59 protein-coding genes (2 of these 59 cut by a window edge) are annotated in these 56,618 nt (G+C 67.5%); 32 read left to right on the plus strand and 27 right to left on the minus strand.

Translation table 11 applies throughout. The features are described from left to right. From J2X34_RS11615 to J2X34_RS11625, 3 genes are all read left to right on the plus strand, one after another. On the plus strand, window positions 1–1,090 hold the 3' portion of the coding sequence (locus J2X34_RS11615; RefSeq protein WP_429517323.1) for a fatty acid desaturase family protein. It extends 152 nt beyond the left edge of the window; the window shows 1,090 of its 1,242 coding nt (coding positions 153–1,242); its start codon lies off the left edge, out of view; it ends in the stop codon at window positions 1,088–1,090. 310 nt (window positions 1,091–1,400) lie between these two features. Next, a complete protein-coding gene (locus J2X34_RS11620; protein WP_174914110.1) occupies window positions 1,401–1,583 on the plus strand; it encodes a hypothetical protein in 183 nt (60 codons plus the stop codon). Window positions 1,584–1,832: 249 nt separating this feature from the next. After that, on the plus strand, window positions 1,833–2,036 hold the full coding sequence (locus J2X34_RS11625; RefSeq protein ID WP_114720079.1) for a cold-shock protein: 204 nt from the start codon (window positions 1,833–1,835) through the stop codon (window positions 2,034–2,036). Window positions 2,037–2,123: 87 nt separating this feature from the next. On the opposite strand, the gene J2X34_RS11630 is transcribed toward J2X34_RS11625, so the two are convergent. Beyond that, window positions 2,124–2,450, minus strand: coding sequence for a MerR family transcriptional regulator (locus J2X34_RS11630; RefSeq protein WP_429517580.1), 327 nt, complete (start codon window positions 2,448–2,450; stop codon window positions 2,124–2,126). Between the two features lie 146 nt (window positions 2,451–2,596). Further along, window positions 2,597–2,824 (minus strand): hypothetical protein, encoded by a 228-nt coding sequence (locus J2X34_RS11635; RefSeq protein ID WP_147283487.1) that lies wholly within the window; start codon window positions 2,822–2,824, stop codon window positions 2,597–2,599. Between the two features lie 620 nt (window positions 2,825–3,444). Here J2X34_RS11635 and J2X34_RS11640 point away from each other — a divergent pair. The 6 genes from J2X34_RS11640 (at window position 3,445) to J2X34_RS11665 (ending at window position 7,316) form a co-directional block, all read left to right on the plus strand. After that, the gene (locus J2X34_RS11640; RefSeq protein WP_114720085.1) at window positions 3,445–3,849 is read left to right on the plus strand and encodes a MerR family transcriptional regulator; all 405 of its coding nucleotides are present in this window, start codon (window positions 3,445–3,447) and stop codon (window positions 3,847–3,849) included. A gap of 142 nt (window positions 3,850–3,991) precedes the next feature. Then, window positions 3,992–4,162, plus strand: coding sequence for a hypothetical protein (locus J2X34_RS11645; protein ID WP_429517326.1), 171 nt, complete (start codon window positions 3,992–3,994; stop codon window positions 4,160–4,162). Between the two features lie 190 nt (window positions 4,163–4,352). Then, window positions 4,353–4,886, plus strand: coding sequence for a hypothetical protein (locus tag J2X34_RS11650; RefSeq protein ID WP_429517328.1), 534 nt, complete (start codon window positions 4,353–4,355; stop codon window positions 4,884–4,886). Window positions 4,887–4,933: 47 nt separating this feature from the next. Then, window positions 4,934–5,689 (plus strand): hypothetical protein, encoded by a 756-nt coding sequence (locus tag J2X34_RS11655; protein WP_429517330.1) that lies wholly within the window; start codon window positions 4,934–4,936, stop codon window positions 5,687–5,689. Beyond that, window positions 5,686–6,489 carry a hypothetical protein gene (locus tag J2X34_RS11660; RefSeq protein ID WP_429517332.1) on the plus strand — a complete coding sequence of 268 codons (804 nt, stop codon included), beginning with the start codon at window positions 5,686–5,688 and terminating at the stop codon, window positions 6,487–6,489. The genes J2X34_RS11655 and J2X34_RS11660 overlap by 4 nt, the downstream gene beginning before the upstream one ends. Window positions 6,490–6,629: 140 nt before the next feature. Beyond that, window positions 6,630–7,316 carry a hypothetical protein gene (locus J2X34_RS11665; RefSeq protein ID WP_429517334.1) on the plus strand — a complete coding sequence of 229 codons (687 nt, stop codon included), beginning with the start codon at window positions 6,630–6,632 and terminating at the stop codon, window positions 7,314–7,316. 7 nt (window positions 7,317–7,323) lie between these two features. On the opposite strand, the gene J2X34_RS11670 is transcribed toward J2X34_RS11665, so the two are convergent. Then, complete coding sequence (locus tag J2X34_RS11670; RefSeq protein ID WP_429517336.1) at window positions 7,324–8,061, minus strand: hypothetical protein; 738 nt, start codon at window positions 8,059–8,061, stop codon at window positions 7,324–7,326. 502 nt (window positions 8,062–8,563) lie between these two features. Between J2X34_RS11670 and J2X34_RS11675 the strand changes: the two genes are divergently transcribed. After that, on the plus strand, window positions 8,564–8,779 hold the full coding sequence (locus tag J2X34_RS11675; RefSeq protein ID WP_254622684.1) for a hypothetical protein: 216 nt from the start codon (window positions 8,564–8,566) through the stop codon (window positions 8,777–8,779). A gap of 488 nt (window positions 8,780–9,267) precedes the next feature. Next, window positions 9,268–9,828, plus strand: coding sequence for a hypothetical protein (locus tag J2X34_RS11680; protein WP_429517338.1), 561 nt, complete (start codon window positions 9,268–9,270; stop codon window positions 9,826–9,828). 307 nt (window positions 9,829–10,135) lie between these two features. Here the strand turns inward: J2X34_RS11680 and J2X34_RS11685 are convergent, their stop codons facing one another. Together J2X34_RS11685 and J2X34_RS11690 are read right to left on the minus strand one after the other, a co-directional pair. Beyond that, window positions 10,136–10,819, minus strand: a complete 684-nt coding sequence (locus tag J2X34_RS11685) for a YqeB family protein (RefSeq protein ID WP_114720101.1) — start codon at window positions 10,817–10,819, stop codon at window positions 10,136–10,138. Between the two features lie 13 nt (window positions 10,820–10,832). Beyond that, window positions 10,833–11,417, minus strand: a complete 585-nt coding sequence (locus J2X34_RS11690; RefSeq protein ID WP_174915029.1) for a TetR/AcrR family transcriptional regulator — start codon at window positions 11,415–11,417, stop codon at window positions 10,833–10,835. 243 nt (window positions 11,418–11,660) lie between these two features. Here J2X34_RS11690 and J2X34_RS11695 point away from each other — a divergent pair, with 243 nt between their 5' ends. The 3 genes from J2X34_RS11695 to J2X34_RS11705 are packed head-to-tail and all read left to right on the plus strand — an operon-like array spanning window position 11,661 to window position 12,701. Beyond that, window positions 11,661–11,987, plus strand: coding sequence for a PadR family transcriptional regulator (locus J2X34_RS11695; protein WP_429517341.1), 327 nt, complete (start codon window positions 11,661–11,663; stop codon window positions 11,985–11,987). A gap of 11 nt (window positions 11,988–11,998) precedes the next feature. After that, on the plus strand, window positions 11,999–12,337 hold the full coding sequence (locus J2X34_RS11700) for a hypothetical protein (protein ID WP_217487166.1): 339 nt from the start codon (window positions 11,999–12,001) through the stop codon (window positions 12,335–12,337). 4 nt (window positions 12,338–12,341) lie between these two features. After that, the gene (locus J2X34_RS11705) at window positions 12,342–12,701 is read left to right on the plus strand and encodes a hypothetical protein (RefSeq protein WP_429517343.1); all 360 of its coding nucleotides are present in this window, start codon (window positions 12,342–12,344) and stop codon (window positions 12,699–12,701) included. 412 nt (window positions 12,702–13,113) lie between these two features. Here the strand turns inward: J2X34_RS11705 and dnaB are convergent, their stop codons facing one another. The 5 genes from dnaB to rpsF all read right to left on the minus strand — a co-directional run bounded on the left by dnaB (window position 13,114) and on the right by rpsF (window position 17,623). Next, window positions 13,114–15,432 carry a replicative DNA helicase gene (gene dnaB / locus J2X34_RS11710; RefSeq protein WP_114720440.1) on the minus strand — a complete coding sequence of 773 codons (2,319 nt, stop codon included), beginning with the start codon at window positions 15,430–15,432 and terminating at the stop codon, window positions 13,114–13,116. Window positions 15,433–15,942: 510 nt separating this feature from the next. Continuing rightward, window positions 15,943–16,398: a 50S ribosomal protein L9 gene (gene rplI / locus J2X34_RS11715; RefSeq protein WP_114720109.1), complete on the minus strand. Its 456-nt coding sequence runs from the start codon at window positions 16,396–16,398 to the stop codon at window positions 15,943–15,945. A 17-nt stretch (window positions 16,399–16,415) separates the two neighbouring features. Beyond that, complete coding sequence (gene rpsR, locus J2X34_RS11720) at window positions 16,416–16,658, minus strand: 30S ribosomal protein S18 (protein WP_031936841.1); 243 nt, start codon at window positions 16,656–16,658, stop codon at window positions 16,416–16,418. 39 nt (window positions 16,659–16,697) lie between these two features. Beyond that, window positions 16,698–17,231, minus strand: a complete 534-nt coding sequence (locus tag J2X34_RS11725; RefSeq protein ID WP_114720113.1) for a single-stranded DNA-binding protein — start codon at window positions 17,229–17,231, stop codon at window positions 16,698–16,700. Between the two features lie 104 nt (window positions 17,232–17,335). Continuing rightward, a complete protein-coding gene (gene rpsF / locus J2X34_RS11730; RefSeq protein WP_114720115.1) occupies window positions 17,336–17,623 on the minus strand; it encodes a 30S ribosomal protein S6 in 288 nt (95 codons plus the stop codon). Window positions 17,624–17,808: 185 nt separating this feature from the next. Between rpsF and J2X34_RS11735 the strand changes: the two genes are divergently transcribed. Further along, a complete protein-coding gene (locus tag J2X34_RS11735) occupies window positions 17,809–19,146 on the plus strand; it encodes a glycosyltransferase family 87 protein (RefSeq protein WP_429517347.1) in 1,338 nt (445 codons plus the stop codon). A 56-nt stretch (window positions 19,147–19,202) separates the two neighbouring features. Next, window positions 19,203–19,628: a DUF2752 domain-containing protein gene (locus tag J2X34_RS11740; protein ID WP_429517349.1), complete on the plus strand. Its 426-nt coding sequence runs from the start codon at window positions 19,203–19,205 to the stop codon at window positions 19,626–19,628. 84 nt (window positions 19,629–19,712) lie between these two features. Here J2X34_RS11740 and J2X34_RS11745 read toward each other — a convergent pair whose 3' ends face one another. The 3 genes from J2X34_RS11745 to J2X34_RS11755 form a co-directional block, all read right to left on the minus strand. Next, window positions 19,713–21,299 carry a glycosyltransferase family 87 protein gene (locus J2X34_RS11745; protein ID WP_429517351.1) on the minus strand — a complete coding sequence of 529 codons (1,587 nt, stop codon included), beginning with the start codon at window positions 21,297–21,299 and terminating at the stop codon, window positions 19,713–19,715. Window positions 21,300–21,322: 23 nt separating this feature from the next. Next, window positions 21,323–23,485, minus strand: coding sequence for a transglycosylase domain-containing protein (locus tag J2X34_RS11750; RefSeq protein ID WP_429517582.1), 2,163 nt, complete (start codon window positions 23,483–23,485; stop codon window positions 21,323–21,325). 508 nt (window positions 23,486–23,993) lie between these two features. Then, window positions 23,994–24,413: a DUF5318 domain-containing protein gene (locus J2X34_RS11755; RefSeq protein WP_174914146.1), complete on the minus strand. Its 420-nt coding sequence runs from the start codon at window positions 24,411–24,413 to the stop codon at window positions 23,994–23,996. A gap of 148 nt (window positions 24,414–24,561) precedes the next feature. Between J2X34_RS11755 and J2X34_RS11760 the strand changes: the two genes are divergently transcribed. From J2X34_RS11760 to J2X34_RS11790, 7 genes are all read left to right on the plus strand, one after another. Next, window positions 24,562–25,428 carry a DUF1707 SHOCT-like domain-containing protein gene (locus tag J2X34_RS11760; RefSeq protein ID WP_429517353.1) on the plus strand — a complete coding sequence of 289 codons (867 nt, stop codon included), beginning with the start codon at window positions 24,562–24,564 and terminating at the stop codon, window positions 25,426–25,428. Window positions 25,429–25,430: 2 nt separating this feature from the next. After that, the gene (locus tag J2X34_RS11765; protein WP_429517356.1) at window positions 25,431–26,273 is read left to right on the plus strand and encodes a DUF1707 SHOCT-like domain-containing protein; all 843 of its coding nucleotides are present in this window, start codon (window positions 25,431–25,433) and stop codon (window positions 26,271–26,273) included. Window positions 26,274–26,363: 90 nt separating this feature from the next. After that, window positions 26,364–27,212 carry a DUF1707 SHOCT-like domain-containing protein gene (locus tag J2X34_RS11770; protein ID WP_114720129.1) on the plus strand — a complete coding sequence of 283 codons (849 nt, stop codon included), beginning with the start codon at window positions 26,364–26,366 and terminating at the stop codon, window positions 27,210–27,212. Continuing rightward, entirely contained in the window at window positions 27,209–27,874 is a 666-nt protein-coding gene (locus J2X34_RS11775; protein ID WP_254622688.1) for a DUF1707 domain-containing protein, read from the plus strand. The genes J2X34_RS11770 and J2X34_RS11775 overlap by 4 nt, the downstream gene beginning before the upstream one ends. Window positions 27,875–27,981: 107 nt before the next feature. Continuing rightward, window positions 27,982–28,548, plus strand: a complete 567-nt coding sequence (locus J2X34_RS11780; protein ID WP_022598568.1) for a PadR family transcriptional regulator — start codon at window positions 27,982–27,984, stop codon at window positions 28,546–28,548. After that, complete coding sequence (locus J2X34_RS11785; protein ID WP_114720131.1) at window positions 28,541–29,638, plus strand: inositol-3-phosphate synthase; 1,098 nt, start codon at window positions 28,541–28,543, stop codon at window positions 29,636–29,638. Before J2X34_RS11780 ends, J2X34_RS11785 begins: the two co-directional genes overlap by 8 nt. 298 nt (window positions 29,639–29,936) lie before the next feature. After that, a complete protein-coding gene (locus J2X34_RS11790) occupies window positions 29,937–30,224 on the plus strand; it encodes an AAA family ATPase (RefSeq protein ID WP_429517359.1) in 288 nt (95 codons plus the stop codon). A 25-nt stretch (window positions 30,225–30,249) separates the two neighbouring features. On the opposite strand, the gene J2X34_RS11795 is transcribed toward J2X34_RS11790, so the two are convergent. From J2X34_RS11795 to J2X34_RS11810, 4 genes are all read right to left on the minus strand, one after another. Then, entirely contained in the window at window positions 30,250–30,849 is a 600-nt protein-coding gene (locus J2X34_RS11795) for a M23 family metallopeptidase (protein WP_429517361.1), read from the minus strand. A gap of 185 nt (window positions 30,850–31,034) precedes the next feature. Next, window positions 31,035–31,796 carry an SDR family oxidoreductase gene (locus J2X34_RS11800; RefSeq protein ID WP_429517363.1) on the minus strand — a complete coding sequence of 254 codons (762 nt, stop codon included), beginning with the start codon at window positions 31,794–31,796 and terminating at the stop codon, window positions 31,035–31,037. 25 nt (window positions 31,797–31,821) lie between these two features. Continuing rightward, the gene (locus J2X34_RS11805; protein ID WP_429517365.1) at window positions 31,822–32,667 is read right to left on the minus strand and encodes a phosphotransferase family protein; all 846 of its coding nucleotides are present in this window, start codon (window positions 32,665–32,667) and stop codon (window positions 31,822–31,824) included. Continuing rightward, window positions 32,664–33,896, minus strand: coding sequence for an acyl-CoA dehydrogenase family protein (locus J2X34_RS11810; protein WP_429517367.1), 1,233 nt, complete (start codon window positions 33,894–33,896; stop codon window positions 32,664–32,666). The genes J2X34_RS11805 and J2X34_RS11810 overlap by 4 nt, the downstream gene beginning before the upstream one ends. Window positions 33,897–33,988: 92 nt before the next feature. Here J2X34_RS11810 and J2X34_RS11815 point away from each other — a divergent pair, with 92 nt between their 5' ends. Then, window positions 33,989–34,579 carry a TetR/AcrR family transcriptional regulator gene (locus tag J2X34_RS11815; protein ID WP_429517369.1) on the plus strand — a complete coding sequence of 197 codons (591 nt, stop codon included), beginning with the start codon at window positions 33,989–33,991 and terminating at the stop codon, window positions 34,577–34,579. A 108-nt stretch (window positions 34,580–34,687) separates the two neighbouring features. Here J2X34_RS11815 and J2X34_RS11820 read toward each other — a convergent pair whose 3' ends face one another. From J2X34_RS11820 to J2X34_RS11830, 3 genes are all read right to left on the minus strand, one after another. Further along, window positions 34,688–36,277, minus strand: a complete 1,590-nt coding sequence (locus tag J2X34_RS11820; protein ID WP_114720444.1) for a hypothetical protein — start codon at window positions 36,275–36,277, stop codon at window positions 34,688–34,690. A gap of 162 nt (window positions 36,278–36,439) precedes the next feature. Next, complete coding sequence (locus J2X34_RS11825; protein WP_429517371.1) at window positions 36,440–38,092, minus strand: hypothetical protein; 1,653 nt, start codon at window positions 38,090–38,092, stop codon at window positions 36,440–36,442. A 101-nt stretch (window positions 38,093–38,193) separates the two neighbouring features. Beyond that, a complete protein-coding gene (locus tag J2X34_RS11830; protein WP_114720145.1) occupies window positions 38,194–40,347 on the minus strand; it encodes a transglycosylase domain-containing protein in 2,154 nt (717 codons plus the stop codon). Between the two features lie 175 nt (window positions 40,348–40,522). On the opposite strand from J2X34_RS11830, the gene J2X34_RS11835 reads away from it, so the two are divergent. The 4 genes from J2X34_RS11835 (at window position 40,523) to J2X34_RS11850 (ending at window position 44,744) form a co-directional block, all read left to right on the plus strand. After that, window positions 40,523–40,924 carry a GntR family transcriptional regulator gene (locus J2X34_RS11835; protein WP_429517373.1) on the plus strand — a complete coding sequence of 134 codons (402 nt, stop codon included), beginning with the start codon at window positions 40,523–40,525 and terminating at the stop codon, window positions 40,922–40,924. After that, window positions 40,921–41,778 carry an ABC transporter ATP-binding protein gene (locus J2X34_RS11840; protein ID WP_429517375.1) on the plus strand — a complete coding sequence of 286 codons (858 nt, stop codon included), beginning with the start codon at window positions 40,921–40,923 and terminating at the stop codon, window positions 41,776–41,778. The genes J2X34_RS11835 and J2X34_RS11840 overlap by 4 nt, the downstream gene beginning before the upstream one ends. Beyond that, window positions 41,775–42,833 (plus strand): ABC transporter permease, encoded by a 1,059-nt coding sequence (locus tag J2X34_RS11845; protein ID WP_429517378.1) that lies wholly within the window; start codon window positions 41,775–41,777, stop codon window positions 42,831–42,833. Before J2X34_RS11840 ends, J2X34_RS11845 begins: the two co-directional genes overlap by 4 nt. 366 nt (window positions 42,834–43,199) lie before the next feature. Further along, complete coding sequence (locus J2X34_RS11850; RefSeq protein WP_114720151.1) at window positions 43,200–44,744, plus strand: MFS transporter; 1,545 nt, start codon at window positions 43,200–43,202, stop codon at window positions 44,742–44,744. 49 nt (window positions 44,745–44,793) lie between these two features. Here J2X34_RS11850 and J2X34_RS11855 read toward each other — a convergent pair whose 3' ends face one another. From J2X34_RS11855 to J2X34_RS11885, 7 genes are all read right to left on the minus strand, one after another. Beyond that, on the minus strand, window positions 44,794–47,124 hold the full coding sequence (locus tag J2X34_RS11855) for a transglycosylase domain-containing protein (protein ID WP_429517585.1): 2,331 nt from the start codon (window positions 47,122–47,124) through the stop codon (window positions 44,794–44,796). Window positions 47,125–47,341: 217 nt separating this feature from the next. Further along, the gene (locus J2X34_RS11860) at window positions 47,342–47,497 is read right to left on the minus strand and encodes a hypothetical protein (protein WP_174914171.1); all 156 of its coding nucleotides are present in this window, start codon (window positions 47,495–47,497) and stop codon (window positions 47,342–47,344) included. Between the two features lie 50 nt (window positions 47,498–47,547). Further along, window positions 47,548–48,363, minus strand: a complete 816-nt coding sequence (locus J2X34_RS11865; RefSeq protein WP_174915045.1) for a carbohydrate ABC transporter permease — start codon at window positions 48,361–48,363, stop codon at window positions 47,548–47,550. A gap of 155 nt (window positions 48,364–48,518) precedes the next feature. Continuing rightward, a complete protein-coding gene (locus J2X34_RS11870; protein WP_114720155.1) occupies window positions 48,519–49,610 on the minus strand; it encodes a carbohydrate ABC transporter permease in 1,092 nt (363 codons plus the stop codon). A gap of 35 nt (window positions 49,611–49,645) precedes the next feature. Next, window positions 49,646–50,932: an ABC transporter substrate-binding protein gene (locus tag J2X34_RS11875; RefSeq protein ID WP_174914175.1), complete on the minus strand. Its 1,287-nt coding sequence runs from the start codon at window positions 50,930–50,932 to the stop codon at window positions 49,646–49,648. A gap of 134 nt (window positions 50,933–51,066) precedes the next feature. Continuing rightward, window positions 51,067–52,161, minus strand: a complete 1,095-nt coding sequence (locus J2X34_RS11880; RefSeq protein WP_114720159.1) for an ABC transporter ATP-binding protein — start codon at window positions 52,159–52,161, stop codon at window positions 51,067–51,069. A gap of 100 nt (window positions 52,162–52,261) precedes the next feature. Further along, entirely contained in the window at window positions 52,262–52,756 is a 495-nt protein-coding gene (locus J2X34_RS11885) for a nitroreductase family deazaflavin-dependent oxidoreductase (RefSeq protein ID WP_429517384.1), read from the minus strand. Window positions 52,757–52,842: 86 nt separating this feature from the next. On the opposite strand from J2X34_RS11885, the gene J2X34_RS11890 reads away from it, so the two are divergent. From J2X34_RS11890 to J2X34_RS11905, 4 genes are all read left to right on the plus strand, one after another. Beyond that, window positions 52,843–53,637, plus strand: a complete 795-nt coding sequence (locus J2X34_RS11890) for an LLM class F420-dependent oxidoreductase (RefSeq protein WP_114720161.1) — start codon at window positions 52,843–52,845, stop codon at window positions 53,635–53,637. A gap of 27 nt (window positions 53,638–53,664) precedes the next feature. Next, the gene (locus tag J2X34_RS11895; RefSeq protein WP_429517387.1) at window positions 53,665–55,467 is read left to right on the plus strand and encodes an ABC transporter substrate-binding protein/permease; all 1,803 of its coding nucleotides are present in this window, start codon (window positions 53,665–53,667) and stop codon (window positions 55,465–55,467) included. Window positions 55,468–55,471: 4 nt separating this feature from the next. Then, window positions 55,472–56,215, plus strand: coding sequence for an amino acid ABC transporter ATP-binding protein (locus J2X34_RS11900; RefSeq protein ID WP_429517389.1), 744 nt, complete (start codon window positions 55,472–55,474; stop codon window positions 56,213–56,215). Window positions 56,216–56,419: 204 nt separating this feature from the next. After that, on the plus strand, window positions 56,420–56,618 hold the beginning of the coding sequence (locus tag J2X34_RS11905) for a PhoX family protein (RefSeq protein WP_429517391.1). 1,892 nt of this gene lie beyond the right edge of the window; 199 of the gene's 2,091 nt are visible here — the first part of the coding sequence; its start codon is at window positions 56,420–56,422; its stop codon lies off the right edge, out of view.

Raw genomic sequence — 56,618 nt, forward strand, 5'->3', positions numbered from 1 at the left:
CTCCCTCGAACTCGGCGGGCGCGCAGTGCTCTTCGGCAGCCGACGCAAGCCCGCGTGGGTTCTCGGCACGGCGATGCTCTCGCTGGCGAAGATCATCGAGAACATGGAGCTCGGGCACAACGTGATGCACGGCCAGTGGGACTGGATGAACGATCCGGAGATCCACTCCACGACATGGGAGTGGGACCAGACCGGGCCGTCCGAGCACTGGAAGCGCGCCCACAACTACGCGCACCACACCTACACCAACATCGTCGGGATGGACGACGACGTGGGATTCGGCATCCTGCGGATGACCCGGGACGAGAAGTGGCGGCCGATCAACCTGCTGCAGCCGATCGCGAACGTGATCTTGGCGGCGACGTTCGAGTGGGGCATCGCGCTGCACGACCTCGAGGCGCAGCAAAAGCGCGAGGGCGTCGACCCGATGCGGTGGAACTCGGGGCCCCACAAGCAGTTCGCAGTCAAGATCGCACGTCAGGTCGGTAAGGACTTCGTGCTGTTCCCGGCGCTGTCGGGCCGGGCGTGGAAGCACACGCTGGCAGCGAACGCGATGGCGAACCTGGTCCGCAATCTGTGGGCGTACGCGGTGATCTTCTGCGGACACTTCCCGGACGGTGCCGAGAAGTTCACCGCCGAGCAGTTCGAGAACGAGACCCGCGCCCAGTGGTACCTGCGACAGATGCTCGGCAGCGCGAACATCGACGCCGGCCCGATCATGGGATTCTTGACCGGAAACCTCAGCTACCAGATCGAGCACCACCTGTTCCCCGACCTGCCGTCCAACCGGTACCCCGAGATCGCGGTGCGGGTGCGCGCGCTGTGCGCCAAATACGACCTGCCCTACACCACCGGTCCACTGACCCGGCAGTACCTGCTGGCGCTACGCACGATCCACAAGCTCGCACTGCCGGACCGGTTCCTCACACGGACCTCCGACGATGCCCCCGAGACGTCGTCGGAGCACAAGTTCCACGCCACCGGTTCGCGGATCGACGCCGACACCGGGCGCCGCCGCGGGCTGGCCTCGGCGCTGCGGGCGCACGCCGAGGCCCGCGTAAAAGCACGCAGGTTCACCCGCGGGAAGTGATGGGGGCCGGGAAGCGCCGGCAGGTCCGGCGAGGATCCCGGCCTCCTTCCGAGGTGGCGCGGAGGACAGAAGTTCGTGGCCGGCTGCCGGTTCTTCGGGCGAGCCGTACAGTGGGGGAAGGCGCCCGGAGACTTGCTTGTTCCCGCGCCGACCTCTTCACACCCCAGACAGTGGTGATCGAGCACACGAGTCAGCCGCGGCGTATACCTGCGTCGGCGGCGGGGCCATCGACGTCCTCGCGCGGAGGTGCGCCCGGTCGACCGGGCGCCCGCCGCTTTCGTGCGATACCAACAGATAAAAGGGACACGCCGTGAACAGCAAGCATGATCCGGTCAACGGACGACTTTTCTACGATCCGCGGGCCGAAGCGGAGGGCGATAGCGGCGCGAACCACACGACCACCGAAAAGCTCACCAGTATCGCCACCACTGCTTCTCGCCCGGTGTCGAGAAGCAGCGAGGAGATCCATCGCGCACTCTTCAGCGCCCGATAGTCTTCTGCGGCAACACTTTTCGTCATCTCTATCGCGTCCGACCATAGCGGCGTTCCGGCCGAATGCGGGACTTCCCGTCGAATGTGTGGTTGACTGTGTTTGGTCGTAGTTTTTGTTCGCGTTTTGCCACGCTCGCAAATCCTTGTTGCGGGCGGATGGATCTCCTGTTCAGGAATCGCCGTCGTGTGATACCGGCCCAGCCCTACCCATTTTCGGTAGAGCTGTTGAGCATGACAAGAGGAGAAATACATGGCAGAGGGCACCGTGAAGTGGTTCAACTCCGAGAAGGGGTTCGGCTTCATCGCACCTTCGGACGGTTCCGCTGACGTCTTCGCGCACTACTCGGAGATTCAGAGCGGCGGGTTCCGCAACCTCGAAGAGAACCAGCAGGTGCGGTTCGATATCGGCCAGGGCGCCAAGGGCCCCCAGGCGACCGGCATCACCGTAATCTGATCCACCCCGCTTTCCCCCTCGCGGGGATGTGAGGCAGCGTCGGGCCCCGCCCCCCTATGCAGGGGGCGGGGCCCGACGTGTTTCGCGTTATCGGGAAAACTCCAGCTGCGCAGCCGAATTCGCGAGGAGCGCGTTTTCCTCGATCAGACGTGCGCGGGTGTCTTCGAGTTCGAGGATGCGGGCGATGCCGGTGAGGTTGACCCCCAACCCGACGAGCTCGCTGATCCGTTCGAGGCGCCGCAGGTCGTTCGGGCTGTAGCGGCGGGTTCCCCCCACCGTGCGGTCCGGCGAGATCAGGCCCCGCCGCTCGTACAGCCGCAGAGTCTGCAGGCCCACCCCGGACAGCTCCGAGGTAACCGAGATGCCGTACACGCCACGACTCGAGCGATCCGTCGAAACCGTGTCCGGCGTCACCGTGCCCTCCGCATCGATCGTTGTTGCAGCTTCAATCACCCGACACCTGACACGATAGACCGCCCACGCGGGGACTGCCCGGCTCCAGGCGTGCACCGAACCCGAGCCACCGCCGCGTCGCCGAACCTTGTGGGGCGAAGCGTCGTTCAGGGGTGAACGACCCCGTGCAGGTTCTCCACGGCCCGCGCCACGGCGGCCAACTCCGCTCGTGCGGAGTTCATCGCGGCGGCACGACTGAGCGGGACCGCCCGCACCCCGTAATCCCCGGCCGGCCGGCGTCTGCCTGTTCGGGTCACCCGTTCCCGCTCATCGTGCACGCGCTGCCGATCCGCATATACGCGGCGCCAGAACGCTGCATCGAGGGTGAGGGGCATGGGTTCCATTCTGCCAGTGAGCGGTTCACCGAAGCGAACCGGAGGCGGGATATCCGCGGTCCGCCCCTGACTCCGCGGATACGCCACCGCCGGAACCGCTTTCGATGCCGTGACCTGCACATTCGCGCGGGTGACGACTGTCACAGAAAGTCTGTAGCGGCGACTGTAGACAATCCTGATTGCCCGTTGTACTGTTCCTCTTGTCGATACAGAAGGATCCGAGAAGGCAGGTAGAGGACGAACTACCTGCATGAAGGAAAGAACTGGTGAGTAGGGCGGGACGCGTCGAGAAGGTGTGTTGATGTGTTTGTTGAAGGACTCGATGCGTCCCGCCGTCTACCGGGCAGCTAGATCGCCTCGGTAGAGAAATGCAGGGAATGGGTAGTTGCAGGACCTGCGGCGCCGGTGAGTTGGGTGCCGCATCCGGGGTGGTAGCGAGATCGCTGCCCCGGAACGTCGAAGGAAGATCCCCACTTGGGAGGTGGTGCACGGTCAGCTGTTACACGATCGCGTCCCGTCCGCCGAGGCGGGGAACAGGTAAGAATGCCGGCCTGATGGCCGGTCTGGGTAAGTAGATCCCCTCGGGCCCCGGCGCCGTACAGGCGCCGGGGCCCACGTCCGTGCATACGAAAGGCGTCACGCACATTCCGCCGAACCCAAATAGCAGCAGCCCGAACGCCAGCGGCCCTGGAGACAAGTTCGACGACGAGGACTTCCCGGCCTACAGCATGGGCCGGGCCGCCGAACTCCTCGGTGTCACCCAAGCCTTCCTCCGTAGCCTCGACACCGCGAAACTGATCACCCCGCTGCGATCCGAAGGCGGCCACCGCCGCTACTCCCGGTACCAGCTCCGCATCGCCGCCCGTGCCCGCGAACTGATCGACCAGGGCACCCCGATCGAGGCCGCCTGCCGCATCATCATCCTCGAAGACCAACTCGCCGAAGCCCAACGCCTCAACACCGAACTCCGCCAGGCGCAACAACACTCGGGCCAGGCTGAGCCCCCGGCGGATACCACCGACTGAGCATGGCCGGTGACACATGAACGTACTGATGGGGCGATCCGGGAGATTGCTCTGACCGACGTCACCGTTCTTCCGCACCGGCTCGAGGAACCTCGGTGCATGGGCAGCGCCGGATGTCGGTGGGGGCGTTTAGCCTGCAGCTGTGATGCTGCGTGACACCGATGGCGGTGCTGATCCGAGTCTGGCGCCGGTAGCGACAACTCGCGCCTCGGCCGCGCCGGTGGCATTGGCGGCCGAATCCGCTGCGCTGGTCAGCCGGGCGGTAGGGGTATCGAAGGCGGAGAACACCCGGCGGGCGTACGTGTCGGATTGACGGCGGTTCGACCGCTGGTGCGCAGCCCAGGGACATGGGGTGTTGCCGGCGGATCCGCTGGTGGTGGCCGCGTACCTCGCCGAGGCCGCGGAGCTGCGCGACGAGGCCGGTGGACGAGCGTATGCACCGGCGACGTTGACGCGGTGGGTCGCGGCGATCGGACACCGCCACCGCGCCGGGGTCGGCGGAGGTGGTCGCGGCGACACTGTCGGGGATCCGCCGCACCTACGCCGCGGCCGGGGACCGCCCGCCGAAGCGGGTCGCGCCGTTGTTGGCCGAGGATGTGGTCGCGATCGTCGCCGCCGCCCGCCAGCCCGCGAGCGGGTGGGCGGGCCAGGTGTACGAGCGGCGGGACAGCGCCGTGTTGTTGATGGGGTTCGCGGGCGCGTTCCGGCGGTCGGAGCTCGCCGGCCTCCAGATCGGCGATATCACCCGGCACCGGCACGACGGCCTGCATGTGCGGCTGCGGAAGTCGAAAACCGACCAGGACGGCGCCGGCACCATCCGCGCCCTGCCGTACACGGACTCACCCCGCTCGTGCCCGCCGTGCGCGTATCTGCGGTGGCTGCAGGTCGTCGCCGCCTTCGATACCGGCGGCCGGCCGGCGGCGCGATCAACTGGCACCACGACCACGCCGGACTGCCGGCGCCGGGCCGCTCGGCCACCATCCGCGATCAGCTCGACGAACGGCGCGCCGACCGCCTCCGGCAGGCGAGTGATCTGATCTGGCAACAGATCCCACAGCTACCCACCGACGGGTGGCCGCAGGGGTTGTTCGGACGCCGCGACGCCGCCCTACTCCTGATCGCCGCCGCCGGTGTGCCGCTGCAACAGATCACCAGCCTGCAGCGCCGCAACCTCACCTGCGACGGCGAGACACTGGTCGTCGACACCGGCCGCTACCGATACCGGCTCGACCCCACCACCAGCGACCCCGCGCTGACTCCGGCGGCCGTGTACCGCAGGTGGACCCAGGTTCTCGCGTTCACCGACCGCCACCCCAGTACCCGCACCCTCGCCGCACAGCTGACCCGCGGGCACCTACCCGACACTGCCGACGACCAGACCTGCGATGGGCTGGTGTTCACCTCGATCGACCGCTGGGGCTACCTACCGCTACCCCCACAACCGCTGACCGCGGGCTCGATCGCCGCGATCGTCCGCCAACACCTGACCGGCACCGCCCCCTCCCACACACTCCCGCCCCGGCGGCCACGACCAGCACCGGCTGCGGCCGATCTCGCCCCACCGCCGGAGCCGCCACCGCTGTCGGATGAGTACTACGACCGCGGCACCGCCGCGCGCCGCGATGCGCTCACCGCCACCGCTGATGTCGGGGACGTTCTCGACGATGTCGAAGCTCGCGCCGACGCCCTGCTCGAACAGACCCTGGCGATGATCGAGAACTGGCAACTGCCGGACGCGATCTCTACGACCGAGAAGTCCTTTCTCGCGCACTTATTCCTTCCCGAAGACGGATCGAAGCACGTGCCAACGCCGCACGCCGCTTCGAGAACTGGCGGGTGAGCCCCAGTCTCCTCGAGCCGGGAAGTTCAATCACACTGGACGACACCGGTTTCTCAGAGATCCTCACGAAGAACGTCACCTCGCAGCCAGTCCTGCACCACGCGTTGTTCCCCGCGATGAGCGCTGCCGAGAACCTGACTACAGTGGTCAACCTGGTCGATCAATGGGATGCGACAGGCAAACTTCGAACTGTCTCGATCGTCACTCTCTGCAGATCAGCGTTGGAGTCGGCCTCGCGCGCTGTTTGGATCTTGTCCGACGAAGACCGCGAGGAACGCCGAAGCAGAGCCCTGAGGGTCACCAAAGATGAAGTACTGGCCCAGAAGAAATACGTCGAGGAGCAGATCAAGCGCATCGACGCGGGAAGGATCTCGGCCGCAGTTGGTGAGCGCGCCGAGCTCGAAGAAGCACTGAGCGCAGCAAAGGCCGTTCTCGACGGGCTCGCCGACGTGAAGCACGCACTCAAGTTCGACCAGACGATCGAGCGAGCCGCGCTGTGGATTGACGAGAATATGGCCACCCCTTCGGTCAAACCGATGGCGGATCTGTCGAAGTCGATGTACGCGATTGCATCGGGGATCGCACACGGTTACACGTGGACGACCAACTACCTACACGGCCCGACTAATCTGTCCGACATCGTGGCCGACTTCCTCTACGCGGCAACGACAACCACGGAGGCGGCTGTGGCTTTGTACGAGGCTCAGGCATCAGCCAGTAGCACGATCGCCACGAACTGCCCGCCCCACCTTCGTGACGTCGCCGAACGGTTCCACCGCGCGGCCGCCACTCACGCCTGAAGAATCACCGCCATCTATCTCTGAAGGTCACAGGAATGGAGGCCCAGGGGGAGAATGTTCATCGCCAGCACCCTCATGCCAGCGATGCCCTCTTGTGCCCCGTTTGAGCGTGTGGACGGAGACCAGAAGCGAAGGACGACATGACCGGGAAGCACTTCGAGCTGACCGACGAAACACGAAACTACTTCGGCCACAACCTGCACCGCATCCGTGCCACACGCGACATGCCACCGCGCGGCGTCCGTAAGGGCGACGTCGGAGGATGGGTTGAACACGAGCGCAACGTGTCCGGGGACGCGTGGGTGTCCGGCGACGCGAGGGTGTTTGGCGACGCGGAGATGTCAGGCAACGCGAAGGCCTCAGATAACGCGGGGGTGTCCGGCAATGCGGCGGTCTCAGGCAACGCGAGGGTGCATGGCGACGCGAGGATATACGGCGACGCCGAGGTGTACGGCAACGCCAGCGTGTACGGCAACGCGGACGTGTCCGGCGATGCGAGGGTATCCGGCCGCGCGGAGGTGCACGGTCGAGCAACCGTGGCCGAGCGCCAGGACATCGTCGTCGTCGACCCCATCGGCTCTCAGTCCGTCGCCGCGACTCTCACCCATACCGCTGACGGCCACAACCTATCGGTCGGGTGTTGGCATGGCGGCACCATCGACACGTTGCCTGCCGAGGTAGATCGGCGCTCACAGACGTGGCCGGGAACAGCGGGGGATCATGCCCGCTGGCGCGCCGAGTACGAGGCATTTACGGTGCTGTGCCGGGCGCGCATCGCTGGATGGAAGTGTACGGATGGAGCCCCTGCTACTGACTGTCCTGTTTGACGATCGGTCAATCGGACGATCCCGGAGCGAACTGCGCCGCATCGATCGAGATGTCGGCGATCTCTATCCCGAACTCCGGGTATGCGACGTTGAAGATGAGCCGCCCCTTGGCTGGTACGGGGCTGAGGAAATAGGTGGCAGCGAACTCGACCTTGCCGTCGCTGGTCCGTCTGCAGTGATCGCTTCCGACGGCCAGCCAGGGTGCGTTCGGGTCCTCGGGGAAGTCGGACGGGCTCGAGGAGTTTGAGAGGATCGCACCGCCGTACAGGCCGTACTGGCCGCGCTGGGGGTCGACGGCGACGATCAGCCGGACGCGGTGTGGCTGGCCAGGTTTGATCCGGGGGCCGAGGTTCATCGCGTCGGAGCCTGAAGGAATGCCCTGGCCGGGGTGAAGATCCGGTACGCGGGCGATCAACTGGAAGGCGATTCCGGAGGCGTACACATTGAATCGGCCAACGTGAAGGTCAATGCCTTGCTTCGTTTTGAGTGGGATATCCAGATCCGGCGAAAGAAGGACGAGTTCCTGTTGATCCGGGTGTCTCCGAGAGTCCGGTAGTACTCGGTGCCCGACCGGTCGTCGAGTCTGTAGTTCGCGATCCTCGCGGTCGAGGTCTGCCAGCAGCTCCTGCTCGGGAACCTCCTCGCCGGCGAGCCGCAGAATTCTCGCGCTCCATTTCAGGTGCGCGGTCCACTCCTTCGGCGGCGGGCCGACGTAGGCGAAGTTGACGCGTCTCGGTCCGGTCATGTGAGTGAGTCAACCACCTCGCTACGGCTGTCCTGTTTGACATCAGTTATGGACACGGGTTTCGGAACACACGTCGGCTCTGGTCGCTTGGTGTGACTTTCAGCGATAAGTGGCGCTGTTCTGACGGCCGAAGGTGGCGGAGCTATTGCAGCTACGCTCGTCGACGCCGGATGGACTCGACCAGGTGATTCATGGTCGGGGTCACCCGGTGCGGACGTAGGCTGACAGCATCCTTCGGCCGGCGCCGGGTGTTCGTAACCGGGAGCGGGCCACCAGGCAGGGAGGTCCGTCGATGAGACCACGCCACCGTCTACGCCGAGCATCCATCGTCGCCGGAGCCGGCGCTGTACTGCTTCTCGCGGCACACCCAGCCGCCGCCGCACCGACCGACACTGTCTTCCCCATTCCCGTCGCCGCCCTCGGTCTCAGCGTCGGTTCGAGCGAACTCCCGAGGTCGGGCTACACCTACGTGACCGCCACTACCGATACTGACACTCCGGGAGTGACCCGTTTGGGGCCGTACATCGGTGTCCACGTCCACTGGCGAAACATCTCGACCGGTGCAGCGGGTGTCGCATACCTCGGCAACCGCGACGGCACACTGGTCGAGACCGGTTCCGGGACGGTGGTCGCCGTGGCCACGGTGCCCCAGCCCGATGGGATCTTCTTCCTGATAGTCGTCAGCACACCCGGCGCCGGTGTCTGGACGGTCCCCTGACCGACTCGGCAGCCGCACCCGGACCGTAGCTGGAGCTGCTTGAGGCGTTGAGCGGGGGCCTCACCGGCGTGGCCGCACCGCCGACGCCGGCACACTCCCAGGCTGTTCGCCGACCACGGCCCAGCAGCGGATCGAGGGAACGTCGAGGCTGCCGTACGGGTTTCCGAACGGCGCTGGGTTGATCTGGAACGGAACGATGACCGCGGCGGAGGCGATGGCTGCCGGGGCCAGAACCGAACCGGAGCTTTCGACGCAGCGCCAGGGTGTCCTGTTTGACGATCGCTGAGCAGGCCGCCCGCCGCATGCCCTAGGCGTGGGACCGTCGATGCAGCCGTGGAGAGCGCCGGGCGCCGCTACGCTCGCGGACGCAGGGACGGACTCAAGGGAGCTCGGTGACGAAGATCAGCAGGACAAGAGGGATCCAGGTCGACGGCGGGTGGAGTGTCGACTCCAATGCGTTCGTCGACGAGCACTACAACGCACAGGAGGTGCCGTTCGATGACACCGTGCTGTTCACCGCGGTGAACAGCATCACCGGCGAGACGGTTTCCCTCTCCTATGAGAACGCAGCCATCGGCTACTCGCTCGAGCAGATTTTGCTGTCGAGATCGTTGGGCCGATGGATGTACGACGAAGACAGGAGTGTCCACACGACGATCGCAGCCGGCCACGACATCGAGGCCATCTATGGCCTGCTCCCCCGGTTCCTCAACCCACTCAACAAGGACCTGATTCCTCTCCGGCTCTCCAGTTGGACGGTTGTCGTCAACAATCTGACTGAAACAGAAGCTGCGCACCACGACGTGGAACTGGTCTTCTCGGCGACTCGTGGGAAGCTCTTCATCGACGTCACTTACACCCGGATCGAAGATCGGCCGTACTGCGTCTACATGGGGATGTCGAAGCATCCCTACACCGAACTCACCTACAAGCTCGACAAGCCGACGACGACGCGGAAGGTGATCCACCTGAACGAGGTGGACGCTGTTGCCGCGTTGATCGACGATTTACTGACGGGACTCGAGCCCTTCTATGCGAGCGTCAGCTGACCATGGACGCCCCGGGCATGCCCCGGGCATGGCACTTTGACCTCGCCGGGCGCCTTGTCGCGCAGTCCCTTCCAGCTCGGATGACGAAGGCTCCGCCGGTATGCTCGCGGTACTCCGCCTCTCATACCAGTAGCGATTCCACCCATGCACGCCCCGGATTCGCGGCCTCAACGTGCGTCCTGTTTGACGATCGGCCTGCGCGACACGAAGAGTGCTGAACACGGAAGGACACCATGGCAGTCCATGGGGGCCTTCCGGGGAAGATGTCGGGTGGTCGTCGCCTTATGTTGCCCGAGTATGGAGGCATCTAAGTCACGCGTCGGTATTCCTGGTGTTTTTTGCGGTCCCGGACGGTGAGGCCCTGTTTCTGGAGACGACGATGGACGTCGGCCGCGGTGTCGGGTTCTTCGTCGGATATGGCTTTTCGGCGTTGGCGAAGAAGGGCGTGGGTCTCTTCGTCGAGGTCGGGGTGCCCGTCGATCCAGCGGGTGAACGTGCCTTCATGTGGATTGGTGTCGGTCCAGGGATAGCCATGTGTGGTGAACGCGGCGACGATCGCCCGGGCGTTCAGGTCGTCGGCGCCCCGTCGTGCAAGTTCGCGCTCCGTCGAGTCGATGAGGACCAGGTCCTTGCCGTCGCGGAACACCGCGCGCACCTTTGATCGAGGAACATACAGTTCGTCCTCGTCATTACTCAGAAGTGCACCGTCGGAATCGACAGTGACGATGAGGGATTCGCCGAGAACGCTGAGAGCGAGCGCGACGCCTGCAGCGACACCGAGGACTGTGAGGACGGGGACCGACCATGTGGTGCTGAGTTCGGCGAGTATTTCGACTGGTCCGGGTACGGCGGGCAGGGTGTTGACCGCCCAGCGAGACACCGGGGGTGCAGCGAAGCCGAGCCCGAAGCCCGCGAGGGTGCAGGCTATGCCAAGCATCCAGGGGACGGCACGGGAGATGGCCACTCTGGTTGCGTTGTCCGCCTCGGTCATGGGTTGTCCCTTCCTAATGTCCGGTGAGGTAGCGCAGAACGATCGTGCGGATGGTGTCGACCGGATTCACTGCATTGGGGTGGTCGGCATACAAGAACGCCGAATCGGTGACTGCCCGAATCCATGTCGCGGTTGCGACGGGGTCGAGCGCGGGGTCGATCCGGTCGCGCGCCCGACCCAGCAGGTGCGTCAGTCCCGCGTTCACGATGACGTCGTCCTCGTCGAGGATTTTGCCGAGGGCAGGATCGCGTCCTACCTGCCGGATTACCTCGACCACGAGTCCCGCTGCGGCGGGATCCCTGGAGGGGGCGACGAGTTCGGCCACCATGTCGAGAATGGCCGCGAGCGGATCGTCGGCGTCGCGGTAGCGGTCTACGAGTGCTCGTGAGTTCGGGAGATCCTGCTCGAAGATCGCCCGGAACGCTCCGCGTTTGTCGCCGAAATAGTGGAACACCGTCGCAGAGCTGACGCCAGCAGCCTTCGCGATTGCTGCCACAGGGGTGGCGTCGAAACCATGCTCGGCGAACAGTGCGGCCGCGGCGTCGGTGATTGCGGCGCGGCGTTGAGCTTGGAGGGCAGGGTCAGTAGTACGGGCCACGCCGCCAGAATAATAATTGATTGACGCATCAGTCAATTAATTTGTGGGGTTGATTGCTGAACGCACATCCTGGCCTTCAGTCAGCGTGTCTCATGGAGAGTGTTGGGTGCTGGTGTCCTGTTTGACGATCGTCTAGCAGGACGCCGATTTGGATGACCGGACCGTGTGACTTTCAGCGGTAAGTGGCACCAATTCTCCGTTGCGCCCCTAGCAGGTGCTCTATTACGTCATACGATGCATCGCATGACGAAGCAAAGACGTAATCGGGAGGGTCTGGCGCGGTTCGGCGAACCGGGTGCTCTGGTGCTGCTCGCACTCAGCGATGGGCCAAAACACGGCTACGCCATCACTGCCGACGTGAAGGAGCAGACCGGGATGCAACTGGGTCCGGGCACGCTCTACGGCTCGTTGAGCAAGCTCGTCGACCGCGGGCTGATCGTCGCACTGCACAGCGAAGATCGCCGGCGCCCGTACGAGATCACCCCGGCCGGGCGGGAGGCGCTGGCGGCGCACCTGGAGAGTTGGTCGCGCGTAGTGAGCACCGGAGGGAGGCGGCTGGGATGGGCATGAGGGATCTGCTCGTGGCACTGCACCCGAAGCCGTGGCGCGAGCGCTACGGCGAAGAGTTCCGCGCACTCCTCGACGACACCGACCTCACCCTGCGCGCCCTGATCGACGTGGTCACCCACGCCGCCACCCAGCAGGTGCGGGCACGCTTGACACTGGTGCTGGTCATCGTGGCGATCGTGATGTCCGCCAGTGTCACCCACCTCGCGCGGCAGGCCGGACTGACGGACAACATCCTGTGGGCCCCCACTACACCGCGCCGAGCGCTGGCGCTGTCGGCCACCCTCGCTCCCTGGGCCGGGCTGCTGGTCCTCGCCTATCGCCGTCACCGCAAGCCGATTGGGAAGGACTGAGCTCGTGTTCATCGCCGTCATCTGCGCCTTTCTCGCGCTTGTGGTCTGCTCAGTGGTGTGTGTGGTCTCGCCGAGGTCCCGGCGCTGGGTCCTCAGAGCGGCCGCGATGCTTGTCGGTGGACTCCTGGCGATTTACCTGATTGCTCGGGGAATCGCTGAGTTCTTCATCATCGACTACTCCGATCCTGAGAGCTATGCGCAGGACTGGGGCGGCCCACACCTGCTGGGCGTCCTCGCCGTGCACTCTGGTCCCGGCCTGGTCATCCTGGGCGCGGCAGTTACCTACTTCCTTCGGCGCCGCACCCACCTGCGTGCCGCCGTCCAGCAGGCACAAGAGCATCGGTCCGCCGTGCGGCGGGTCTGAGGCCGTGCATCGAATACCGCGTCCCGACCGGTGATCGTCGGTCCTCGACGCTTCGAGCGGTCCAGCCATGGAAGCCGCCGCAGCAGGCCTGCCATCTTCAGCGACACAAACCGTGCCACTTACCGCTGAAAGTCACACAGTCCTGGTTACCCGTCCTGCTAGCTGATCCTGCAAGGGTTCCCTATCCAAGATTTCGGCATAGCGCCGAGTTCACTGCCACACCCAATGAACACACTCGATCGGTCGGACCCACGAGGACGAGGTCGCCGCGCCTCCCTCTCCTGCCTGGCACTCAGTGCCCACGCCCGTTACCGAAACGCGGCCAAAATGGACATATAGGCTGGAATCATGACAAGTGAGAGACATATAGGCCCGGAAATGGCCAACTAGATCCGGAACCTACAGGCAGGTCCTACCCCCGTGCCATGTCCACGAACCGCGACAGGTGCAGCTGGTGCGCGACAGTGATGGTCGCGGTCGGACCGCCACGGTGCTTGCCGAGAATGATGTCGGCCTCGCCGCCGCGCGGGTCGTCCCGTTCGAAGGCGTCAGGGCGGTGCAGCAGCATCACCATGTCGGCGTCCTGCTCGAGCGAGCCTGACTCACGCAGGTCGGACACCTGCGGGCGCTTGTCGGTTCGCTGCTCGGGACCACGGTTGAGCTGACAGATCGCGACCACCGGCACCTCGAGTTCCTTCGCGAGAAGCTTGAGGCTTCGCGAGAACTCGGAGACTTCCTGCTGACGGGACTCGACCTTCTTGCCCGACGACATCAGCTGCAGGTAGTCGATCACGATCAGCTTGATGTCGTGCTTCTGCTTGAGCCGGCGCGCCTTGGCCCGGATCTCCATCATCGTCAGGTTGGGGGAGTCGTCGATGTACAGCGGGGCCTCGCTGATCTCGCTCATCCGCCGCGCCAACCGCGTCCAGTCGTCGTCGGTCATCTTGCCCGAGCGCATGTCCGAGAGCTTGATCTTCGCCTCCGCCGACAGCAGACGCATCACGATCTCGGTCTTGCTCATTTCCAGCGAGAAGATGACGCTGGCCATGCCGTGCTTGATGGAGCACGACCGCATGAAGTCCATACCGATCGTGGAATTGTGCGTCGGCACCATCGACCGGCCGGCCAGGTACAGGTGGTCGGCGTTGTCGACCTCGACGCACCGCACCGGAACCGAATCGATCTTGCGGACGTCGACGATGTAGCGCGAGCCGGACCGGGCCGTGCCGTGGCCGGCGCGACGCTCCTTGTGCAACAAAGCCTTCCGCGGCAGGCCGAACACCTCGTCGTCCGTCGCGAAGGTCAGTGTGAATGCGGTCGAGGACGCGTCGGTCCGGCCGTTCACCCGCTTGGTGCTCAGCTGGCAGCGGTAGCCGAGGCTGACGATCAGCTCCTCGACATCACGCACCAGTCGCTCACTGGTCACGCTGAACTGCACCGAGCCACCGTGGGTGACAGTGCCGTCGGTGTCCAGCAGTCCGGCGAGCACGGCCCGCCGCTGCGTCTCCGAGCCACGCAGGTACTGCACCGGAATGTGCTTGTTTCCCAACACTCCGAGAGTGCGCAGCCCGAAGGCCAACGTGTCCGAGGACAGGTCGTATTCGGCCTGCTCGCCCTCGATCCGCATGACGATCTCCGGATCGACAGACTCCGCATCGCCGAGCCATGCACCGAACGAGTACGGGGGGACGGCCAGATCCTGCGCCGGCAGCCGCAGTGGCCGCGTGTTCGTCACCGAATGCGCGCGCTCGCCGTCCAGACTTCGCAGGCTCGCTGCGATCTCGCCGGTGGTACGAACGGACTCATCGGCGAGGGTCTCCGTCAGCCACTGGTGCTGCTCGTCAGCGACCAGGACGGTGCCGTCGGAGAATTCCACCTCGTAGCAGGGGCGGTCGGTCATCACCTCGGTCGCGGCGACGACGGTGGTCGGCTTGCCGTGGGCGTCGATCAACTGGTCGCCGACGGCCACCTCGCCCATCGTCGTCCAACCGGTGGGCGTCGCGAGCGGGGTGTCGAGGGCGAGCGCCTTGCCCACGCCAGGCCGCGCCGCGACGATGATCATCTGACCGGGATGCAGGCCGTTGGTGACCTCGTCGAGCTCGGCGAATCCGGTGGGCACGCCGAGGGACAGGCCGCCGCGGCTGGCGATGGAGTCGATCTCGTCCATCGTGGGCTGCAGCAGCTCCTCGAGCGGCATGAAGTCCTCGGTGGTGCGACGCTCGGTGACCTCGAAGATCTCCGCCTGTGCACGGTCCACCACCTCGGCGACGTCCTGGCCGTCGGAGCCGGCGTAGCCGTACTGCACGATGCGGGTGCCGGCGTCGACCAGGCGGCGCAGCACCGACTTCTCGGCCACGATCTCCGCGTAGAAGGCGGCGTTGGCCGCGGTCGGCACCGTCTGGGTGAGCGTCACCAGATAGGGGGCGCCGCCGATGCGGCGCAGCTCGCCACGACGGTCCAGTTCGGCGGAGACCGTCACCGGGTCGGCCGGCTCGCCGCGGCTGTACAGGTCGAGGATCGCGTCGTACACCGACTGATGCGCGGGGCGGTAGAAATCGCCCGGCCGCAGGACCTCGAGCACGTCGGCGATCGCGTCCTTGCTCAGCAGCATGCCGCCCAGCACCGACTGCTCCGCGACCATGTCCTGCGGAGGCTGCCGACCGAACTCCTCGCTGGGCTCCTCCGGGGGTCCCGGGTACTCGGAATGACCACGATCATCTACAACCGCCAACGCGACCGCCTTCCCCGCACGAGGCTTTCGATCCCGTCCGAACAACTCGCCGGACGGCACCATTCACACTCTTTGTACCCGTATCCCCCGACAATCTGTCGCCGCCCCGCGGGTGGCTCGAGAGACACGCTCGGCCCGACGGTAGGGGTCTCGAGTACCCCATATCAAACCGGCCTGTGGACAGAGTTGTGGATGAAGTGGGGACGCGGAACCCTCGAGTGTTAACCGGCTGGGGAAAACTGGGGATAACCTGGGGATCGACGAATATCACACTCGACAATCCGCAGGTAGAAGTGGGTTTTTCTTTTCACAACCCTGTGGATGAAGGCCAGTTCGGCGTGTCGCCTAGGTTGACAACCCGGGCGTGTTGGGTAAACGGCCGCCCAATAGAGGTATGTCGCAGGTCACAATATTGGCACCGGGTGGCGAATCTATCCACAGCCCGTCCCCAGCCGACGCGAAGGGCCCCGCCGACCGGAGTCCGCGGGGCCCTTCGAGAGAACGGGTCGACTATGCGCCGACGACGTTCAGGTGGAACTTGGCAGCAACCTCGGGGTGCAGGTTGACCACGATCTGGTGCTTGCCGGTGCTCTTGATGTGAGCCTTCGGCAGCTCCAGGCTGCGCTTGTCGACGACCGGGCCGCCGGCAGCCTTGATGGCGCCTGCAACGTCGGCCGCGGTGACGGAACCGAACAGCTTGCCCGAGTCACCGGCGGTCTTCACCGACAGCGACACACCCTCGAGACCCTCGATGGCAGCCTTGAGCTCCTTGGCGTGGTCGAGGCCACGGACCGCGCGCGCGTCCTGCGCACGACGGATGCCCTCGACCTGCTTCTGGGCGCCACGGGTGGCAACGATCGCCAGGCCGCGGGGGAGCAGGTAGTTACGGCCGTAGCCGTCCTTGACCTCAACGGTGTCGCCGGGCGCACCGAGGTTGTCCACGTCAGCGGTGAGGATCAGCTTCATGTCGTCCCTCCCTTTCCTTAGCGAGCCGTCGAGACGTAAGGCAGCAGGGCCACCTCACGCGAGTTCTTCACGGCAACGGCCACGTCGCGCTGGTGCTGAACGCAGTTGCCGGTGACACGGCGGGCGCGGATCTTGCCGCGGTCGCTGACGTACTTACGCAGCAGCGTCGTGTCCTTGTAGTCGATCTGCGTGTTCTTTTCCTTGCAGAACGTGCAGACCTTCTTCTTCATAACCTTGTCGCGCAGCGGCGGCTTCGGCATGTCTTTCTCCGTTTTCTGGATGTTCCGATCGGGTACGGATCAGAACGGCGGTTCGTCGTCTCCGCCACGGGCGCCTCCGAAGGAGCCCGCCTGCGGCGCGCTGCCCCACGGATCGTCTCCGCCCTGGCTGTAATTGTTGGACGCCGGACGTCCGCCGCCGGATCCGCCGGAGGAGCCACCGAAGCCGCCCCCGCCACCGCCGCCACCACGGTTGGCCTTGTTGACCTTGGCCGTGGCGTAACGGAGCGAGGGGCCGATCTCGTCGACCTCGAGCTCTACGACAGTGCGCTTCTCACCTTCACGAGTTTCGTAGGAGCGCTGCTTGAGCCGGCCGCTCACGATCACTCGCGAGCCGCGGGTCAAACTCTCCGCAACGTTCTCCGCTGCCTCACGCCAGATGTTGCAGCGCAAGAACAGGGCCTCGCCGTCTTTCCATTCATTGGTCTGACGGTCGAAGGTACGGGGCGTGGACGCGACGGTGAAGTTCGCGACCGCGGCACCCGCGGGGGTGAAACGAAGCTCGGGATCAGCCGTCAGGTTTCCGATGACGGTGATTACGGTGTCGCCTGCCATGTGGTTCCTCCTGCTGTGTGTGGAGTTCCTGTTGTTCCAAAGCCTAGGTGCTGGTACCGACGTCGCCGGTACCGACTGAAACCTGTGCCTGGATCAGACGGGAATCACTTGCCGTGGCGCAGGACCTTCGTACGAAGCACCGACTCGTTCAGACCCAGCTGACGGTCGAGCTCGTTGACGGTGGCCGGCTCGGCGGTGATATCGATGACCGCGTAGATGCCTTCGCTGTTCTTGGCGATCTCGTACGCGAGACGACGCTTACCCCACACGTCGACCTTGTCGACACTGCCGCCATCCTTGCGGACGACATTGAGGAACGTATCCAGCGACGGGGCGACGGTGCGCTCGTCCAGGCTGGGGTCGAGAATGACCATCAATTCGTAATGACGCATAAGACCTCATCACCTCCTATGGACTGTGAAACGGCCACGGACTGTCCGTGGCAGGAGGGTCGTTGCGTCAGCAACCTTTGCAGGGTACACGAGCAGCCTTTGACCTGCGAAATTGGTCCGGACGGTCGCTTCCCGCCGATGTCGCCGATCCCACCGGCCGCCGGGATCGCCCTACGCTGGATTTCATGCGGGCGGCGGCAAACATCCGGACCGGAACGACGGTCACCATCCTCACCGCCTGCCTGCTGACGATGATCCTCGGCTACCTCGACAAGTCCCGCTGCATCGGTCCGCCGTTCGGCGCGGACGGCCGCAGCCTGATCTTCGACAGGATCAAGGACCGCGACGTCTGCTACTCCGACATCCAGCTCCTGTGGCTGGGCCGCGGCATCGACCAGCACCTGTTCCCGTACACCGGCGGCATCACCCCGGACGGCGTGCTCACCGGCAGCACCGTCGAGTACCCGGTGCTCAGCGGCCTGCTGATGTGGCTCGGCGGGATCGGCGCCCACACCGACGCCGCGTTCCTGCTGCATTCGGCACTGCTGCTGGCGCCGTTCGGGCTGCTCACCGCGTGGATGCTCGGACGGCTCGCGGGGCGCGCCGCGCTGCTGTGGGCGGCGAGTCCGCCGCTGCTGCTGTACGCGTTCCACAACTGGGAGCTACCCGTCGTCGCGACGTCGGTCGGGGCGATCGCGGTGATGGCCTCGCACCGCTGGTCACTGCGCACCCGCGCGGTGCTCGCCGCCGTCCTGCTCGGGATCGGGTTCTGCCTCAAGCTCTATCCGGGGTTGTTCGTGCTGCCGCTGGCGCTGTACGTCCTCACCGAGGGCCGGGACCGGAACCGCCTCGACGTCCGGGGCGCCGCCGCGGTACTCGGGGCCGCGGCGGCAACGGTGGTCGCGATCAACGTGCCGTTCGCGCTGACCCACTACGACGGCTGGCGGGCGTCGTTCACGTTCCAGCAGCTGCGCACGGCCGATCTCACCAGCAACAGCATCTGGTACTGGGGCCTGCGGCCACTGATGGGTGTGGACCTGCACGGCTCCGACACCTACAACCACGTCGTGGGCATCGTGTCGCCGCTCGCGCTGTGCGCCGGTCTGGCCCTCGCGGTGTGGCTGGGCTGGAAGCATTTCGAACGCCACGGCAGCTATCCGTGGATCGGCGTGAGCGGCGCGATGCTGTGCGCGTTCCTGCTGCTGCACAAGGTGCACTCGCCGCAGTACACGCTGTGGCTGATCCCCTTCCTGGTGCTGCTGCGGGTGCCGTGGTCGCTGGTCGCGGCCTACCTGGTGGCAGACCTGACGCTCGGCATCGGGGTGTTCCGCTGGTTCGACACCCTCGCCACCCGATCAGACACCGGCACCACCGAATTCGTCGTCAATCTCGGCGTGTGGGGGCAGGCCGCCCTGCTCGTCGTGCTGTTCTTCGTCTTCGTCGGCGCCCCGCTGCGCCGGACGGAGCGCGGCGACCCCCTCCCCACGAGGCCGCCGGCGGCGGTCCCGGCCGCGGTGCCTTGACCGCGCGCAGCCGGACCGCTCCGTGTCGGGCTGTCCCGGGGTACGTTTCGGATTCCATGAAGTCCACACCGAAGCGTCTGACGCTCCGCCTCGCCGCACCGGCGGCGGTGGCGGCGGCCGCGGTCGCCGCCTGCGGGTTCGTGCTCTGGGCCGATCCGACGATGCCGGGCGGAGTCATCCCGGTGTGCCCGACGAAGGCGCTGCTCGGAATCGACTGTCCGCTGTGTGGCGGCACGCGAATGCTGTACTCGCTCCTCCACTTCGACCTCTCGGACGCGTTGCGGTACAACGCGTTGGGAGTCGTCGTCGCGGTCCTGCTCCTCGCCGGGTACGGCGCCTGGACCTGGGGCCGGTTTCGGGGTCGACGGGTACTGGACGCACGGCATCTCCGACGGATTCCGGCAGCCGCGCTCGCTGCGGCCGCGATCTGGTTCGTGCTCAGGAACATTCCGATCGCACCGTTCACCGGCCTGCAGGTCTGATCAGTCACGAAAAGCCCTCCGACCGAACGACTCCCGCGCCCCAGCAGTTCGGCGACGAGAGCACGCTCCACCGGAAGCAGGACCTCACTCGGCGCGCACCGGAACCCTAGGACGCAGCCATGCCGGCAACCATTTCGGTGGCACGTCCTCGGCCTGGTCGAGGACGCCGCCGACGGGGTCGTCGATGAAGCCGAACCGCACCAGATCCCTCGACGGCCGGTAGATCTGCCACAGGATCAGCGCGCACAGCGCGAGGACGACGAGGTCGCGCAGCACGACGGCTCCGGTGAACCACTGCTCGGGCAGTCCCTTGTTGGACACGCCGAGGTAGTACATCATCCGCGGCACCCAGACGAGGGCGTCGATCGTCATCCACGCCAGCAGGATCCGACGGTGGGGGAGGGCGAGGACCGCGAGCGGCACCAGCCACAGCGAGTACTGCGGGCTCCACACCTTGTTGGTGAGCAGGAACCCGGCCACCACCAGGAAGCACAGCTGCGCCACCCGGGGCCGAGTCGGCGCGGTCAGGGCCACCCAGGCGACACCGGCGCAGACCGCGACGAACGCCAGCAGCGACACCGCGTTGAGCACGCTGGGCGCCTCGCCCGCGGCGAGGGGGCCGTCGAAGCCGGCCCACCCGGTGAACGAGGTGATGACGTTGTAGATCGAGTCGGGGTCGGCGCCGCGCTCGGAGTTGAGGCGGTAGAACTCCGCCCAGCCGCGCGGGAACAGCAGCGCGATGGGCAGATTCACCGCCAGCCAGGCTCCGGCCGCGGCCGCGGTCGCCTGCCACCACGGGCGCATCCGTCCCGTGCGCAGACACAGCACCAGCAGCGGGCCGAGCAGGAACAGCGGATAGAGCTTCGCGGCGCCGCCGAGGCCGAGGAGGATGCCGGCGAGAACCGGACGTTTGCGCGACCACGCGAGCAGACCACCGGCCGCGAAGGCCGTCGCCAACAGGTCGAAGTTGGTGAAGGCGTGGACGATCACCAGTGGCGAGCAGGCGACGAGCGCCGCGTCCCACACGCGGCGGCCGGCCAGCAGCGCACTGGCCCACACCGTCACCAGCCATGCCGCGGCCAGGCCGAGCGCCACCACGTTGAAGTAGATCGCGACCTGCAGTCCGCCGGGCAGCCACGGGGTCGCGTCCCACGCCTTCGCGACCACCATCGACGCGTACTGGTAGAGCCCGGACAGCACCGGGTACTCCATGTAGCGACGCTGCACGGACCCGTCGGCGGCCGGCTCCTCCCACCACTTCTTGTACGGGAAGGCGCCCTCGTCGAGATGTTCGGCGCCGTACAGCGGGACGGTGTCGGAGTAACACATCGCCACGTACTGGCGGTTGCCGCTCCAGTCCAGTCCCAGCGCGCCGTCGGCGCCGACCGGGCCCTGCTGGATGCAGCCGGCCTTGGTGAACCAACCGAGACTCAGGAACACCACGGCCAGCAGCAGAATCACCCGCATCGGGGTGAAGAAGCGGGTCCGTCCGATCAGCGCGTGCCGACCGACCGGGCCACCGATCGTCGACGACAGTTGTGCCGTCAGCGGATCGGTGTGGCCCGGCACGTCCCGCCAGTCCGCGGAGCGCCGATCCGCAGCGAGCGGCGCCGGCGACACCAGCTCGACGCCGGTGTCGGTCTCGGTGCTGCCCGGTGCGTTGTCGGCCACCCCGCGAGGCTACCGGGAAAGGGCTATCCGACGGGGACCGGCTGCGGGACCGCTCGCTGCTGCCCCTCCGGGGCCGTCGTGTCCGGCGGCTCCTGCCCCGACGTCGGCTCCTCAGGTGACGGAGTGGTAGTCGAGTCGGTGGGCTTGCCCGGCTTGATGCCCGGAATCGGGATCGTCACGCCCGGAAGGATCTCCATGTTGCTCGTGGTGATCTCGAGCGGCGGGGGAGTCGTCGTCGGCGGGGCCGTGGTCGACGTGGGCGCCGACGACGTCTTCGGCGCGGCCGGTGCCGAGTACGCGGGAACTCCCGAGACACCGGCGATCGGATCCGGCGTCGGGAACTTCTCGATGTCGGTGCCCTTCAGCGCACCGTCCATCGTCGCCTTCCAGATGTCCGACGGCAGACCGGAGCCGTAGATCATTCCGCCGTAGCTGTTCTCGATCGGCAGACCCTGCTCGGTACCGACCCACACCGCCGTCGACAGCGACGGGGTGTAGCCGACCATCCACGCGTCCTTGTTGGAGCCGGTGTCACCGAGCTGCGCGGTGCCGGTCTTTGACGCCGACGGACGGCCACCGGCCAGCCCGTGGCCACGCGAGTACGCCGCGATCGGCGTCATTGCGGCGGTGGTGTTGTCGGCCACCGCGGCGTCGATGACTTCCTCGCCGGTCGGCGTGCCGCGGTCGAGCAGCACGGTGCCGTCGGAGGTGACGACCTTCTGCACGAAGTGCGGCGTGTGGTAGACGCCGGAGGCCGCGAGCGTCGCGTACGCGGACGCCATGTCGATGGGCCGGGACTGGTACTGGCCCAGCACGATGCCGTTGTTCGGTCCGACGCCGCCCGGCTCGGTGAGCGAGGGGCCCACGCCCGGGATGTCCTCGGGGATGCCGGCCTTGTGGGCGATGTCGGCGATGGCCTGCGGGCCGTCGTCCATCTGCAGCATCTGCCGGTAGAAGCTGGTGTTGAGCGAACGCTTGAGGGCCTCGGCGATGGTGCACGTGCCGCAGGACTCGCCCTCGACGTTGCCGATCGTGATGCCGTTGACGGTGAGCGGGCCGCTGTCGTACATCTGCGACAGCGGGATGCCCTGGTCCAGCGCGGCCGCGAGGCCGAACACCTTGAACGACGAACCGGTCTGCAGACCGGCCTGCGCGAAGTCGTAGCCGCCGCCGTCGGCGCCGCCGTAGTAGGCGCGCACGGCACCCGACTTCGGGTCGACGGACACGACCGCGGTCCGCAGCTCGGACGGCTCACCGTCCATGTATGTCTCGACGGCGTCGACGGCAGCCGCCTGCGCCTGCGGGTCGATCGTCGAGGTGATCTGCAGGCCCTCGGTGTTGAGGTCCTGCTCGCTGATGCCGGCCGCCGACAGCTCCTTCAGCACCTGCTGCTTGATCAGGCCCTCCGGCCCGTTGCCGCCGCTGCCGTTGTCGACCTCGGCGAGAGGAATGACCTGCGGGAACTGGGTGGCGGCACGATCGGCGGCGCTGAGCGTGCCGCTGTCGACCATGCCGTCGAGGACGTAGTTCCAACGCGACTGGGCGCCGGTGGGATTGGTCTCGGGGTCCAGCAGCGACGGCAGCTGGATGACCGCGGCGAGCACGCCGCCCTCGGCCACCGTCAACTGCTCGACCGGCTTGCCGAAGTACGCCTCGGACGCGGCCGCGATGCCGTACGCGCCGCGACCGAAGTAGATGGTGTTGAGGTACGCGGCGAGGATGTCGTCCTTGGACCACTGCTTGGCCATCTTCGACGAGATCACCAGCTCACGCATCTTGCGGGTGAGCGAGCGCTCCGAACCCACGAGCGCGTTCTTCACGTACTGCTGGGTGATGGTGGAGCCACCGCCGGCGCTGTCCTTGCCGAGCACGTTGTCGCGGGCCGCGCGAGCGAATCCGGAAACCGAGAATCCCGGGTTGGTGTAGAAGTTCCGGTCCTCGGCCGAGAGCACCGCGTTGCGCACATGCTCCGGAATCTGGTCGATCGTGACCTCGGTGCGGTTGCCCTCGGGCGGCACGACGCGGCTGATCTCCGTCGTCCCGTCCGACGCCAGGATCGTCGCGACCTGATTGGTCTTCATGTCGCCGGGCTTCGGTACGTCCTCGACGATGTACGCGACCATGAACGTCAGCATCGGCACGATCAGGCCGAGCGCGACCACGGCGTACGCGGTGCGGCGCGCGATCTTCCACTTGCTGGACTTGGTCTTCTTCGGACCCTTCGGCGGCTGACCGCCCGATCCGTCACCGGACTTGCGTGCGGTCGGCGGCGGGCCGGCCGGCGGACGCCCACCGGGACCGCGGCCCCCACCCTGTGCCGGACGCGGTCCCCCCTGTGCCGCACGCTGGCCGCCCTGGGGCGGACGCGGTCCCCCCTGCGGCGGGCGCTGGCCTCCCTGCGGTGGACGACCACCCTGCTGCGGCTGCCGTGGAGCCGGGCGACCGCCCTGCTGGGGACCCGGGTTGCGGCGCGGCGCGGGGCCCCCGGGGCCACCCACGGGACGGCCGGGCTGCTGCCCGGCCGGTCGTCCACTCTGCTGCGGGCCGTTCGGACGCCGCGGTCCGGTAGGTCGACCCTGGGGGTTGTTGGGGGAACTCACGTACGAATCTCCAGTAATCGGGTGACTGTGGGCAGTCCTCGGTTGCGTCGGTCGGTGGGCACAGCTGTCGGCTTCCTACGCTGTCGGTTCACTACTACTCACTGGCGGTGCGGCGGCGCGGTGAGGACGTCCTCCTCGGCCGCTTCGGTGCCGGTACCGCACCGAGAACGTAGGACTGGACCAAGTGGTTCCAGCTGCATGTGCGGCACACCTCGACCACATGGACCGAGAATTCCTCCTCAGTCGCGGCCAGACGAACCAGTTCCTCGGGTGTCCGCGCCGAGCCCGACACCGGGCCCAGTTTGTCGCCGAACACCCAAGATACGAGGGTCAACTCTTCCTTGCGACAGATCGGGCACATCACCGAACTGCTGCGGCCGTGGAACTTGGCCGCGCGCAGCAGGTAGGGGCTCGCATCGCAGACTTCGGTCACGCCGGTCCGCCCCGAGTAGACCTCGGCGAGCAGGGACCGGCGCTGCAGCGCGTAGTCCACGACCTGCCGCTGTATCCGCACGGAGACCAGAGTACGTGCGTCGCCCGTCGGCGGGGTGTGCCGGGAGGCGCCGCACGTGGGGACGAACACAAGGTCTTGACATGCGACGGTACCGCCGGAAACGGGTGGTGCCGGGCGACCGCCCGAGCGGTTTCCTAAGATCACGACCGTGTCCGGGCAGGCTTCCTCCAGTACTCGTGCGCGCGATATCGATCGCGCGCAGACCTGCGGAGTGCTCGACGCCGGATACAGCGAGGGCCAGCTCGACACGACCGAGTACGACGCCCGCACCGCCGCCGCGATGAAGGCCAAGACGCTCGGTGAACTCGACGCGCTGGTGTCCGACCTGCAGATTCCCGCGCACCTCGTCGAGACCGCACTCCGGACCGCCCCCGCACCCCGGCGATTACGGCGCGGGCCGGTGATCGCCGCGGCCATCGCGGCCGTCGCCGTCGTGATCGGGACCGTGTTCTTCGTCGCACGCGACGACGAGGCCGCGCAGACGGCCGCCGTGCCGGAGGTCGTTGCCGCTGCCGAGGAACCCGCGCCGCTGCCGGCACCGATTCCGGGCGAGCCCGACGCGATCGTGATCGAGCCGATCGACACGACCACCGTCGAGGGGATCCGGGCTTTCATCGACCGGTACCGCGCCAAGTTCAAGGACACACTGGTCGATCGCGCCATCTTCTACCCCGAGCGGGTGTCGGTGGAGCGCGCGGTCGACGGGGCACCGCACCTGTACCAGCGGTACGACTTCATGAACGGGTTCAAGCCGTCGATGACCCCGAGTGGGCGAGGCCCCGACACACAAGCGATCGACCTGGCCGACGTCGATCTCGACCGGCTGGCGGCCAACCTCGCCACGGCCCCGGATCGGGTACAGCTCTCGACCGGCCGGATCGGCGACATCGACGTCCGCACCACCGGCGGCGAGGTCGAGGTGGCGATCAGCGTCGAGAGCCCTGACAAGCGATCCGGCAGCGTGTACACGACACTCGGCGGCGACGAGATCGACGTCCGAACTGCGGACAGGTGACGATGACGCCGACCGAACGCCGAAACCTCGCGACCTCCCTGCGCCTACGCGCCCGTGACAGTGACCGCGACGGTGTGTGCGAGGTGCTCGACGCGGCGCGCAACACCGGCCAGTTGTCCGAGGACGAACACCGCGCCCGCCTGGAATCCGCAGCGACGGCACGCACGCTGGGCGATCTGGACCGCCTCGTTCGGGACCTGCAGGTTCCGCGGGAGCTGTCGAACGCGGTTCCCGCCCCACCGCGGGACCGGAGCATGCGGTGGATCGCCGCTCTCGGTATCGCGGCCGTGCTCACGGTGGGCGGGGCCGTGGTCCTGGCGCAGTCGGGCGAAGACGCGCCTTCCGCCGCCCCGGGCGTCGCCGCCGTCGATGCGGAATCGGCCGACCTGTTGACGCTCACCGAGATGAACCGCCTGTTCGACACCCTCGAGCAGAAGCTCGGCGGCCTGGAGGTCGACGAGCTGCGCGTGTACCCCGAGCGTGCCGACATCGTTCGCCCCGTCCCGGGAAAGCCTGGCCGGAGCGAGAGGTACAGCTACGAGATCGAATCCGGGAGTCCCACCTTCGACGGTCCCGACGACGGTGGAACCCGCACACCCACCGTTCCGGTGGACCTCGCGGAACTTCGGCCGAACCTGCCCAAGCTGATCGGCTTGGTCCGCGGGATCGAGCAGAGCGTCGCAGTGCCGAACCCGGACTCGGTCTATCTGTCGATCGACCGCGACCGCTCCGTCGACATACCGGCCGTCGAGATCCTGGCGTCCAATCAGGACATCGCTGCCAACGGGTGGCTGACCATCGGATTCGACGGCGAGATTCTGGAAGTCCGTAGAGCCGACCAGTAGGCACTTCGTGCTCGATCTTCTCCACCCGTGTAGTTCGTCGGTTCGGACGTGGTTGCACAACAGTCCGAACGGTTTCCTAGGATCACGGACGTGTCCGCCCCCGTCTCCGCCAAAGCCCGCGCGCGCGACATCGATCGCGCCCAGACATGTGGACTCCTGGACGCCGGATACAGCGAGGGGCAACTCGATCCGACCGAGTATCAGACCCGGACCGCGCAGGCCATGAAGGCCAAGACGCTCGGGGAACTCGCCTCTCTCGTCGAGGACCTGCAGATTCCCGAGCATCTCGTCGAAGCCGCACGGGAGGCCACGCCGGCACCTCGCAGACGTGTCCCGGGTCGCGCTGTGGCCGCGATCGTGGTTGCGGTCGTGGCGATCTGCGGAACGGTGATGTACACGAATCGAGGCGACGCCGCGGCGCCCGAGGCGGTCGTCGCGGCCGAACCGGCCCCTGTCGCGCCCGGCGAGCCGCAGCCGATCGTGGTCGAGCCGCTCGATCCTCGCTCACCCGAGGGGATCCGCGACTTCCTGCGCCAGTACGAGCTGAAGTTCGGTGATCTGCAGGTGGACGACGTGATCTTCTACCCGACCTACGTGTTCTTCACCCGGATGTTGGACGGCCAACCGCATCGCGCACAGGACTGGAGCTTCCGCGGCGGGTTCTCGACGGTGCGGGAGCCCGATTCGCGACCCCTGGACACCACCACGGTCGACCTCGCGGCCCTCGACGTCGACCGACTCGCCGAGGTTCTCGCGACAGGACCGGGCCGTGTCGGGATGCCGGCGGCCCAGGTCGAGCACATCTTCGTGCGACCGGATTCGACGGCGGGGGAGGGCCTGGTCAGCTACCTGTTCGAGGACCGCGAGGAACAAACGGGAATGGTGGACACGCGGATGGACGGCACCGTCGTCGACGTCTCGCCGGCCCAGGGGCGATGAGCATGCCGAACCGCCGCACCCCGGACAACCTCGATCGACTCGTCCGAGACCTGCAGGCGCCGCCGGCGCCGAGCGACACCGTCGCGCCGTCGCCACAGCCGCAGAGCACTCGCTGGATCGTCGCGCTCGCGGCGGCCGTCGTCGTGGTGTGCGGCATCGTCGTGGTCACCTCGAATCGGGATCATGCCGGTCCGGCCGGCCCCACGGTGGGCACCGAGCTGATCACCGCGGCGGGGCTCGGGCAGATGCTCGACGACATCGACCGGCAACTGGGCGACTCGGAGGTCGACAGCCTGACGATCTACCCCGACTACGCGTCGATCTCGCGCCCGGTACCCGGTGCGCCCGGTAGCGAGCAGTCGTATCGGTACGAGGACGGACAGCTGACGGACAACGGAAGGTCACCCGGCCGCACCGAGGGCGTACCCGTCGACCTCACCGAGCTCCGCCCGAACGTCCCCCAGCTGATCGGGCTCGTCTACGGCGCCGACCGCACCCTCGGCGTGGCCGACCCGACCCGGGTCTATCTGATCGCGCAGCGCGACGACGACAACGGGCCGGTCGTGAGTATCCACCTGTGGAACGAGACCACGGGCGCGCAGGGCTTCCTGACGGTCGGCTTCGACGGCGCCGTCCGCGAGGTCTACCGAGCCGACCAGTAGGTCTTCCACCTGCTGTTTTCGCTCAACTGTGTGCCCGTATATATCGGTGCGATATAGTTGGCAATCGCATCTGTCGGTTATGTTCGGGACACTCAGGGGGTGTGATCTTGCTCGAGCTCGCAATTCTCGGGCTGCTCCTCGAGTCACCCATGCACGGATACGAGCTGCGTAAGCGGCTGACCGGCCTGCTCGGTGCGTTCCGCGCCTTCTCCTACGGCTCGCTCTACCCGACCCTTCGGCGCATGCAGGCCGACGGGTTGATCGCCGAGGACGCCGGCGCGGACGGCACCGTCAAGCGCCGGGCGCGCCGCGTGTACGAGCTCACCCCCGCCGGTCGGAAGCGTTTCTCCGAGCTGGTGGCGGACACAGGGCCCCAGAACTACACCGACGACGGGTTCGGCGTGCACCTTGCCTTCTTCAGCCGCACCCCCGCCGAGGCGCGGATGCGAATTCTGGAAGGCAGGCGACGTCAGGTCGAGGAGCGCCGTGAGGGTCTCCGGGACGCCGTCGGGCGGGCCACCGGGTCACTCGACCGCTACACCCGCCAGCTCCATCAGCTCGGTCTCGAGTCGAGCGAACGGGAAGTGCGGTGGCTGAACGAGCTGATCGCCGCCGAACAATCATCAACAGCAACAGCACCCAAGAAAAACGAAGGAGAACCCGACCATGGGTGAGAACAGCACCGCGGTGCGCGTAGCCATTGTGGGCGTGGGTAACTGTGCCTCGTCCCTGGTCCAGGGCGTGCAGTACTACAAGGACGCGGACGAGAACTCCACCGTCCCCGGCCTGATGCACGTCAAGTTCGGCCAGTACCACGTGCGCGACGTCCAGTTCGTCGCCGCCTTCGACGTCGACGCCAAGAAGGTCGGGTTCGACCTGTCCGAGGCGATCAACGCCAGCGAGAACAACACCATCAAGATCGCCGACGTCCCGCCGCTGGACGTCCCCGTCCTGCGTGGCCCGACGCTCGACGGCATCGGCAAGTACTACGCGCAGACCATCGAGGTCTCCGACGCCGAGCCCGTCGACGTCGTCGCCGCGCTCAAGGCTGCCAAGGTCGACGTCCTCGTGTCCTACCTGCCGGTGGGCTCGGAAGAGGCCGACAAGTTCTACGCGCAGTGCTGCATCGACGCCGGTGTCGCGTTCGTCAACGCGCTGCCCGTCTTCATCGCCTCCGACCCGGAGTGGGCCGAGAAGTTCCGCGCGGCCGGTGTCCCGATCGTCGGCGACGACATCAAGAGCCAGGTCGGCGCCACCATCACCCACCGCGTGATGGCGAAGCTGTTCGAGGACCGCGGCGTGGTGCTGGACCGCACGTACCAGCTCAATGTCGGCGGCAACATGGACTTCAAGAACATGCTCGAGCGTGAGCGTCTGGAGTCCAAGAAGGTCTCCAAGACCCAGGCCGTGACGTCGAACCTGACCGGCTCGCTCGCCGGCAAGGTCCACGACCGCAACGTCCACATCGGTCCCTCGGACTACGTGGAGTGGCTCGACGACCGCAAGTGGGCGTACGTCCGCCTCGAGGGTCGCGCCTTCGGTGACGCCCCGCTGAACCTGGAGTACAAGCTCGAGGTCTGGGACTCCCCGAACTCGGCCGGCATCATCATCGACGCCATCCGTGCCGCGAAGATCGCCAAGGACCGCGGCCTCGGTGGCCCGATCCTGCCGGCCTCGGCATACCTGATGAAGTCCCCGCCGGTCCAGATGGCCGACGACAAGGCTCGCACCGAGCTCGAGGCCTTCATCATCGGCGCCGAGTAGAACCAGCCGTACAACGCACCTGTGGCGGTGGGCGAGTCTCCGGACTCATCCACCGCCACAGGTGTTTTCGAGCCGGTTTTCGGTGCAGCCGGAGATAATCGGTGGCCGGCACGGATCGCCGGTGTTACCTTCGTCGGCACGGGCACACTGAATTCCTAGATCGGGACGCCGCGTCGAGCATGCTCCACGGCGAGCCCTGGGCGCACACAACCCCGTTCGGACCGGTCGGTCGTGCGAGGGCACATTCCTCTCGATCACCCGGACCTGTTCCGGGGGCAAGGACCTCACCCCCGGATACGTGGAGGATGCGGCCGCGGAACTGCTCTCGCTGGGCCTGTTCCGGCCCGACGATCTGCATCGACCGCTGGCGGATCTGTCGTTCGGCCGGCGCCGACGCCTCGAGGTCGCGCTGCTGGTCACCAGCGGCGCCGACCTGATGCTGGTGGACGAGCCCACCAATCACCTGTCGCCGGCGCTGGTCGAGGAGTTGGAGGAGGCGCTCGACGCGTTCGCGGGCACCGTCGTCCTGGTGACCCATGACAGGCGGATGCGTCGACGATTCCGCGGCGACCACCTCGCGCTGTGACCCGACTACCGGATCAGCGGGCCGGTCACCACGTCGGGTGGACGCCGTTGCTCCGCAGCCAGACCTGCGGATCGACCTGCCGACCGCTGGGATCCCAGACCTCGAAGTGCAGGTGAGGACCCGTCGACTGACCGCGGTTGCCGACCGTGGCGATCTGCTGGCCCGCGGTGACGCTCTGGCCGACGCTGACGAGGTAGGTGTCGACATGGCCGTACACCGTGATGGTGCCGTCGTTGTGCTGCACGCGCACCCACTGCCCGAACCCGGAGGCCGGGCCGGCCGAGATCACGGATCCGGCGGCGGCCGAGTAGATCGGTGTGCCGATGCTCGCACCGATGTCGATGCCGTCGTGGTGGCTGCCACCGCGCGGGCCGTAGCTCGATGTCAGGGTGCCGGAAACAGGCTGTACCACAGCGGAACTCGAGCCCACACTGTGGACGAATCCGGCGGTCTGGGCCGCGGGGGCCGCGGAGGCGGTGGCGGCGCCGAGCTGCGCCCCTCCGACGAGGAGGGTCCCGGCGATGGCCACGAATGCCGCCGTCTTGCGCGACCGGCGGCCGGCGGCGGACTCGGAGGGGTTGATCTTGCGAACGAAACGGTGCGATGGCTGGTGGTGCTTGCCCACGGGTATTACCTCATTTGTGTCTTGCCCATCGGCCCGAGGGGGGTGCTCCCATGGGGCCCGTCACAAAAGGGTAACGAAGCTATATCAATCCGTCGAGCGTTATCGAATATTTATCTTGACGAGTTATAAACCGACCGGTTTCGCGATCCGTGCAGGTCAGGCCGGATTCCGCTGTCCGCGCCGACCTACGCCATCCTCGACACCACCGACAGCGGCAGCACCTTCATCGCCATCGACACCGGCAACCACGGCCACGCCGGGACGTAGGCCTTGTTCGGTTCCTTCTCGATCGCCGCGGCCAGCGCGCGGCAACCGGTCTCGGTGTCGACTATGAACGGCACCTTCTTCACCTTCTCGTTGATCTCGGAGCGGATGAAGCCGGGGAAGATGGTGCTGACGTCGATGCCGGTCTTCGCCAGATCCGCCCGCATGCCCTCGCCGAGCGCCGCGACCCCCGCCTTCGACGCCGCGTAGGTGGTGAGGTTGCGCGGCATGCCGCGCATCGCGCTCACCGACGAGATCAGCACCACGTGGCCGGCGTTCCGCGGCCGGAACAGTTCGAGCGCCGCCTCGCTCTGCGCGAGGGCGCCGAGGAAGTTGGTGCGCGCCGTCGCGGCGTTGGCGCGGAAGTAGCCGGTGCCCAACGGTTGCCCCTTGCCGAGACCGGCGTTGACGATCACCCGGTCCAGGCCGCCGAGTTCCTCGTCGAACTCCCGGAACACGCTGAACACCTGGTCGTGGACGTCGACGTCGAGCCCCCGGATCGCGACGGTGATGTCCGGGTTCGCGGCGAGGAGTTCGTCGCGCAGTTCCTCGAGCCGCTCGGTGCGCCGGGCGGCGAGCGCGAGGTTGCGTCCACGTGCGGCGAATTCGCGGGCCATGCCGCGGCCGAGGCCCGAGCTGGCACCTGTGATGAGAATGTTCCTGCGTGGCGCGCGGCTGCCCACTACTTGCCCTCCGTCATCGCGTCGATCAGTTCGTTGCAGCGAGTGTCCAGGTAGCCCACCGCGATCCAGAAGTGCTCGAACGCCGGGTTGGCCAGTACGCCAGGCTCGAGCCGAGGTCCATCAGCGGATCGCCGATCGTGGCGAGTTCCCAGTCCAGGACGGCGCGGGGCCGCAGGTCGTCGCCGAGCACGACGTTGTCGAGCCGGAAGTCGCCGTGGATCACCCGCGAGGCGACGTCGGCCGGCCGGTTGTCGTCGAGCCACTTCGCAACCCGCGCGAAGTCGGGCACGTTGTCGGTGCGGGCGGCGGCGTAACGCTTGGTCCAACCGGCCACCTGGCGGGCGACGTACCCCGTGCCGCGACCGAACTCCTCCAGGCCCGCAGACGTCGGGTCCACGCCGTGCAGTTCGATCAGCAGGTCGATCACCCGCAGGCACAGCTCACGCGTGTTCTTCGGGGTGAGCCCCAGTTCGGCCGGGGGAGCGGAACGCAGGATGGCGCCCTCGACGCGTTCCATGACGTAGAAGTCGCTGCCGAGCACCGACGGGTCGGTGCACAGGCCCACCATCGCCGGCACGTGCGGGTACACGGGCGCGAGCAGCGACTGGATGCGGTACTCACGGACCATGTCGTGCCCGGACGACGGCTTCGCGCCGGCCGGCGGACGGCGCAGCACCAGGTCGCGGTCCGGGTAGCGCAGCAGGTACGTCAGGTTGGACGCCCCGCCCGCGAACTGGCGCACCTCGGGCATGCCTTCGAGTTCAGCGGAGCCGTTGTCCCGCAACCACTGTGCGACGGCGACGACATCGAAGGCATCCTCGTCGCGAACTGTGCGCGCGTTGTCCGGCAGCGCCGGTGTCTTCGGGCTCACTGGTACTTCCCCAACTCGAAGCGGGCGACCAGACCCTGGTGAACCTCGTCGGGGCCGTCGGCGAGGCGCAGTGCACGCGCCGCCGTCCAAGCACCGGCGAGCGGGAAGTCCTCGGAAAGCCCTCCGCCGCCGTGGATCTGGATTGCGAAGTCGATCACCTGCTGCACCACGCGGGGGGTGGCGACCTTGATCTCGGAGACGGCGGACCGCGCGCCGAACAGGCCCTGCGTGTCGAGCAGCCAGGCGGTGTTGAGCACCAGCAGCCGCAACTGGTTGATCGCGATGCGGGCGTCGGCGATGCGCTCGCGGTTGCCGCCGAGGTTGACCAGCGGCTTGCCGAAGGCGACGCGTTCGGTGCCGCGGCGGATCGCGAGTTCGAGCGCGGCCTCGGCCAGGCCGATCAGGCGCATGCAGTGGTGCACGCGGCCCGGCCCGAGCCGGCCCTGCGCGATCTCGAATCCCCTTCCGGGCCCGGCGATGACTGCGTCCAACGGCAGCCGGACGTCGGTGAACGACACCTCGCCGTGCCCACCGGGTTCGTCGTAGAAGCCCATCGTCGAGAGCATCCGCTCGACCTTCACACCGGGGGTGTCCATCGGCACCAGCACCATCGAATGCCGTTGATGCTTGGGCGCTTCCGGGTCGGTCAGGCCCATGAAGATGAGGATCTTGCAATCGGGGCTGCCGATCCCGGTGCTCCACCACTTGCGGCCGCCCAGCACCACCTCGTCGCCGTCGACGACGGCGGTCGCGGCCATGTTGGTGGCGTCGGACGACGCGACGTCGGGCTCGGTCATGCAGAACGCGGACCGAATCTCACCGTCCAGCAGCGGCGTCAGCCAGCGCTCCTTCTGCTCGGCGCTGCCGTAGTGGTACAGCACCTCCATGTTGCCGGTGTCGGGGGCGTCGCAGTTGAAGATCGCGGAGACGAACGGCGAGCGTCCCATCTCCTCGGCGAGCGGGGCGTACTCGACATTGGTCAGGCCGGCGCCGAGTTCGGCGTCGGGCAGGAAGAGGTTCCACAGGCCCTGCGCGCGGGCCTCGGCCTGCAGCGCGCGGAACTCGTCGGACACCTGCCACATCGCGACACCAGGAACGTCGGCGCGCTGCGCGAACGGTGCCACCCGCTCGGCCCGCAGTCGCGCCTCGACGGGCGCGACCTCGGTCGCGATGAACGCCCGCAGTCGATCGAGGTACTCCTTCGACCGCGCGCTTTGTGCGAAATCCATGCCAGCCTCCGTGCCGTCGACTAACTGAGCATTGCTCAGTTAACCTAAACGTAGACTTGCCCCGCAATCAAGATCCTGGACGGTGTCATCTCGTGTCGACCGAAACTGCGGCCCCCCGGCGGCGGCTCCCACCGGAGGAGCGCAAGCGGCAACTCGTCGCGATCGGCCTGCAGGAACTCGCGGCCCGGCCCATCCATGCGCTGTCGATCGACCTGGTGGCCGAGAAGGCCGGCATCTCCCGCGGCCTGCTGTTCCGATACTTCCCGACCAAGCAGGACTACTACGTCGCCGTCGTCGGCGCGGCCGCCCGGCGCCTGCTGCGCGCCGCGAAGGCAGACCCCGACGACGCGTCCGGTGAACCGCTGAGGGCCGTCGTGCACGCGTTCGTCTCGTTCATCGACCGGCACGGCGCGAACTACCAGTCCTTCTTCCACGGCGGCTTCGGCGCCGACCCGCAGATCCAGGAGATCCGCGAACACATGAAGGACACCATGGTCGAGCGCACCCTCGAGGCCACCGACACACAGCCGTCCCCCGAGGCACGGATGCTCCTGCGCGGATGGTGGTCGATGGTCGAGAGCCTCGCCATCGACCGCACGATCGAGCCGGTCTTCACCGTCGACGGCGTCGTCGACCACGCGCTCGCGGCGCTGCCGATGCCGCACGGGCACCCCGCCGCGTAGGAATCGGACCGGCCGCAGACATGACTTCCGTGCCCGCGCCAATTTTGTACACAACCCTCGAAAAGGTACAGAAAGGTACAGATTGGCGCGAGGCCGAAAGGTTTGTTCCTAGCGGACCACGAGATCGGTGTCGGTGGCGCTGAGGCTGATCGGCGCGATCTGCTTGCCGCGCATCCAGTCCCGGACGAAGGCGTCCAGGGCGGGGTCGGAGGCCCGGGCGTCGAACGCGGACTGCGGGATCTCGATCGCGCCGACCAGGTGCCGCGGCTGCGCATCCAGTCCGGCACCGCGCGGTGCGAAGCGGAGCCCGTCCGCGGTATGGACGACGACGGGGATGGTCGTGCCGTCCGGCGCGGTCACCGTGGCCGCGCGGGTGGTGGCGACGGGATCGAAGTGGTCGATCGAGATCCGGTAGCCGGACGGGCCGGCATGCAGGCCCACCTGGTCGAGCAGGCGTGGGTCCAGGATCGAGTACGGCAGCACGCTGTCCACCAGCACCTGGCCGTCCACCCACGCGTCGCGGGAGGGCAGTGACGTGGACAGGTTCCACGGCGCGGGCGGGGCCAGCGTGTCCGATGACCGGTCGAACGGCGAGTTCTCCAGCGGCGCACCGGGCAGGTCCGCTCCGGTTGCGGTGAAATTCCATGACGGCGCGTTCAGGTGCTTGTGCCAGAAGCCGGCGACGCCACCCGACCGACCGGCCACCCGCAGCTCGCGGGCGTCGGGCCCGACGCCGGTGGAGTGCACGCTGATCGCCGAGGTGATCTCGCCGGGAATCTTGGGCTGACGCTTCCAGTCCTGCGCGGGCAGCTGGATCGCGGCGTACCCCTTGAACCACGACTCGAACGCCGAGTTCGGCGCGGTCGGCTTGCCCGTCTGGTCGTCCCAGCTGTAGCGGAAGAAGATGGAGTCCGAGCCGGTCGCGTCGGGATCGAAGTTCCGCGTGTACATGTCGCCGTACTTGTTCACCACGAACGTCGTCGACGCCGAGGACGACAGCGCAACGGACCGGAACCGGCCGCCCAGCGGGCCGCCGATCTCGTAGCTGTCGTCGATCGGCAGCCACGGGTCGGCGTACGTGATGCGACTGCCGTCGCCCGTCAGCGAGGGCACCATCGTCATCTTCGCCAGCCCGTAGTAGTGCAGGCGGCCGGCGGCGTCCGCGTACGTCTGGTTGTCCCACGGAGAGGCGACGCTCAGCGCCCACTGTCCGGGCGCCCCGCCGAGAAGGCGCTTGCCGCCGCCGGTCCAGATCGGGGCGCCGAACGCCGACGTCCAGTTCCAGGTCAACGGCGTCTGGGATGCGTTGTCCATGGTGTAGATCCAGCCGTCGGCGTCGATCGCGGCCAACTCGTCGTCGTCGGCGGAGATACCGACCAGCCTGCCCCGCAGGCACTCCGGCAACGGCGCGTACCGCCACGCCTCGGTGTTCGATCCGGTCCAGACGCGCGGACGGGTCAGCAGCGCGCCGTCCACCAGCGAGAAGTCCCAGAACTTGTTGAACTGCGTTGTCTGCGTGCGCAACTCGACCGACGATGGCGCGTGGTTGCCGGCGAACAACGGCAGGGTGTCGAGTCCCGCCCGCCAACCCGCCGAGGGCAGTCCCGGCGGCAACTGCGCGGTGCCGACGGGTACGCACGACGCGGGCCCGGACGCCGTCGCAGACGCCGTCGGCGCAGTGGACAACAGTCCGGTCATCACCGCCACGCACACGAGGGGTGCGGCGAGACGAGACGGGGAGCGCTTACTGCGGAGGACACGATCGATCACGTTCTCTGATATAGCAGCTGACCGACCGTTTGTTACATTTCATGTCGACCGTGTGACGCACGCCATTCACGGAGTCGCAAACTCGCCGGGTCAGCGCACCACCAGGTCACTCGCTGTCGCACTGAGAGTGATCGGTGCGATCTGCTTGCCGCGCATCCAGTCCCGGACGAAGGCATCCAGGGAGGGATCGGTGTCGCGGGCGTCGAACACGGTCTGCGGGATCTCGATCGCACCGACCAGGTGCCGCGGCTGATCGTCGAGCCCCGGTCCGCGTGCCTCGAACCGGAGACCGTCGGCGGTGTGCAGCAACACCGGGATCACCGCACCGTCGGGCGCCGTCACCGTGGCCTCGCGGGTGGTGGCAGCGGGATCGAAGTGCGACACCGCAATCCGGTACCCGGACGGTCCCGCCTGCTGGCCGACGGCGTCGAGCAGGCGCGGATCGACCAGCGTGTACGGCAGGCCGGCGTCGACGAGGAACTGCCCGTCGACGAGGGTGTCGCGGGCGGGGAGCGACGCCGACAGATTCCACGGCGCCGGGGGTGCGAGCGTTTCCGCCGACCGGTCGAACGGCGAGTTCTCCAGCGGCGTGCCGGGCAGGTCCGCGCCCGTCGCGGTGAACTCCCATGCCGGCGCGTCCAGATCCTTGTGCCAGAAGCCCGACGCGCCGCCGTCCTGCCGTCCCGCAACCCGCAACTCGCGGGCGCCGGGGCCGACGCCGGTGGAGTGCACGCTGATCGCCGACGTGATCTCGCCCGGAATCTTGGGCTGGCGCACCCAGTCCTGACCCGGCAATTGGATCGCGGCGGTGTCGCGGTCCAGCAACTCCGCGAACATGTTCGGTGCCGTGGGCTTGCCGGACTGGTCGTCCCAGCTGTAGCGGAAGAACACCGAGTCCGAACCGGACGCGTCGAAGTCGAAACTGCGGGTGTACATGTCGCCGTACTCGTTCACGACGAACGTCGTCGACCCGGCCGACGACAGGGCGATCGACCGGAACCGGCCGCCGAGCGGGCCGCCGATCTCGTAGCTCTGATCGTTCGGCAGCCACGGGTCGGCGTAGGTGATGCGGCTGCCGTCGCCGGTGAGCGCGGGCACCATCGTCATCTTGCCCAGCCCGACGTAGTGCACGCGGCCCGCGGCATCGGTGTAGGTCTGGTTGTCCCACGGCGACGAGACGCTGAGCGCCCACGTGCCCGGTTCGGTGCCCGGCAGCCGCTGGCCCGACCCGGTCCACAGCGGCGCACCGAAGGCCGAGGTCCAGTTCCAGAACAGCGGAGCCTGCGACACGTTGTCCATCGTGTAGATCCACCCGGCGTCGTCCACGGCGATCAACTCGTCGTCGTCCACCGAGATTCCGACCAGACGGTCCCGCAGACATTCGGGCAGCGGCGCGTACCGCCACGGCTCGGCGTCGGATCCGGCCCGCGGTCGCGTCAGCAACGCGGCGTCGACCAGGGCGAAGTCCCAGATCCGATTGAACTGTGTTGTCTGTGTGCGCAGCTCCACCGACGACGGCGCGTTGTCCCCGACGAACTCCGGGAGACGCTCGAGCCCGTCGCGCCCGCCCTGGGACGGCAACCCGGGTGGCAGCTGAGCGGTGCCGAACGGCACGCAGGCAGCCGGGCGCGTGGTCTCCGCGGCGGCCACCGGCGCCCACGCCAACAGCCCGGCAACTACCGCGACACCGGCCAACGGCGCGCGGAGACGGAAAACCTGGGAGGGGCGCGCGGGCTCAGTCACGGTAACGAGTACACCTTCCGAATCGTGATTCTTCAATCACGGATGCGACACGTATGCACCCGATCTTGACCTGCGTCACGCCCCCACACCCGACCGTCGACTCAGCCCGGCAACGTGATCTTGACCCCGGGCAGGATCTCGATGACGCGACCGCTCGGGGGCGGCGGAAGCTGCGGTGCCGGTGCGGGCGCGGGAGCCGGTGCGGCCGGGGCCGGCGAATTGGCCGTGCTCTGGCCGGACCCCGATGCGCCCGATCCCGCCCCGGTGTACGCCGGGACACCGGCCTGACCACCGATCGGTGCCGGCCAGGGGAACTTCTCGACGTCGGTGTCCTCGAGCGCGCCGTCCATCGTCTTCTTCCAGATGTCCGACGGCAGACCCGAGCCGTACACGGAGCCGCCCCAGGTGTTCTCGATGGCCTTGGCGTCGGCCGTGCCGATCCACACCGCGGTGGACAGCTGCGGGGTGTACCCCACCATCCAGGCGTCCTTGTTCTGCCCGGTGTCGCCGAGCTGTGCGGTGCCGGTCTTCGACGCCGACGGTCGGCCACCGGCCAGTCCGTGGCTGCGCGAGTACGACGCGATCGGCAGCATCGCCTGCGTGACGTTGTCCGCGACCGCCGCGTCGAGCCTGCGTTCACCCTCGGGCGCCGGCCGGTCCAGCAGCACGACACCGTCCGCCGTCACGACCTTCTGCACGAAGTACGGCTTGTGGTACATGCCCGACGCCGCCAGCGTCGCATACGCCGACGCCATGTCGATGGGCCGGGACAGGTACTGGCCCAGCACAATTCCGTTCTCCGGCGAACCACCCTCCTGCGTGAGCGTGGGGTACTGCCATCCCGGCACCGTCTCCGGGATGCCGGCGGCGTGTGCGGCGTCCGCGATCTTCTGTGCACCGTCGTCCATCGCCAACGTGAGGCGGTAGAAGCTGGTGTTGAGGGACCGCTTGAGCGCCTCGGCGATGGTGCACTTGCCGCAGGACTCGCCCTCGACGTTGGTGATGGTCACGCCGTAGACGGACAGGGGACCGCTGTCGTACATCTGCGACAGCGGGATGTCCTGCTGCAGTGCGGCGACCAGCCCGAACACCTTGAACGAGGAACCCGTCTGGAGTCCGGCCTGCGCGAAGTCGAAGCCCTTGCCGTCGGCGCCGCCGTAGTAGGCGCGCACCGCACCCGACTTCGGGTCGACCGACACCACGGCGGTGCGCAGGTTCTCGGGTTCACCGTCGAGCGTGTCGGCGACCGCGTCCAGCGCGGCCTGCTGCGCCGTGGGATCGATGGTGGTGGTGATCTGCAGTCCCTCGGTGTTCAGATCCTGTTCACTGACACCGGATTCGGCGAGTTCACGCAGCACCTGCGCGCGGATGAGGCCCTCCGGGCCCGGCGCCGCACCTGCATCCGCGAGCGGTGCCGTCGGGAGCACGTCCGGGAACTGCATCGCCCCACGCTCGACGGACGACAGCGCCGACATCGTGACCATGCCGTCCAGCACGTAGTCCCAACGCGCCTTCAACGCTGCCGGATTGGTGACGGGATCGAGGCTCGACGGGCTCTGGATCACCGCAGCCAGCACGGCACCCTCGGCCACCGTCAGCTCGCCCAGCGGCTTGCCGAAGTACGCGTCGGACGCGGCCGCGATGCCATACGCGCCGCGGCCGAAGTAGATGGTGTTGAGGTACGCGGCCAGGATCTCGTCCTTGGACCACTCGCGCGCCATCTTCGACGAGATCACCAGTTCCTTCATCTTGCGGGTCACGGACCGCTCCGACCCGACCAGCGTGTTCTTCACGTACTGCTGGGTGATGGTGGAGCCACCGCCGGCGCTGTCCTTGCCGAGCACGTTGTCGCGGGCCGCGCGCGCGAAACCGCTGACCGAGAATCCGGGGTTCGAATAGAAGTCGCGGTCCTCGGCCGAGAGCACCGCGTTGCGCACGTGCTCCGGAATCTGGTCGATCGTGACCTCGGTGCGGTTGCCCTCTGGCGGCACGACGCGGGCGATCTCCGTCGTCCCGTCCGACGCCAGGATCGTCGACACCTGGTTGGTCTTCATATCGCCGGGCCGCGGCACGTCCGCGTCCTTGTAGGCGACACCGAACGCGATCAACGGGGTGGCGATCAGCAGGACGAGCACGCACAGCGTCACGTACAGGGCGATCCGACGGCCGCGCCGGCGCGGTTTGCGTCGCCGAGCCTTGGTGGCGGGCGGGCCGGATTCCGGACTACCCGCGGCTTCCGTGTTTGTTGAATTCACAATGGAACTTCCGTCTCAATCGGTACACTCGTCCGAATTTTTGCACTGCGCAGCGTCTTCGAGCCGCATTTACCGCGACACGCAGCAACCCCCGCAAACCTCTCGAACAGGTTGACATCGGACGGCGACCAGTGCAACCTCTATTTCACTATTGTTGTAGTGAAATGGAGATTCGATGGTCGAGTTCCACATCAACCGTCGATCCGGGATCCCCGCGTACGTCCAGCTGGTGCTCCAGGTGAAACAGGCCCTACGACTGGGCGACCTGAAACCGGGCGACCGGCTTCCTACCGCGAAGGAGGTGGTCGCCGCCGTGACGGTCAACCCCAACACCGTGCTCAAGGCCTACCGGGAACTCGAGAACGACGGACTCGTCGAAGCCCGGCCCGGGCTGGGCACGTTCGTGACCCAGTCGCTGCTCAAACCCGGCATGGCCGAACGGCAGGCCCTGCAGGACGAACTCGCGACGTGGGCGCGGGCGGGCGCGGACGCGGGGCTCGAACGATCGGACCTCGAGGCCCTGGTTGCAGCGGCATTGGACAGCGAATTCGGTGAGGACACAGGAGAGTTCACATGAGTGAGGCAGACAGCGCACTGACGGTGCGCGACGTACACAAGAAGTTCCGCCGCACAGAGGCACTGCGGGGCTGCTCGTTCGACGTCGAGCGCGGCAGCATCACCGCACTCGTCGGCGCCAACGGGGCCGGCAAGTCCACGCTCATGTCCATCGCCGTCGGCCTGCTCGAGCCGGACGCCGGAGAGGTGACGATCCTGGGACATCGACCCGGCCGGAACGGCATCGTGCCCGGGCTCGCCTACGTCGCCCAGCACAAGCCGCTGTACCGCGGATTCACGGTCGCCGACACCCTCCTGTTCGGCGAGAAGTCGAACACCCAGTGGGACAACGACTATGCGACCCGGCTCGTGACCGACGCCCAGATCCCGCTGTCGGCGCGCGTGAAGACCCTGTCACCCGGGCACCGCACCCGCGTCGCGCTGGCACTGGCACTGGGCCGCCGCCCCGATGTGCTCCTGCTCGACGAGCCACTGGCCGAACTCGACCCGCTCGCACGACGATCCGTCGTCCGCACGCTCATGGAGGACGCCGCCGAGCGCGGCACCACCATCGTGCTGTCGTCGCACGTCCTGTCGGAGGTGGCCGAGATCGCCGACCAACTGGTGATCCTCGGTTCCGGCCGGGCCCGGCTGACCGGCGCCCTCGACGACCTCCTCGAGGAGCACTATCTGCTCACCGGCGCGGCCGACCCGGCCGGCGTCGTCGGCAGCGGCTCGATCGTCGAGTCGCACCGGCACACCTACCTCGTGCGCGGCGCCCGTCCCACGCCCGGCGACGGCTGGCGCGTGGAACCCCCGAACCTCGACGACATCGTCCTGGCCTACCTGACCACCATCGACGAAGAGGCAGCATGATCTGGGTTACCTGGCGGCAGCACCGAACGACGATCCTGGCCGCGGTCGGTTCGGTCCTCCTGCTCGCGGTCGTCGCGGCGGTCTGCGGCCTCATCGTTCGGCGCACGAACAGTCCGGACCCGTTCGGCAACTTCTTCGACTGCGTGCCCGGCGACGGTTCCGCGGAGTGCTGGGCCGAGTCGACGCTCACGATGATCACCATCGTCACCGTGGTTCTGCCCGTCCTGCTCAGCGTGCTGGTCGGCGTCACCGTCTTCTCCCGGGACATCGAGCACGGCACCCACGTCCTGGGGCTGTCGCAGTCCGTCGGACGTGCGCGGTGGTACTGGACCCGGGTGCTGGTCGTGTTCGTACCCGTGGTCCTCGCCATGGCCGTCCTCGGATCAGCACTCCAGTGGACCCGCACGGCGGCCGTCGGGCCGAACTTCGCCTTCGTATCGTCGAGCAGCTACTTCGGGCACTCCAGTCTCACCTTCCCGCTGTTTCAGTCCACCGGATTGATCGCGGGGGCCTACACGGCCCTGGCACTGGTCCTCGGAAGCCTCGTCGGCCTGCTGCTCCGCAACACGCTCGGGGCGATGACGGTGACGCTGATCGCGATGGCGGCACTGCTGGTGGGGTTCCAGGTCGAGGCACGCCCGCAGTACGCGACACCCGTTGTGGAGTCGCAGCCGCTCGGATACAACCGTGCGGTCACCTACACGCCGGACACCGAGGCTGTCTGGACCTTGAGTTCGGGCTATGTCGACGCGGAGGGCCGCGGCGTGGACATGGACTACGCCGCCTGTAGCACGACCGGCTCCGAAAGCGGTTGGGAACAACGCCCCGACGAGACCTTCGCCGAGTACGAGTCGCGCCAGGACGCCATCTACGCCGCGCAGGACCGCGAGTTCACCGCCTGCCAACGGGCCCAGGGCATCGACCGCTTCGAAACGCGCTACCACCCCGGCAGCCTGTTCCGCCGCTTCCAGCTGACGGAAGCCGCACTGACCCTCGCGCTCTCGGCACTGCTGCTGATTCCGTCGATGTGGGCGGTGCGCCGGCTCCGGCCCTGACCCTTCGACACGAGCAACACTCGAACAAACGCTCGGCACCCGGCCTCCCGGGTGCCGAGCGTTTGTTCGTCGGGGCAATCCGACAAATCACCCAAGGTGGACTCCTTGTGGCACTCAGGCGCTCAATAGCGTTGGTAACGAGTCGAATTCACCGGTACCGACACTCGACGACACCCGGTCAGCAAATGTCCCACTGGGCGGGCATGTGACTGGCGTCACGGTTTCGCGATCAGTGTGATGTGAGAGCGCCGTCGGCCGACCGAAGGTGCCACGGCGGGAACCTGCGCACCCGCCATCTCCGGAGATTTCACAGGACCCGAAAACATCTGGTCCCGTTGCTTATTGGTGTCTGAAAGGATTCCACGGATGGTCACCACCCCGACCGGCGGCCCTGCGCCGTCGCCCACCGACCCGTCGGGTCGGACCCATGAGGAAGGCTGGAGCCTCCGCCTCGTCCTCTCGCTGCTGTCGATCGTGCTTCTGCTCGAACTGCTCGCGGTCAGCTACATGATGATCTCGACGGCCCTGCCGCAGATCTCCGCGCACTACCAGACCACGCAGGGTGCATGGCTGCTGACGGCATTCCTGCTGGTCGGTGCCATGGCGGCGCCGCTCATCGGCAAGCTCGCCGACATGTACGGCAAGCGCAAGATGCTGCTGGCCTGCGTAGGGATCGCGCTCGTCGGTTCGTTCATCTCGGCCATCGCGACGACGTACGCGATGATGATCGCCGGCCGCTGCCTGGCCGGCCTGATGGTGCCGACCCTGTTCCTGAGCTACTCGCTGATCCGTGACGTGTTCCCGCAGAAGACCGTTGCGCTCGCCGTCAGTATCGCCACCAGCGGCATGGGCCTCATCGCGATCGCCGCGCCGTTCCTCACCGGCTGGCTGCTCGACGACTTCGGCTTCCGCTCCATCTTCTGGTTCTTCGTCATCTGCCTCGTCGTGCTCGGTGGACTGATCCAGCTCACGACGGCCGAGTCGAACGTGCGCCTACGCTCGCGGATCGACCTCGTCGGCGCGATCCTGCTCGGCGGCGGCATCGCCGGCATCCTCATCGCGGTCAGCTTCGGCCCGTCGTGGGGCTGGACGGACGGCGGCACCCTGGCCTACCTCATCGGCGGCATCGTGCTCCTGATCGGCTGGGTCGTGTCCGCCCGCATGATCAAGGAACCTCTCATCGACCTCGACGTGCTCGGCAAGCGTCCCGTGCTGCTCACCACGATCAGCGCCGGCGTGGTCTACGGGTCGTCCGGCCTGTTCACCATCCTGCTGCCGATGATGGTCATGACGCCGGCCCTGTTCGGCCTGGGCTACGGCTTCGGCGTCGATGCCGAGGGCTTCGCCCTGTACCAGGTGCCGATCGGCGGCGCCGTCGTCCTCGGTGGTCTGCTCGTCGGCACGCTGGTGGGACGCAACATGCGTCCGCGGCCGCTGCTGGTGACCGGCCTGCTGCTCAACGCCGTGGCCTTCGCGCTGATCGCCCAGACGCACGACACCAAGTCCATCGTCATGATCATCTGCGCGGTCTTCGGTTTCGGTATGGGCATGGGCTACGCCTCGATCCCGAACCTCCTGATCGAGGCCGTGCCGCCGCAGCTCCAGGCCAGCTCCGCATCGATGGTGGGCGTCTCGCAGTCGGTGTTCCCGGCCGTGCTCCCCGTCATCGCTTTCGCGGTGATGAACAACTCGCACATCGTGCAGTTCCCGCCGGAGATCCAGGCGACCCTGCAGGGTGCCGTGTTCTACGACAATGCCGGATTCCAGGTGGCCTTCTGGATCGGCGCGGTGTTCGCCCTCGTCGGCGCAGTCGTCGCATTCCTCCTGCCGCGCAACATCGCTCAGATCGAGGTTCCGGCTTCCGCCACTCGCTCCACCCCGGACGGCGACGAGCTGGTCGCCGCGGGCTGATCGTCCGACCGACCGGGGGTTCTCCACGTCCCTCAGTCGCAGAATCGAACTAACCCGGGAGCGGGATGGTGACACCCGGGAGGATCTGAATTCCCGGCGGCGGTGCGGGGGCCGGCGCCGGGGGAGGGGGAGCAGGCGCCGGCGCCTGGGGGACGGGTGCCGGCGCCTGCTGCTGCGATTGTTGCTGCGGTTGTTGCTGCGGCTGTTGCTGCGGCGCAGGTGCATTCCACTGCTGTTGGGGTGCGCCCTGCTGCACCGGCGCCTGCGGAACGGTCTGAGCAGGAGGCGTCCAGGCGGGCGCCTCCTGCTGTGTCTGTGCGGACCGCTGCCGCGTCGGGGCGGATTCGGTGTACTGCTGCTCGGTGGTGGTCGACGACCCGCCGCTCGCGGCGGGTGCGCGTCCCTGCTGACCGCCGGACTGCTGCACCGCTTGCGGTGCCTGGAACTGCTCGTTGGAGGTCCCGGCGAGCGCGCCGTCCATCGTCTCCTTCCAGATGTCCGACGGCAGACCCGCGCCGTATATCGCTCCGCCCCCGCTGGTCTCGATCGCCTTGCCCTCCGCGGTCCCCACCCACACGGCGGTCGACAGCGACGGTGTGAACCCCACCATCCAGGCGTCCTTGTTCTCGCCGGTGTCCCCCAACTGCGAGGTCCCGGTCTTCGCGGCCGACGGGCGACCGCCCGCCAGACCGTGGTTCCGCGAGTACGCCGCGATCGGCGTCATCGCCTGCGTGACGGTGTCCGCGATGGGCGGATCGATCCGCGGCTCACCGGCGGGCGGGGCGTGGTCGAGCAGCACCTGGCCGTCCGAGTTCACCACCTTCTGCACGAAGTACGGCTCGTGGAACGTCCCCGACGCTGCGAGGGTCGCATACGCGGACGCCATGTCTATGGGTCGGGTCTGGTACTGGCCCAACACGATTCCGGTCTCGGGTGGACCGCCGAACTGCGAGAGTGTCTCGTGGTCGAGACCGGGGATCTGCTTGGGGACGCCGGCCTGGTGCGCGGCGTCGGCGATCTTCTGCGCCCCGTTCTCCATCGACAGCGTCAGGCGGTAGTAGCTGGTGTTGAGCGACCGCTTGAGCGCCTCGGCGAGGCTACACGTCCCGCACGTCTCGCCTTCGACGTTCTTGATGGTGAGGTCGCCGACGGTGAGGGGCGCGCTGCTGAACTGCGCGGTCAGCGGCACCTTGTCCTCGAGTGCCGCGATCGCGCCGAAGACCTTGAACGACGAACCCGTCTGCAGCCCGGCCTGGGCGAAGTCGAACCCGGCGCCCTCCGCGCCGCCGTAGTAGGCCCGCACCGCCCCCGACCTCGGATCGATCGAGACGACCGCCGCCCGCAACTGGTCGGGCTGCTTGTCGAGGGTTCGGTTCACCGCGTCCACCGCCGCCTGCTGCGCCTTCGCGTCGATCGTCGTGGTGATCTGCAGCCCGCCGGTGTCGATGTCGCGTTGACTGATCCCGGCGGCAGCGAGTTCGCGGGCCACCTGCGTGCGGATCAGGCCCTCCGGCCCGGGCGCCACGTCGGCCGCCTGCATCGGCGCGACCGGCAGGACCTCCGGGAACTGGGTGTTCGCACGCTCGGTGGCGGCGAGCACCCCCATCTCGACCATGCCGTCGAGGACGTAGTTCCACCGCGCGCGCAGCCCGTCCGGATTGGTCACCGGATCAAGCGCGGACGGACTCTGGACCACCGACGCCAGCACCGCGCCCTCCGCGAGCGTCAACTGCTCCACCGGCTTGCCGAAGAAGGCGTGCGACGCCTCCGCGATGCCGTACGCGTTGCGGCCGAAGTAGATGGTGTTGAGGTACGCGCCGAGGATCTCGTCCTTGGACCACTGCCGGGCCATCTTCGCCGACACCACCAACTCGCGCGCCTTCCGGATCACGTTCCGATCGGTGCCGACCAGTGCGTTCTTGACGTACTGCTGCGTGATGGTCGAGCCGCCGCCGGCGCTGTCGCGGCCCAGCAGGTTGTCCCGTCCGGCCCGCAGGAACCCAGAGATCGAGTAGCCGGGGTTGGAGTAGAAGTCGCGGTCCTCCGCCGACAGCACCGCATTGCGGACGTAGCCGGGGACGGCGTCGAGCGGCACCTCGGTCCGGTTGCCCTCGGGCGGCACCATCTTCGCGACGACGCTGGAACCGTCCGAGGCGAGGATCGTGGCCACCTGTTTGGTCTGCATCTGTCCGGGGCTCGGCACGTCCGCCAGCAGATACGCCGCGGCAAGCAGGACAATCGGGACGATCACGACTGCCGCGAGGATGCGTATCAGCGTGCGGTGGCGGGATCGAGTCCCACGCTCGGGCCGCTTCGGTTTCTCGGGGTTCGTGCTGCTCGTGGACTTCACGCGCGCAACTTCCGGTCCGCAACTGGCGATCCGACGAGGCCCCCAACCGGGGTCGGTCGAATCCGGTCGTCCTCCGATCGTCGCATCTCACGGCCCGGACGGCACGCGAACGTCGATCAGCCGAGGACGGACCCGGCATACCCGGCGCACCCCGTCATCCCCGCGTTTTGCGCACTTATCGCTCCCGAACGGGCCCCCGGAGGACCGATAAGTGCGCAAAACGCGGGAGGGAGGGAGGGAGGGAGAGCTAGGTGCGGCGGTGCAGCACGATGACGCCGCCGAGCGCCGCGACGCAGGCCAGGAGCACCAGCGACGCCGTCACCGACGGCTCGCCACGCACGATCGGCACGACCGCGGCGAGGAACGCCATGAACGTGAAGAACCCGAGGATGCCGATGAGCATCTCCAGGGGCTGACGGCCCCGCGGCGGCCTAGACAAGACGAGCCGTCATCTCAGCTCTTCACGCCGCCCGCGGTGAGACCGGAGACGATGCGGCGCTGGAACACCAGCACCATGATCACCAGCGGGATCGTCACGATCGTGCCGGCCGCCATGATCGCCGCGTACGGCTGCTCCCACGAGTTGGCGCCCGCGAAGCGCGCGATCGCGACCGTGACAGGCTCGGTCTTCTCCGTCGACAGCAGGCTCGCGAGCATGAACTCGTTCCACGTCGCGATGAACGCGAGGATCGCGGTCGTGAACAGCGCCGGCGCGGCCAGCGGCAGGATCACCAGCCGGAACGCCTGGAACCGGCTCGCACCGTCGATGCGGGCGGCCTCCTCGAGTTCCCACGGCAGATCCGACAGGAACGACGTGAGCGTGTAGATCGTCAGCGGCAGCACGAACGAGATGTTCGGGATGATCAGCGCCTGGTACTGGCCGATCCAGCCGAAGTCACCGAACAACTGGAACAGCGGCGTCATCAGCGCGACCGTCGGGAACATCGACGCGCCCAGGATGATGCCGGTGACGATGTACTTGCCGCGGAACTCGATCCGCGCCAGTGCGTACGACGCGAACACGCCGAGCAGCAGGCCGACGGCCGTCGTGACCACGCCGATGATCAGGCTGTTGACGATCGCGCCGAGGAAGTCGTTGCCCTTGTCCGTGGACAGCGCGGCGCGGAAGTTGTCGAGGGTCAGGTACGTGGGCCACGGCGTCGTGTCGAAGGTGTGGTCGACCTGCCGGAACGCGGTGACGACCATCCAGTAGAACGGCGCCAGACCCCAGATCAGGATGATCGCGACACCGAGGTACGTGCGCGCCATCTTGCCGCGGTCGGTGCGTCGGCGCGGCTTGGCGAGCACCGTGGAAGTCTCGGCGTCGGCCGGGGGAGCGACGCGGGTGGCGACCGCTGTCGGCACCGACGAGGTGGGTGTCACGGCGTGGTCGTCGAGGTCGTCGGGCTTGCTGTGGCGTCCCATCAGCGATCAGCTCCCTTCCGCTGCTCGTCCTGGGTGCGCACCGCGTTGGCGCCGAGGAACTTCACCATCACGAACGCCACGGCGAAGATCAGCAGGAATATCAGCGTCGACAACGCCGACGCACTCTGGAAGTTGCCTTGCCGGATGTCGGCCATCACCAGGATCGACAGCGTCGTGTTCGGCGTCGCGCCGGACGTGCCGGACAGGATCGCGGGCAGGTCGTACATGCGCAGCACGTCGAGGGTGCGGAAAAGTACCGCGACCATGAGGGCGGGCTTGACCAGCGGCAACGTGATCTTGGTGAACCGCTGCCACGCGCTGGCGCCGTCGACCTTGGCCGCCTCATACACGTCCTGCGGGATCATCTGCAGGCCCGCGAGGATGAGCAGCGCCATGAACGGCGTCGTCTTCCACACGTCGGCGATGATCACCGCGAACCGCGACGCCCACGGGTCGGTGGTCCACGCGATCGAGGTGCCGAGCAACTTATTGGCGATGCCGTTCTCGGCGAAGATGAAGAACCACAGCTTCGCGGTGACCGCCGTGGGAATGGCCCACGGGATCAGCACGCTCGCGCGGAGCAGGGACCGACCCCAGAAGGTCTTGCCCATGACCGTCGCCATCCACAGACCGAGGAGCACCTCGATCGTGACCGTGACGACGGCGAAGAAGATCGTGACACCGGCAGCGGACCAGAAGTCGTGCGCCAGGGTGCCGGGCGGGCACGTGCCGACGCCGCCACCGCAGTCCTGCACCAGCCACTGCAGGTAGTGCTTGAAGCCGGCGAACCCGCCCTCGGTGAAGCGCCCGGTGTCCGGGTCGATTCCCTTGTTCGCCTGAAAGGACAGGTAGACCGCGCGGATCACCGGATACACGATGACGACGGCCAGGATCACCATGGTCGGCGCGATCAGCCAGATCGGCCGAAAATCGCGTTTCTTACGTGGAGCGACCACCGGTGGTTCGTCATCGTGACCCGTGCGCGGCGTCCCGGGCCCATGCCCGGAAGCGCGACCGCCGTGGTCGGGATCGTCGATCCCGACCACGGCGCGGGCCTCGTCTGCTCGCCTCAGCCCAGCAGAGTCAGCCATCGTGCGTTACCTGATCTCTCGTGTTCGAACGGCGGTTACTTGGCCGCGTTCTTGATCGCCGCGGTCATGTCGGTCGCGGCCTGGTCGACCGTCACCTTGCCGTTGAGGGCGGCACTCGCGTTGTCCTGGATCGCCTTGGAGATGGCGGTGTAGTACGGCGTGACCGGACGCGGCTTGGCGTTCTCCAGCGCAGACTTGAGCGCCGGCAGGTACGGGTACTTGGCGATCAGGGCCGGGTCGTCGTAGACCGACTTCAGGACCGGCGGGAACGACGCGTCCGCGAACGACATCTGATTCTCCTCGTTCTGGACGAACGCGACGAAGTCACGCGCGGTCGCCTTGTTCTTGGAGAAGACGTTGATGCCGTTGTTGTAGCCGCCCAGCGTGGACGCGCCGGCGCCGGTCGGTCCGACGATCGGAGCAACGGCGACGTTGCCCTTCACCTTCGAACCGTCCTTCTCGGCGTTGTCCCACATGTACGGCCAGTTGTAGGCGTACATCGCCTCGCCGCCGACGAACGCGAGGTTGGTCTCCTCCTCGGTGAAGCCCGTCGAGCGCTTCGCGATCTGTCCGGCCTGGTAGGCGTCGACCATGGCCTGCATGCCGGCCTTGGACTGCGGCGAGTCCACCTCGGGGGTGCTGCCGTCGGCGCCGACGACCGCGCCGCCCCACGAGTTGATGAACTGCGTGGTGTTGACGGTCAGGCCCTCGTACTGCTTGAGCTGGGTGACCATGCAGTCCTGGACGCCCTTGTCCTTGGCGACCTGGCAGCTGTCGGTGAGCGCCTTCCAGTCCGCGGGGGCCGTGGGGGTGAGGTCGGTGCGGTAGTACAGCAGCTGCGCGTTGGTGTTCTGCGGCGCGGCGTACAGCGTGCCCCGGTAGGTCGCGGACTCGACCGTCGCCGGCAGCAGCGGCGCGGTGTCGATCGCGAGGTTGCCCTCGAGCGGCTGCAGCCAGCCGTTCGCGGCGAAACCGGCGGTCCAGACCAGGTCGAGAGCCATCACGTCGTAGTCGGCGTTGCCGGCCTGCAGCGACTGCTCCAGCTTGTTGCGCTGGTCGTCGGCCTCACCGGGCAGTTCCTTGAGGGAGACCTTCTCGTCCGGGTTGGCCGCATTCCACTTGTCGATCACCGGCTGCAGCTTGTCGGTGTCGTTCTTGCCCATCGCGAACGAGATCGCACCGCGGCCGTCGAGGTTCTGCTTGACGGCGTCGTCGACGCTGGCGCTGCCGCCGTCGCTGTCACTCGAGCAGCCGGCGATCGCGAGCAGCGCGACGGCCGAAGCCGCGACCGCAACCCGCGTGCGCGTCTTGAAAGAACGCATGGTCCACCTTTCAGATAGACGTCTCCGGCCCTCCACGGACGTGAACTCCGCCGGACCGAGGCATATGTCGCCGCTTACTCTGGCACGGACCGGGACAAATTTCGGTCATTACCCCCGGACTGGATCGGTAAGGGTCACCCGAGCCGGCGGCCGTCGGTGACCGAGAACAGATGCACCTCGGACGGGTCGACGTGCAGGTTCACCCGTTCACCACGGGCCGGAGGGTTGCGCCAGTCCGTCCGGGCGACAAAATTGTGCTCGCCGGGACCACCCAGTCCGGTACGTCCGTAGACGAAGGCGTCGGCGCCGAGTTCCTCGACGACGTCCACGTCGAGCGGGATGCCCGGGCCCCCGGCGGAGCTTTCCGTCACCGGCTCGAGATGTTCGGGACGGATACCGAGCACGACCTGACCCTCGGGGATCTCAGCGATGGTTTCACGGGAAACCGGGATCACCGCGTCACCCAACTGCACGCCACCGTCGGTGAGCGGCAACGTCAGCATGTTCATCGACGGCGAGCCCATGAATCCGGCGACGAACTGGTTGACGGGACGGCTGTAGAGCTCACGGGGCGGCGCGCACTGCTGCAGGATGCCGTCCTTGAGCACCGCGACCCGGTCGCCCATCGTCATGGCCTCCACCTGGTCGTGCGTGACGTACACGGTGGTGGTGCCGAGCCGACGCTGCAGCTGCGCGATCTGGGTGCGGGTCTGCACGCGCAGCTTCGCGTCGAGGTTCGACAACGGCTCGTCCATCAGGAACACCTGCGGCTGCCGGACGATCGCACGGCCCATCGCGACGCGCTGCCGCTGGCCGCCGGACAGCGCCTTGGGCTTGCGTTCGAGGTACGGCTCGAGGTCGAGCATCTTCGCGGCGTCCTGCACGCGGCGCTTGATCTCGTCCTTGGGCGTCTTCGCGAGCTTGAGCGCGAAGCCCATGTTCTCGGCGACGGACATGTGCGGGTAGAGCGCGTAGTTCTGGAACACCATCGCGATGTCCCGCTCCTTGGGCTCCTGGCCGGTGACGTCGCGGTCGCCGATGAGGATGCGCCCGTCGTACACCTCCTCGAGCCCCGCGAGCATGCGCAGCGAGGTGGACTTGCCGCAGCCCGACGGGCCGACCAGCACGAGGAACTCGCCGTCCTCGATGTGCAGGTCGAGCTTGTCGACCGCGGGAGTGGTCGCGCCGGGGAACAGGCACGTGGTCTTGTCGAATGTCACCGAAGCCATGGTGGAGCGGTCCCTTCACCGGCAGGAACGTGCCGGACGATCCGAGTGAGGGTGCACGGATGTGCGGGCACAGCATAGGCGTCGCACGGGGCGTGCGGGGTCAGCCGTGCACCGGTCGCAGTCGTACGAAGTGGATGTGCCGGCCCGCCTCCCGGAAGTCGGCCTCGCTGCCGTCGACGTCGAAACCCATCGTGGTGCACAGCCGGAGGCCGAGTTTCGGGTGTTCGGTGCCGTACCGGGCCATGAGGTCGCCGCCCTCCTCGGTTCCGAGGAAGTCGGCCTCGACGTCCACCGTCCGGCGCCCCACCTGCACCCGCGCGCGTGGATGTGCGGTCAGGTTCCGGTACCAGTCCGACGTCGTCCCGAACCCGGCCGCAACGACCCAGCCGTCGGGGGCGCCGTCACCGACCTCGTCGTGGTCGACGACCTCGAGCACCACCTGCCGCGTCTTGCCGCTGCGGCGGCCGACATGTTCGAGGAGGAGGAACCGGTGCCCGAGCAGCCCGCCGAGATGCCACCGGTACAGCTGGATCGGCATCCGGAGGAATCGGCGTTTGAAGCCGGTGGGCGACGTCGGGCGTTCGTTGATCCGCACGCCTCCAGTGTGCTCCCCCCATCTCTGTGCGACGGGCCCATCACGGGGATACCGTGAGATGCGAGTCCCGGCGCGAAGGAGCCCCCATGACCCGACCTGTCCGGATCGGCCTGCAGCTGCAGCCGCAGCACGCCCCCGACTACGGCAAGATCCGCGACGCGGTCCTGCGCGCCGAGGACGCCGGGGCCGATGTCGTCTTCAACTGGGACCACTTCTTTCCGCTGTACGGCGATCAGGAAGGCGCGCACTTCGAGTGCTGGACCATGCTGGGCGCGTGGGCCGAGCAGACCGAGCGGGTGGAGATCGGCACGCTGGTGAGCTGCGCCGGCTACCGCAACCCGGATCTGCTGGCGGACATGGCCCGCACCGTCGACCACATCAGCGGCGGACGCCTGATCCTCGGGATCGGCGCCGGCTGGTTCGAGAAGGACTACGACGCGTACGGCTACGAGTTCGGCACCCCCGGATCCCGGATCAAGCTGCTGGGGGAGTACCTGCCCCGCATCACGGGACGTCTCGGCAAGCTCAATCCGGCTCCCACCCGGCACATTCCGATCCTGATCGGCGGTAGCGGCGAGAAGAAGACGCTGCGCCTGGTGGCCGAGTACGCCGACATCTGGCACGGGTTCGGCGATCGGGACGAGTTCGCCCGCAAGTCCGCGATCCTCGGCGAGCACTGCGGCGACGTCCAGCGGGACCCGCACGAGATCGAGCACTCCACGTGGTGGCCGGGCACGGATCTCGCGGCGGCCTACGTCGATATCGGCGTCACGCTGTTCACCGCCAACTGCAGCGGACCCGACTACGACCTGACCAGCCTGCGCGAGGCCATCGCGTGGCGCGACGAGCACACCCCACCGCAACTGTCCGGGCTCGCGTAGCCCGGGACGAAACCCCAGGGGGATTCGATGACCGCCGCCGACCGCCTCGGATCCCGAGCGGTGGCGGTGCTGCTGGTGGTACTGCTGCCCGTGCTGGTGCTGGCGGCGTGCTCGTCCGACAACTCGTCGACCCCGTCGGACCTGTGCTCGCCGCCCGGCCCCGCGAGCGCCACGACCCTGCCGGCCAACCTGGACACCGCTGCCTCCGCGGCCGCGGAGGACAAGTACACGACCCCGAACACGCTGCCGCTCGGCAGCATCGACACGTCCAAGTTGAACCTGGTCAAACCCGGCACCCTCACCGTCGGCACCCTGTCGGACGCCCCGCCGAGCATCTGCGTCAACTCCCACAACGTCTTCACCGGCTTCGACAACGAGCTGTTGCGGTCGGTGGCCCAGAAGCTGGGGCTCGAGATCCAGTTCGTCGGCACCGACTTCACCGGGCTGTTGGCGCAGGTCGCGGGTCACCGGTTCGACGTCGGGTCGTCGTCGATCACCACCACCGATGCCCGCCGCGAACTCGTCGGGTTCACCAACGGCTACGACTTCGGCTACTTCTCCCTGATGGTGCCGAACGGGAGTGCGATCAAAGGCTTCTCGGACCTGAACTCCTCGGTGCGCATCGGGGTGGTGCAGGGCACCGTGCAGGACGACTACGTCGTCAACACCCTGCACCTCGATCCGGTGAAGTTCCCCGACTACAACACCGCGTACGCGAATCTCAAGACCGGCCAGATCGATGCGTGGGTGGCGCCGTCGCAGCAGGCGGCGGGCGCGATCGCGCCCGGGGATCCGGCGTCGATCGTGCAGAACACCTTCAGCCTCAACAACTATGTGGGCTGGGCGGTCGCGAAGGGCAACCAGCCGCTGCTCGACGCCCTGAACTCGGGGCTCGACGCGGCGATCGCGGACGGAACATGGGCGCAGCTCTACTCGGACTGGGTGCCGCGCGAACTGCCCGCAGGGTGGAAGCCGGGCAGCAAGGCCGCCCCGCCACCCGTGCTGCCGGACTTCGCGGCGCTCGCGGCGGAGAGGGGAAGCGAGTCCGAACCGGTCGCGGTGCAACCGAAATCGACGCTGCAGCAGCTCGGTGACACGTTCTTCAACTGGGAGCTGTACAAGCGCGCCTTTCCGGACCTGCTCCGCACCGGCCTCCCGAACACCCTGATCCTGGCGCTGTCGTCGGGCATCGCCGGCACGGTGCTCGGCATGCTGCTCGCGGTCGCCGGGATATCCCGGACCCGCTGGCTGCGCTGGCCCGCCCGGATCTACACCGACATCTTCCGCGGCCTGCCCGCGGTCGTCATCATCCTGCTCGTCGGCCTCGGCGTCGGACCGGTCGTCAAGGGGCTCACCGGGAACAACCCGTACTGGCTGGGCGCGGCGGCGCTGTCACTGCTGGCCGCCGCGTACATCGGGGAGATCTTCCGGTCCGGGATCCAGAGCGTCGAGCCCGGACAGATGGAAGCCGCTCGGGCCCTCGGCTTCTCGTATCGACGGTCGATGGTGCTCGTGGTGATCCCGCAGGGCGTGCGACGGGTGCTGCCGGCGTTGATGAACCAGTTCATCTCGTTGATCAAGGACTCGTCGCTGATCTATTTCCTGGGCCTGCTGGTGACCCAGCGGGAACTGTTCGCCGTGGGCCGGGATCTCAACGCCCAGACCGGGAACCTGTCGCCGCTCGTGGCCGCCGGCCTGTTCTACCTGGCGCTCACGATCCCGTTGACGCACCTGGTGAACTACATCGACCGGCGGCTGCGGACCGGACGCGCCGACACCTCGGGCACCCTCGACGACCTCGATCAGGCCATCGTGGTGGAGAGGGGCTGACGGAATGGGCGACATCGTGACCGAGTCGGTGTCCCTCACCGGGACCGGGCTGCACCTGGCGTTCGGCACCAACAAGGTGCTGCGCGGGGTGGACCTGCACGTCGACGCCGGCAAGACCGTGACCGTGATCGGGCCGTCGGGGTCGGGCAAGTCGACCCTGCTGCGGGTCCTCAACCGGCTGCACGAACCGAATGCGGGCGACATTCTGCTGGACGGACGTTCGGTGCTGGCCGACAATCCGGATCATCTGCGCCAGCGGATCGGGATGGTGTTCCAGCACTTCAACCTGTTCCCGCACAAGACCGTTGCCGACAACATCGCCCTCGGACCCCGCAAGCTGAAGAAGCTGTCGAGGGACGCGGCGCGACAACTGGCGCTCGAACAGCTCGAGTTGGTGGGCCTGGCCAACAAGGCCGATTCCCGGCCCGGAAACCTGTCCGGCGGCCAGCAGCAACGCGTCGCGATCGCCCGGGCCCTCGCGATGAAGCCCCAGGTGATGTTCTTCGACGAGGCCACCTCGGCGCTCGATCCCGAACTGGTCAAGGGTGTGCTGGCACTGATGGCCGACCTCTCGACCACCGGCATGACCATGGTGGTGGTGACGCACGAGATGGGGTTCGCCCGCTCGGTGTCGGACACGGTGATGTTCATGGATCGGGGCGTCGTCGTCGAATCCGGCGTGCCCGACCAAATGTTCGACAAGCCCGCGACTCCCCGTCTGCAGGCATTCCTGTCCGAGGTTCTCTGAGGTGATCCGCGGATGGGGTTCGGACTTCGTGGTTCACCGAGGGCGGGCAGCTCACACCCGGCGGCTGAGCAGGAGACACCCAACCTCCGATCGCTGTTGGCCCGCCGTTCACCCGGGCGTCGCCGACGGCTCGTTCCCGGCTTCTACGGTGCGTGCGTTGCCGACGCGTGTCGGCGTTTCCGTTTCCGACTTCGGGAGTCCACGGTGAGCCTCAAACCCCTCGCACTGTTCGTCAAGCACGACGGCATGTCCTCGCGTGCGTCGATCACCTGCCAGTACAAGTGCGGAAATGCCTGTGCACACGACGTTCCCAACGATTCGCCGGGTGAGTACTTCGGCGACATCGTGCGCGGCGCGGTCACCCGCCGCGGAGTTCTGCGGGGTGGCGCGGCGGCCGTCCTCG

Origin of the sequence: Rhodococcus sp. BE178 (assembly GCF_050433545.1) — a bacterium.
Classification (GTDB): Bacteria; Actinomycetota; Actinomycetes; order Mycobacteriales; family Mycobacteriaceae; genus Prescottella.

What these genes read in the sequence shown, in the direction of transcription:
- J2X34_RS11625 (WP_114720079.1), top strand. Translation starts at nt 1,833, where the DNA reads ATGGCAGAGGGCACCGTGAAGTGGTTCAACTCCGAGAAGGGGTTCGGC.
- J2X34_RS11635 (WP_147283487.1), bottom strand. Translation starts at nt 2,824, where the DNA reads ATGCCCCTCACCCTCGATGCAGCGTTCTGGCGCCGCGTATATGCGGAT.
- J2X34_RS11665 (WP_429517334.1), top strand. Translation starts at nt 6,630, where the DNA reads ATGACCGGGAAGCACTTCGAGCTGACCGACGAAACACGAAACTACTTC.
- J2X34_RS11670 (WP_429517336.1), bottom strand. Translation starts at nt 8,061, where the DNA reads ATGACCGGACCGAGACGCGTCAACTTCGCCTACGTCGGCCCGCCGCCG.
- J2X34_RS11685 (WP_114720101.1), bottom strand. Translation starts at nt 10,819, where the DNA reads ATGACCGAGGCGGACAACGCAACCAGAGTGGCCATCTCCCGTGCCGTC.
- J2X34_RS11695 (WP_429517341.1), top strand. Translation starts at nt 11,661, where the DNA reads ATGACGAAGCAAAGACGTAATCGGGAGGGTCTGGCGCGGTTCGGCGAA.
- rplI (WP_114720109.1), bottom strand. Translation starts at nt 16,398, where the DNA reads ATGAAGCTGATCCTCACCGCTGACGTGGACAACCTCGGTGCGCCCGGC.
- rpsR (WP_031936841.1), bottom strand. Translation starts at nt 16,658, where the DNA reads ATGCCGAAGCCGCCGCTGCGCGACAAGGTTATGAAGAAGAAGGTCTGC.
- J2X34_RS11725 (WP_114720113.1), bottom strand. Translation starts at nt 17,231, where the DNA reads ATGGCAGGCGACACCGTAATCACCGTCATCGGAAACCTGACGGCTGAT.
- rpsF (WP_114720115.1), bottom strand. Translation starts at nt 17,623, where the DNA reads ATGCGTCATTACGAATTGATGGTCATTCTCGACCCCAGCCTGGACGAG.
- J2X34_RS11735 (WP_429517347.1), top strand. Translation starts at nt 17,809, where the DNA reads ATGCGGGCGGCGGCAAACATCCGGACCGGAACGACGGTCACCATCCTC.
- J2X34_RS11740 (WP_429517349.1), top strand. Translation starts at nt 19,203, where the DNA reads ATGAAGTCCACACCGAAGCGTCTGACGCTCCGCCTCGCCGCACCGGCG.
- J2X34_RS11765 (WP_429517356.1), top strand. Translation starts at nt 25,431, where the DNA reads ATGACGCCGACCGAACGCCGAAACCTCGCGACCTCCCTGCGCCTACGC.
- J2X34_RS11775 (WP_254622688.1), top strand. Translation starts at nt 27,209, where the DNA reads ATGAGCATGCCGAACCGCCGCACCCCGGACAACCTCGATCGACTCGTC.
- J2X34_RS11785 (WP_114720131.1), top strand. Translation starts at nt 28,541, where the DNA reads ATGGGTGAGAACAGCACCGCGGTGCGCGTAGCCATTGTGGGCGTGGGT.
- J2X34_RS11810 (WP_429517367.1), bottom strand. Translation starts at nt 33,896, where the DNA reads ATGGATTTCGCACAAAGCGCGCGGTCGAAGGAGTACCTCGATCGACTG.
- J2X34_RS11820 (WP_114720444.1), bottom strand. Translation starts at nt 36,277, where the DNA reads ATGACCGGACTGTTGTCCACTGCGCCGACGGCGTCTGCGACGGCGTCC.
- J2X34_RS11835 (WP_429517373.1), top strand. Translation starts at nt 40,523, where the DNA reads ATGGTCGAGTTCCACATCAACCGTCGATCCGGGATCCCCGCGTACGTC.
- J2X34_RS11840 (WP_429517375.1), top strand. Translation starts at nt 40,921, where the DNA reads ATGAGTGAGGCAGACAGCGCACTGACGGTGCGCGACGTACACAAGAAG.
- J2X34_RS11845 (WP_429517378.1), top strand. Translation starts at nt 41,775, where the DNA reads ATGATCTGGGTTACCTGGCGGCAGCACCGAACGACGATCCTGGCCGCG.
- J2X34_RS11850 (WP_114720151.1), top strand. Translation starts at nt 43,200, where the DNA reads ATGGTCACCACCCCGACCGGCGGCCCTGCGCCGTCGCCCACCGACCCG.
- J2X34_RS11860 (WP_174914171.1), bottom strand. Translation starts at nt 47,497, where the DNA reads ATGCTCATCGGCATCCTCGGGTTCTTCACGTTCATGGCGTTCCTCGCC.
- J2X34_RS11865 (WP_174915045.1), bottom strand. Translation starts at nt 48,363, where the DNA reads ATGGCGCGCACGTACCTCGGTGTCGCGATCATCCTGATCTGGGGTCTG.
- J2X34_RS11870 (WP_114720155.1), bottom strand. Translation starts at nt 49,610, where the DNA reads ATGGCTGACTCTGCTGGGCTGAGGCGAGCAGACGAGGCCCGCGCCGTG.
- J2X34_RS11875 (WP_174914175.1), bottom strand. Translation starts at nt 50,932, where the DNA reads ATGCGTTCTTTCAAGACGCGCACGCGGGTTGCGGTCGCGGCTTCGGCC.
- J2X34_RS11880 (WP_114720159.1), bottom strand. Translation starts at nt 52,161, where the DNA reads ATGGCTTCGGTGACATTCGACAAGACCACGTGCCTGTTCCCCGGCGCG.
- J2X34_RS11890 (WP_114720161.1), top strand. Translation starts at nt 52,843, where the DNA reads ATGACCCGACCTGTCCGGATCGGCCTGCAGCTGCAGCCGCAGCACGCC.
- J2X34_RS11895 (WP_429517387.1), top strand. Translation starts at nt 53,665, where the DNA reads ATGACCGCCGCCGACCGCCTCGGATCCCGAGCGGTGGCGGTGCTGCTG.
- J2X34_RS11900 (WP_429517389.1), top strand. Translation starts at nt 55,472, where the DNA reads ATGGGCGACATCGTGACCGAGTCGGTGTCCCTCACCGGGACCGGGCTG.